Source organism: Acinetobacter sp. CIP 102129 (assembly GCF_000368305.1).
Taxonomy (GTDB): domain Bacteria; phylum Pseudomonadota; class Gammaproteobacteria; order Pseudomonadales; family Moraxellaceae; genus Acinetobacter; species Acinetobacter parvus.
On record NZ_KB849339.1, the window covers coordinates 458,737 to 516,407 of the forward strand.

Here is a 57,671-nt window from a genome sequence, read left to right on the forward strand (position 1 = left end):
TGCCAATTTTATAAAAAAGGCTTTTTTACTTATTTTTTAGGGATAAAGCGCTAGCCCAACTTCTTTATAAGCTTTGCCATCCCGTACGACATTGATGGAATTGCACTGTTTCAAAACTTTTGCACAAAAAAGAATCATAAAAATGCAGAAAACCCTGCTTAATATTGCATAAAAATGGCGCAGAAATTGCCTATAAATGTGTTCAAGATGTACCGATCATTGGATCAAAATAAAGCTGTAATATGTCAAAACTTAAAATTTCACTCATTGATGACAATGCCGAACGTGCTGAATTTATTCAAGATTCATTGACTACGAATGATTTTATCATCGTTGCCTGCCTGATAGTCCATGATTTCAACCTATTACCAGGCTTTAGATCTCGCTGACAATCCAGAACATCGAGCGAAACGAGATCTACATGATGAGCATCATGCTGAACAAATTAAACGAATTTGGAAAGAAAGTTCAGGTCGATATGGTGTGCGTAAAGTCTGGCAAAAACTGAAACGTGAAGGCTATATTATTGCACGCTGTACTGTTGCTTGATTAATGAAAAAGCTAGGTATACAAGGTGTTTGGCGAGGTAAGAACTAACAAACCACCCGTAGCCGAGATGACCAAAAACGAGCACCTGACTTGGTGAAACGGAATTTTAGAGCTGATCAGCCTAATCACTTGTGGGTTGCTGACTTTACCTATATTCAAACAAATTCAGGCTGGGTCTATACCGCCTTTATTATTGATGTGTTCTCACGAGCAATTGTTGGATGGAAAGTATCTACACGGATGAATACAGATATGGTACTCGATGCACTTGAGCAAGCATTGCACGATCGAGGTATGCCTAAGAATGTGATTCATCATTCAGATAGAGGTGTTCAATATCTTTCTATTCGCTATACCAATCGTTTAGAAGCAGCAAATTTACGAGCATCAGTCGGTACAACTGGTGATTCATACGATAATGCTCTGGCTGAAACGGTGAATGGCTTATACAAAACAGAGGTGATTGAATATTTAAAAGCAGATTGGCAAGGTTTAGCAGATGTACAACTTGCGACACTAAACTGGGTAGATTGGTTCAATAAAAAGCGTGTACACAGTGCACTGGGTTATGTATCGCCTTTTAAGTTTGAAGCAATGTACTATGATAAGATTAACCCGTTAGGTCAGTTGGCCTAACTTAAATAAAAAAGTCTCCGACAAGGGTATAGTTCACAATAAAAATATTGGAATGATCAAAAAAAGCTAAAGCGTTTTTAAAATTCTTTAGCTTTTTTTTGCATAAGTAAATCACTATTCATCACAACGAGTTATCTAAAAAAAGCATAAGATATGCGAGTTTTAGCATAATTAGGCATATTGTTGATGTTTGGTCCTATTGAGTTCATTTTAGCTGGTGTTTTAGTTGGCTTCTGTGTGGGAATTACAGGTGTTGGGGGCGGTTCATTGATGACCCCTATCCTGATCAGTTTATTTAAAATTGAACCCCATATCGCAATTGGTACAGATTTACTTTATGCCTCAATCTCAAAATTCTGTGGTTCAGTTGTTCACGCCAAAAAGCTGAATATTGTATGGCCGATCGTGCTCTGGCTTGCATTGGGAAGTATTCCCGCTTCTTTTGCAACCTCCTGGGTGCTGGAGCATTACTTAAGCCAGTCAACACACTATAAAGCTGTATTAACGATGGTTTTGGGTTTTATGTTGACCTTAACAGGGATTTCAATTGTGTTCCGTACCCAAATTGAAAAGTTCTTTGATCGATTTAGAAATCGTGAACAGGTCAACATGGAAAGCGAGCAACATGCACTGCAACATAAACGTTTTTATATCGTTATTATGGGGATTGTACTAGGCGTGTTTGTTACACTATCTTCAGTAGGTGCTGGTGCTTTTGGTATCATGGCCCTGGTGATTATGTTTCCAAATTTGCCTATGATTCGTATTATTGGATCAGATGTGGTTCACGCCGTTTTACTGACTGCTGTCGCTGGTTTAAGCCATATGTCATCAGGTAATGTCGATTTTACATTATTGATGTGGCTATTGGTTGGTTCAATTCCTGCCATTATTGTGGGCACTTTAATTAGCTCCCGTATGCCTGAAAGACTAATTCGTAAAATTTTGGGTATCACATTATTTGCATTGGGGATCAACTTTATGGTCAATCCAATTAAAGCCAAGCCAAAACCAGTTGAAACGCATCAGGCGATGGTGATCCAACAGACTAGTTCAGCAACAAGCAGCGTTTAAAACCCAATTGCCGATTGATTCTGCACAAATCATGCGATTCACTAGTTAATCAATCGGCTTTTCATGCTATATTCGTAGACAAAATAACCTCTTCTTTCGATTGAATTTGTGACAGCAATGAATACTCTACAGCCAAATCCAGTTTCTCAGCCAGATATCAATGACGTTAATATTAAAAGCATTCAAACTTTAATTACTCCAGCGGAACTCAAAGCAGACCTGCCTTTGTCTGACATCGCCTCTCAAACGGTACTGCAAGGTCGTGAAACTGTACGTAATATTTTAGATGGTAAAGACAAGCGTCTGTTCGTGGTGATTGGTCCTTGCTCCATCCACGACCCAAAAGCGGCGCATGAATATGCCGACCGTTTAAAAGAACTGAGTGAAAAGGTCAAAGATACTTTATATCTGGTGATGCGTGTTTATTTTGAGAAACCACGTACCACTGTTGGCTGGAAAGGCCTGATCAATGACCCAGATATGAATGATTCATTCAATATTGAAAAGGGTTTGCATATTGGCCGTCAGCTTTTGCTTGATATTAATGAAAAAGGTCTGCCATGTGCCACTGAGGCGCTTGACCCGAACTCACCACAATATTATCAAGACCTGATTTCATGGTCTGCGATTGGCGCACGTACCACTGAAAGCCAGACGCATCGTGAAATGTCTTCAGGCTTATCTTCCCCAGTTGGCTTTAAGAACGGTACAGACGGCGGCTTAACTGTTGCAACCAACGCAATGCAGTCGGTTAAGCATGGCCACAGCTTCCTGGGCCTAAATGAAAATGGTCAGGTGGCAATTATCAATACCAAAGGCAACCCTTATGCGCATGTGGTATTACGTGGCGGTAATGGCAAGCCAAACTACGATGCTTCTTCTGTTGCGGAAGCAGAAGCAGCTTTGGCAAAAGCCAAAGTCAGCAACAAGATCATGATTGATACCAGTCATGCCAACTCAAACAAAGACCCGTACCTGCAACCTTTGGTTTTAAAGAACATCACGGAGCAAATTCTGGATGGGAATAAGTCAATCGTGGGAATCATGGTGGAAAGCCATTTAAAAGGCGGCCGTCAGGATATTCCTGAAAATCTTTGTGACCTCGTCTATGGTCAATCTGTGACAGATGGCTGTATCGACTGGGATACTACTGAAAAAGCCCTGTTGGAAATGGATGCGGCTTTAAAAGATGTTTTGCCAAACCGCTAATCTTTAAATAGATAAAAACAGGCTCTTATGAGCCTGTTTTTATTTGGAAGTTGAAATAATAATGGATTGAGAATCTGGTTTACCGAAAAACAATCTATGCAATCGCCTAATAAAACTGACTCGAATCCAACATCTGTAAGGTAATCTTTTTTACTTCATCACGACTTTGCATAATATGTGCTTCAATCGCCTGAATGGCTTCATCAACTTTACGATTAAAAATATAACCCAGTATTTTCTGATGCTCCTGATAAGTCGCTTCAACGCGATAATCTTTAGAAAAATCTAAGCGACGAATAATACGAATTCGCTCACTCAAATCACGATGAATTTTCGCCATTTCATTATTTCCTGAGGCACGAACCAAAGCGCAATGGAAATCTTCATCTTGTTGTGACAATTGTTTAATGTCTTTTAGATATTGATGAGGTTCAATCAACCATAAATCTGTTAAAACGCATAATTCAACCGAGTTTTGATGATCAATCTGGCAAAGTTTACGAATGGAATCTTTTTCTAATACGATCCGCACATCATAAAGTTCTTCATAATAACGGAAATTGAGCGGTCGGATTTGCCAACCGCTACGGAAACTCACATCAACATAACCCTCTTGTTGCAAACGATATAATGCTTGTCGGATTGGGGTACGACTTACATCATAAGCTTTTGCAACTTCGGATTCAGTGAAACGTTCACCTGGCATCAGCTTAAAATCAAAGATATCATTCTTGATGCGTTGGTAAACCAGTTCAGACAAATTGTCTGAGCTTTTTGTTGTTATTTTTATTTCTTTCATTCCACCCTATTCCATATACACCAATGGTTCACCACTATGTACGGTTTGCCCTGCTCTACAAATAATAGCTTTTACAATGCCATCTTCTTCTGCATAAACAGGAAGTTCCATTTTCATTGCTTCAATAATAGCAATAGTTTCACCTTTTTTAACCTCTTGACCATGTTCAACAAAAATTTTCCAGATATTACCTGTCATCGATGCATTTAATGATGCTAAATGACTGTAATCAGCATGGTTATTTTCTTTAATCTGTTCTTCAGGCTGAGCAGCAAACTCCTCTTTCCAGCGATCCACTTCAGTTGTGAATGCTTGTTGTTGCTTAGCTTTAAACTCGGCAATACTTTTAGCTTCATTCTCTAAGAATTTTACATAATCCGCATAATCGAACTCTGTTTCTTCAATCTTGATCTCAGCACGACCATTTTCAAAGTCAGCGCGCCATTGATTCAGTTCTTCTTCTGTCACTTCAAAATATTTGATTTGATCAAAGAATTGTAAGAACCATTGTTTATTGCCAAATTGTTTGTTTTTCTTAAACTTGTTCCAAATTGGCAAAGTACGCCCTATCAATTGATAGCCGCCTGGTGAATCCATGCCGTAGATACACATGTACATACCACCAATACCGACTGTTCCCTCTGCGGTAAAGGTACGAGCTGGATTATATTTAGAACTGAGTAAACGATGACGTGGGTCAATCGGTACGGCACAAGGTGCTGTTAAATACACATCACCCAATCCAAGAATTAAATAGTTTGCATCAAAAATAATGTCTTTGACTTCATTTCGATCTGTTAAGCCATTTATACGTTGGATAAAATCAACGTTATTTGGCAACCACGGTGCTTTAGCGCAAACACTTTCTTGATAGCGTTCAACAGCTCCTAAAGTCGCACTGTCTTCAAATGCCATCGGCAAATGTACGATACGAGATGGGATTTTTAATTGGCTCAAATCGCCCATTTCTTCTTCAAGTTGAAGTAATTGAGCAATCAATTGTGATTGTGGAATTACTAAGCCATCGTATTTAATCTGTAGTGAACGAACACCTGGTGACAGTTCCAATACGCCTGCAATTTTTGCATCACGAATCATTTGAATCAGTTGATGCACTCGTAAACGTAAAGCTAAATCTAAAACATTTTCGCCGTATTCTAAGAGAATATAACTATCACCTGCTTGGCGATACACTGTTTTTGGCGATAATTCAGTTGGTTCACGTTGTGCCAAAATCGTACTGACAAGCTCTTGAATTGGCTCAATTGTTTCTACAATTTTGCTTGCTTCCGCAAAGTTTTGGATATTTTCAATTTGCTGACGTTCCAGTTGATTGGCTTGTTCAACACTAATCGGATAGAAACGAATTTTATCATCGGCTTTAAGTTGTCCCACTTTCCAAAGTTCGGCTTTGGCAATCGTCACAGGACAAACGAACCCCCCTAAACTTGGACCATCTTTTGCCAGAATCACAGGGAAATCGCCTGTGAAGTTAATTGCACCGATCGCATATTCACAGTCATGGACATTGGATGGATGTAAACCTGCTTCACCACCATTTTCTCGTGCCCAGCTTGGCGTTGGTCCTGATAAACGCACACCTAAACGATTTGAGTTAAAGTGAACTGTCCACTCTGATGCAAAAAACTCTTCTACATACTCAGGTTTAAAGAAATCTGGTGCGCCGTGCGGGCCATATAAAACCGCAATTTCCCATACATTACTATATTCAGGAATCAAGTCAGCCGACAACGCTTGCGGTTCGTCATGTGCAAGTGGCAATTCTGCACTAGCAAATGCTGGATCAACCATTTTAATCATGTCGCCGACACGTAAAGTACGACCTGCATGACCACCAAAATTACCAAGCGCAAAGGTAGAGCGACTGCCCAAATATACTGGAACATCCAAACCATTTCGTACCGCTAAATATGTACGGCAACCTGATTCAACTTGACCGATTTTTAGAATTTGTCCTGCTTTAACTTCAACAGGTTGCCAAAAATCAATTACCTGATCATCTAACAACGCAGTACAGCGTGCTCCCGCCAAAGCAATAATCGTATCTGTATGAAATTTTAAGGTTGGTCCAACTAAGGTAAACTCAAAACCTGCGGCTTTAGCATCATTTCCAACAATACGATTGGCAAGCTGAAATGCATAATCATCCATTGGACCTGATGGCGGTACACCAATATCCCAGTAACCTGTACGACCTGGATAATCTTGAATCGAGCTGAGAGTGCCAGCCTGAATCACTTCAATCACATTTGGCGTGTAGTTGAAATCATCCAACATTCTTGTCCAAATTTGCATAGATTCAAAACGCTGATCTGAAACGATGGCACGTGCATAATCCAAGTTGGTACTAATGCCATTTAAGCGAGTTTCCGCCAATACCGTTTTGAGTTTTTCAATCGCAGCCGCACGATCATCAGCATGCACAATAATCTTGGCAATCATCGGATCAAAGTATTGTGAAATTTCGGTGCCTGTGTTGACCCAAGTATCGACACGAGTTCCCTCTGGAAAACTAACTTCAGTTAATACACCTGGACTCGGTTGGAAATTCTTCACAGGATCTTCGGCATAGACTCGTACTTCAATCGCTGCACCCTTCGGCTGAATATTACTTAAATAGTCCCAGTCCAGTTCGTCACCTGCTGCCACTTTCAGCATACATTCAATTAAATCTAAGCCAGTGACCATTTCCGTGACAGGATGTTCGACCTGTAAACGAGTATTCACTTCAAGAAAATAAAACTCATCTCGATTGGCATCGTAAATAAACTCTACTGTTCCCGCACTACGATAATTAACGGATTTCCCCAGTTCTATGGCTGCTTGATGTAGTTTTTTACGTGTCGCTTCAGGTAAATTTGCCGCAGGTGTTTCCTCTACGACTTTTTGGTTACGACGTTGCAAAGAGCAATCACGCTCACCAAAGGCAACGACTTGCCCTTTTCCATCACCAAAGATTTGTACTTCAACATGACGTGCTTTATCAATAAAGCATTCAATAAATACACCTGCATCCTTGAAAAACTGCTCGCCCAAACGTTTTACACTTTCGTAAGCATCGGTTAACGCTTGTGGCGTATCACAACGGGTCAAACCAATACCCCCACCGCCAGCGGTGCTTTTCAGCATAATTGGATAGCCAATACGATCTGCGGCAGTCAGTGCCTCTTCTAAACTATCCAGCAATCCTGTTCCTGGAGTCATCGGCACATCAGCAGCAGCAGCCAATTCACGAGCACGGTGTTTTAAACCAAATTCTAGAATTTGCTCAGCCGTTGGTCCCATAAAAGCAATATTATTTTCTTCACAAGCGCGAGAAAAATCAGCACTTTCAGAAAGAAAGCCATAACCAGGAAAGATTGCCTCAGCACCAGTTTGTTTAGCTGCCTGAATTAATTTTTCGATACTCAAATAAGTATCGGCAGGCTTTAAACCGTCTAATGCAATTGCAATATCAGCATCTTCAACATGTTGCGCATAACGATCACTATCCGAATACACAGCAACACTGGTTACACCTAATTTTTTAAGTGTGCGAATCGCTCGAACAGCAATTTCACCACGGTTTGCAATAAGTACAGTTTTAAACATGATGATTTCCCCCAATTAATTCGCTGTGTTTGCTGCTTGGCTGTTACGATGCTGGATATAGGCTCTCCATCCACCAAAATGACTAATATTCTCTGCATCATCTATGCCATAAGGCTCACAGATAAAACCTTTCACCCAGCGCCCATCTTCCAGTTCGACATTGCCCATGCCTAAAGGTGTCGGAATTTCAGCCACAAATTCACCAAATCGAGCAGTTGGAACATCCCAAAGTTCTACAATAATGCTTTGTCCATCTTGCTGCCGTGCTAAACCGGGTTTCGGCGGGACGGTACCGTTCAATGCATAAAGCGCATAATTTTTAGAGGTTTTGGTGGTTTCGATATGCACAGCATCACGTGTGGTAAGCTGAAAATTCAACGGCATACCAGTTAGATGAGCACCAACGACTGCAACACGAATATGATGCGGAGAAACAGATGTTACAGAACTTAAAGGCAGACTTTTATCCAATGCGCCCAATTTGAGAGCAAGATAGTTTTGCCATGCCTTACCAAAATGCACCAATGCCGCATCGTGCCAAGCTGGCGCAATTAGAGTGATTCCAAATGGTAAATGGTCAGCCCTAAATCCTGCTGGTAAAGCTAAAGCGCTCAAATCTGCCAAGTTGGTAAAGTTAGTGTAGGTTCCTAAACGAGCGTTATATTCAATCGGATTTTGTTGAAGCTGCTCAATGGAATAAATTGTAGGTGCGGTTGGAACAATTAAGGCATCAAAGTCAGCCAGTCTTTGTTGAATTTTTCGAGCTAAATCTTGTTTTAAATACTCTGCATTGTAGGCATCCACCGCTGAATATTTTTCGCCGTTTTTAATAATGTCTAATACCGTTGGATCAAATGCATCAGGATTAGTTTGCAGTAAATATTCAACGGCTGCGGTACGTTCTGCCACCCAACAACCTTGATAGAGTTGCACCGCCAGTTGCTCAAAGTCTGAAAAATCAATCTGGCTAATTTCAGCATTTAAACTTTGCAGTAATTGAACTGTTTGCTGAAATGCTTTTTCAGCCAGTTGATCGCCAAAGAAATTTAGTTTCTCTGGAATGGCAAATTTTAATTTGCTAGAGAAATGCGCTGGAACATTCTTTGGATGTTTACGTGAATAACTATCCAATGGATCATAGGTTTCTAAAACATTTGCAACCAAGTCTGCATCTGCAACGGTTAAAGCAAAGATCGAAATACAATCTAGACTTTTACATGCAGGCAATAAACCACGATTTGAAAACCGCCCTTTGGTTGGTTTTAGCCCAACAATATTGTTAAACGCTGCTGGTACACGCCCTGAACCTGCGGTGTCTGTACCCAATGCAAATGGGACAAATCCACGAGCAACCACACTGGCAGAACCAGAACTTGAACCGCCACTGATATATTCAGGTTTAAAACTGTTTGGTACTGCACCAAAAGGTGAACGCGTTCCCACCAAACCCGTTGCAAACTGATCAAGGTTGGTTTTACCAATCACGATTGCACCAGCTTGCTTCAACAAACGTACTGTTTCAGCATCTTGCTCTGCAATTGTGGTTAAAGCCTTACAAGCTGCGGTGGTTGCAAAACCAGACACATCAATATTGTCCTTAACTGCAAATGGAACGCCGTAGAGTGGAAATTGTTTTACTAAACTCTCAGCTTCCTTAGTTAATTCATAGAGAAATTGAATTTGCTGTTCAATCTGCGCTACTGTGGCAATCGAAATCCACGCATTATCTTGAGGATCAATTGCTGCAACCAAATGCTTTAAAGTATCGAGCTGAATCTGATTGTTTAAATACGCCGTTTGCCATTCTGAAATTGTCCAGCCTAGAGTTTTTATCTCATGCATTTTATGAATCCCATCTTGTATACAAGTTTGGATGAATCAATGCAGAAAATGTGCCAGATATATTTTTTATTATAAATTAATAACTTATTTTTTATTTAATTGATTTTTGATGAATAGATTTAGCTTTGGTGCCAAAACGGCTTCATTTTAATGCCTATGCCCCATAAATCAGCATAAGATTATTTAGGTGATTTTAAATAGCTGGATAATTCTTGAAAATTATGTTCAAGTCCTTTGGCTGCCTGCTGTTCGATTGCCCTAAATTTTTTCAGAATCACTTGCCTCAATTCAGTGATAACCGCACCACCACCATGTGTTCCACCTGAAACTCTAGGTGTTTGGTATCAAAAATACTTAGATCAACAAAATCCTGTCAAAGTACAACAGATATCTGATCAAGAAAAAATGAAGCAAATGGAACGTGAAATCAAAGAATTAAAGCGTGCGAATGAAATTCTACGTAAAGCAGCTGCTTTTTTCGCCTAGGCGGAGCTCGACCGCCCACACAAATAATGGTGGATTTTATCCATAACAATAAGGCGTTATATGGTGTTGAGGCGATTTGTAGAATTTTACCAATCGCACTTTCAACCTATTACCGGACTTTAGATCTCACAGTTGAGAAGCATTGCTTCGCAAGGGAACATCGAGCGAAACGGGATCTGCATGACTTTCATCATGCTGAACAAATTAAACGAATTTGGAAAGAAAGTTCAGGTCGATAGAGATGATTGAATATTTAAAAGCAGATTGGCAAGGTTTAGCAGATGTGCAACTTGCGACACTAAACTGGGTAGATTGGTTCAATAAAAAGCCTGTACGCACTGGGTTATGTATCACCTTTTGAGTTTGAAGCAATGTACTATGATAATATTAACCCGTTAGGTCAGTTGGCCTAACTTAAATAAAAAGTCTCCGACAAACCCGGTACGGTTCAGTACTGTCTTTAGTATCTATCTTCACATTCTGTTCACCTTAACTCACCTAAAGTATAAAAACAAACTGTGAAGATGGACAGTAAACATGAATCAAGTCAAAACGTTAATGGCAATTGCCTTATCCTTACCCGTGCTTTTCCTGTCAGGATGTAAAAGTGTTCCTCCTTATTCCTCTGATTATGCAAAGGCTAGAGCGAGTATTCAGGGAATACCCTTAGATGATGCAAAAGCACTAGAAATCGGCCTACGCTTTACCTCAGCATTTAATACCTTGGGCACACCTAAATTCGTTGAAAATGCTGGAGCACTGTATGCAGATCAGCTTTTTATTAACGATACTCTGTCGCAATTTTCATCGCGTAAAAAACTGCTTGAACATTTTCAAGGGATGAACCAGCGTGTCAGTAACGTGAATGTCAAACTATTAAATACCTCCTATTACCAAGACTCTGCCTATGTGCATTGGCATATGGTTTATGATTTTAAAATGTTCGGCAAGACACGAACAATGGATTCATTTGGGATCAGTGAAATCAAAGTCAACCCAAACAATAAGATTATTTTCCAACAAGACTTCTGGGATCCCGCCAATGGTTTGTATCGTTCTTTGCCTTATGTAGGAGGAACCTATTCATGGGTACTGCCTTTCAAAAAGTAGCCATAACCACTGTACTGGTGCTTGGGAGTTTCGGTTCGTGGGCGCATGCACAGACCTTAAATAAATGTGGTAATGGCCCACTCATGGTGGGACAAAAACAGGTCGGTGTGGCCAGTTACTTTGCGCAAAACTGTAATCAGCCTTGGCAAGGCCAAAACATGCAGATGGATTTTTCCTATACCCAGAATATTCCAGAATGGGCATTCAAACGTGCAGCCAGACATCTACTCCAACGTAATATCAAAGATCAAAAGATTCAGGCTGTTTTCAATCCAATCACCGATCTGTATCGTCCAGTCAGATCTGGTGACCTGTACAGTCTGAAATACAATCATGCCACGCAAACTCTAAGCTTATCCCTCAACCAGCAAAATCTGGGCCAACTGCAGCACCCACTGGCTCAGCAATATTTTAATATATGGCTAGGTCCTCAGCCATTTAGTGTTAAATTAAAACAGCAATTAATAAAGTAGTCTCTACAGTTATGTCTAAACATTTTATTTTGATGGTTGAAGATCATTACGAACTGGCATCTACCTTATGCGAGTTTCTAGAAGAGCATGGTTTTGTGGTCGATCATGCTCGAAACCTAAATGCTGCACGCCAATTGCTCAAGCAGCAACGCTATCATATTTTACTTTTAGATATTAACTTACCTGATGGTTCGGGTTATGAACTATGTGAATGGCTACGAAATAAAGAAGCTATGGACCTCCCTGTGCTGATGCTCACCGCACGCGATACGTTGAATGACAAACTCAAAGGTTTCAATTCAGGCACGGATGATTATCTAGTCAAGCCATTTGACTTTAATGAGCTGGTGGTTCGAGTCAAAGCTTTGATCAAGCGCTCATTGGGTGAAGTCTCCTCTGGCCGTCTTCAAATTCATGATCTGATTCTGGACCCTGCAACACAGCAACTGACTCGTGCAGGACAACCCATTGAACTGCCTCCCATTCAGTTCAAACTGCTGATGCGTCATTCGCCTAAAGTTCTGACTAAACAGGAAATTATGATAGAGCTTTGGGGGGATCAAGAGCCTGAAAGCGATGCCCTGCGTAGTCATATTTATAATTTGCGTAAAATGGTCGATAAGCCTTTTGAGCAAAAACTAATTCACACCATATCTGGTGTAGGGTTAAAGATCACTTTAGAAGCTTAAGCTCTAGAAGCCCAACCTTAATTTAAATACACGACGACAATCAGTCCAGTCGTCATCGCCAGATCAACATCCTGATGGGTATTGAGATAATAATGCCGATCAAACAGCTCCACCCGCCAGCCAAGCTGCTTGCACAACTTCTGTACCAATTGCAGCCCAATGCCATGACCTTTGATCTCTAATTGCAATTGTTGCCCTGACAGTTCTTGCACCTTTGAGTTATTCGGTAAAGGAATGCCGACACCATTATCTGCAATCAATACTGTATTTTTTTGCAAAATGACATCAATTTCTGTGCCTTGTGAATAATTCAGTGCATTCCGCAAAATATTGCCAAATACCATTTTGGTCATCGACGGGTAAAGTTTACGTCGCTGTTCGTCTAGATCTTTTTGCAGGTCTATCTGCATGCCTTTGTTATGACTAACACTCTCCAGATCCTGCACCAGATTGTCCAGACATTCTGAAAGCATGGTCGGTTCAGCAGTTAAAGTGTTGGTGGTATTGCGGGCAATGGCCAGCAAGGTATCGACCAGCAGCTGCATGTCTTCAATGGTGTTATGCAGGCGGGTAAAGGACTTGTTGTCGCCATAGCGTGCCTGACACAGCTGCACATTGCCTTTTAAAATGGTCAGTGGCGTGCGTAGCTCATGGCTGACATCTCCGGTAAATTCACGCTCACGCTGAATAAATTCGCTTAATACCTCATGATATTTTTCCAGCGCCTGCTTGAGGTATTCAGCTTCCAGATTAGAGTCGGTGCGGATGTCCTGAAATGGCGAAGCCTGATTTTTCTGATGTTCCCAGTCGATATAGTCAAACTACTTTATTATTCATACAGGATTCGAAAAAAACTCGAAATAACTCATCGACTGAGTCGATCAACCATTCTTTACGCTTACGTTTAACCCATGCCCACATCTGTTCTATAGGATTTAAATCAGGGCTGTATGCAGGAAGCCAAAGAATTTTATGCCCTTGTTGTTCCAATAATTCCTGAATATCTGCTCTTTTATGAAATGCTGCATTATCCATAACCACTACACTATTTTCAGGTAATGCTGGTATCAGGAATTGCTCAATCCAAAAATGAAAAACATCTGAATTGATTTTGCAATCAAATAAACCGACTGAAAATAAATCCCCTTTATGGATTGCTCCAATGGCATTGGTCTGATTCTTTAATTGCCAATTATATTGCCCTAAACAGGGTACTCCTTTTCGTGAATAGCCATGAGGTCTATAATCATGTGACTTAAAACCACTTTCATCCAGATAAATAATCGGGTGGTTTTTTTCTAATTCTTTCACTTGCTGAATAAATTTATCCCTAAGCCTTGTATCTGCTTTAGGATGGCTTAACGTCTTTTTTTAACTGTAATATTTAAGCGCTTTAATGCAGCACCAATAGATGAAACACCACAATTAAAACGTGCAGCACGTTCATATTGATAAGCATCAGGATACTTTTCAACATCTTCACGTAAAGCATCATCGTTAATTTTAGAAGGTTTACGTACACGAGTTTTTTTAATCTCTATACGTTTCTTCCATTCAACAATGGTATTTTTATTAATTTCAAATTGTGCAGCTACCGCTCGAATAGAATAACCTTCCTCAAGCTTAGCTAAAATTTTACGTCTAAAATGTTCTGAATAACTCATTGCACCATTGTATTAGTTTTATAATGATTTGACTATATATTCCAGCGCATTGGCCAGACGGGTAATCGGGGAAAAATAGCGTCGGGCCCGACGGTTCCACCACCACAGCACACTATATAGCACAAACAAGCTGACCATCAGCGGTGCCAGACCAAATAGCCACACCAGCTTGTTGACGTTGCTTTCGCCAAAAACCAACAGCACATGCTGCCCGTCTTTTTCACCATAAACGGTCATGCGTTCCTTGCCATCGACAAAATGCCGATTCACCCCTTGCTCAAGCGGCATAGTCTTAAATTGGGGCGGTGGCACAGTGTTCCAGCGGTAACCATACAGATTTTTGGTGTCGGGCAATTCTGCGGCAGGATTACGTTCTAATCGCTGCCAGTAGTGTGACATTTCCTGTTCTAGCGCTGTTCTGAGCAAAGAACCTTTAATCACCCAGGCACTGAAGCCAATCCCAATCACCACAGAAAAGGCAATGAATCCGATTTGCAGCCAGTAGTAGCGGTTAAACACCTCACCCAGAGGATGATCACGTTTGTCCCTAAACAGCTTTAACATTGATGCATTCCCCGCTGGCCAATCCCATTGTTCAATTATACGGCTTTCTTCTTTAACAGAAAGTGGCCAATGACCCACTCGCGTCCATGGTCATAACCAAATAGCTCGGCACAGGCCATAAAGAAAATCCGCCAGCGCTGCCACCAGATTGCGGCATCCGCGCCATAAGTTTGTTCAAATAAGGGCTTTAGCTCGGCCTGTTTAGCATCCATATTTTCTAGCCAAGCATTTGCGGTACGTTCATACTGCGTACCCGCCCATTGCCAGTGCTGTTCTAGCTGTAAATGCTGCTGAAAATGTAGGAAAGTTGAGGCTGCTGGCATCAAACCACCACTAAAGAAATATTGCGACATCCAGTCAAACTCATTTTTAACTTCAAAAGGATAATGCAAGAAACGATGACAGAAAATATGACACCACAATAAGCCATCTGGTTTGAGCCAAATACTGATATTTTCAAACAATTTTTGATAGTTGCGTACATGCTCAAACATCTCCACTGACACCACACGGTCAAAGGAGGCAGGTTCAAGTTGCAACACATTGACATCACAAGTGATCACATTAAGGTTATCCAGTTTTTTTAAACGGGCTTGTTCCTGAATATACTCGCGCTGCGTTGAAGAATTTGACACGACTGTAATACGGGCCCTTGGATAACGCTCGGCCATATATAGACTTAAAGAACCCCAACCGCAGCCAATTTCCAAAATATCCTGCCCGTCTTTCAGTTGTGCTCGCTGGCAATAGCATGCAAGAGCAGCTTCTTCGGCTTGGTCTAGCGTCATATCGGCATGTTCAAATAGACTCGCGCTATATTTCAAACGCTTACCGAGTACTGCCTGAAAAAATGCGGTCGGCAGTTCATAGTGCTGCTCATTGGCTTTGTCTGTCTCAATGGCAATTTCGCTGTTTTTCAGCATGGTCAGCACATCCATATAGCGCTGCGCTGCCAATGCGGGGTTAAACCGACCTTCTTGTGCCAAACGTTTTTTGCTCAAGATTTTAATACCAGCACGAATCACTGGGTCTGGCACCTTGCCATTTTCGATCAGTTCTAAGGTTTTTTGAATCATAAAGTCCATGTATTTACCTACTCTTTGGGTGGCCACGGAATAAACATTGAAGTTCGTCGTTGATAGTCTTTATAGTTGTCGCCGCGATGTGCCAGCGCCTGTTTTTCACTAAAGGGAATACCTGTAAAGTAGTACAGGAATAGCCACATCAGCAGTGGATAAATCCATAATTCATAGCATCCTGCTGCCAGACCGAGCACTGGATAGGCAAACCAATGCAGCCATTCAAAAAAATAATTCGGATGGCGCGAATATTTCCACAAGCCCTGATCCATGGTTTTACCTTGATTCTGTGGATCTAGCTTAAAACGGTAAAGTTGCTGATCTGCAGTGCTTTCGCCTATCAAAGCCGCGAGCATGATCATACCCGCCACAATAACAGTGACCAAAGTCCAGTCATTCCATTGCTCGGTCGAGATACTTAACAACTTCAGCATTGGGTAAGAAAACAGTAGAGCCAAACCTGCCTGAAATATAAAAAACACCAGAAAACCAAGATGCTGATAATCCCCCATCGCTCGGCGCATGTTGGCATAACGCGTGTCTTCTTGGGTCTCATTGGAATAGCGCCGTAACAGATGCCAAGTCAGCCGTGAAAACCAGATCCCACTCGCCAGTCCCAGAAATAACCGAACCAACAGTGGTGCACTGTCAATCGCCCAAGCTGCAATAATCACATTGAGCGCAATACTAAAACTCCATGCAACATCAACCAGCCCTGCTCTGCGGTTATAGGTCACCAACACCCAGCTACAGAGCATGATGAAGACATTGAGCAAAAATAAATCTAGCAGCATGTCGCCCTCCTGTTTTATTTCTGCTTAGTAAGCACTGGCTTCAAACAGCAAATGCACATCACTGATCACACCTTCCCTAAAACCACCCTCGCAATAACACAGATAAAAATCCCACATGCGGATAAAGCGCTCATCAAAACCAAGTTGCAACACCCGATCACGTTGCTCCAGAAAACGCTGGCGCCAACACTTCAGGGTTTGTGCATAGCTTTGACCAATATCTTCCAGATGTTTGAGACGAAGTTTTTGCTCAGAAGCCGTTTGCGTCATCACACTGATACATGGAATAAAACTACCGGGGAAAATATAACGCTTAATGTAATCCACCGTATTTAAAGCTTTAACATAGCGTGCATCTTCAATGGTAATCGCCTGTATCAAGGCTAGACCATTCGGCTTGAGGAGCTCGCGGCATTTTCGGAAATAAGTTGGTAAATATTGCTCACCCACTGCTTCAATCATTTCAATGGACACCAATTTGTCGTATTTACCTTCGAGTAAACGGTAGTCCTGAAGCTGTACAGACACCCGATGAGACAGCCCTGCTTCAGCAACTCGGGCGAGTGCTTCATCGTACTGAGCTTTGGAAATGGTAATGGTGGTCACCTTACAGCCATAATGCTGAGCCGCATAAATGGCAAAGCCTCCCCAGCCGCTGCCAATTTCAACCAAATGGTCCATCGGTTGCAATTGAAGTTTTTGGCAGATCAGTTCTTTTTTATAATCTGAAGCTTGTTCCAAGCTCATACAGGGTTCTTTAAACACCGCACTGGAATACATCATGCTGGAATCTAAGAACAATTTAAAAAAATCATTGCTCAAGTCATAATGCTCAGCAATATTCTGACGACTACCATCAATTGAATTCTTGCGGGATTTATACCAAGCCTTAAGTACCAACTGGCTAGCTTTTGCCACTACATTTTGATTCATCCGATCAAGCACATCACGATTACGCGCTAGAATACGAATTACATTGACCAGATCTTCACTGCTCCAGTAACCACGAATAAAGCTTTCTGCTGCCCCCAATACACCATTACGGAACAGCAAATCCATCAGACGGGTATCATGAACCTGTATCACCGCCTGCAGATCACTGTTTTCACCAACTGTCCCGTTCCAGAGGCCTTTAAAAATCAGCTGACCATGGCGTAATTTCAACAGGTGGCGCAGCACCACGGGCAGTTCGGTATGCTCTCCCATTAACAGTGTTTTCATAGTCATGTCTTTCCTTTTTCTTTTTTAGGATGCCGATAAAACGGAATTTTCTTTTTCCATAACCGCAAAGCATGTAGATAAATCCCGCTCACCATCCTAAAGGGCTCAAGAACTTTTAATACAGCATATCGATGTTGCTGTGAAGGAAGTGTGATGGCTTGCAGCTTAAATTTCATGGTGGCATCAAATTGCAATATTTCTTGTTCAAACAACTGCATATGAATCATATTTTGCTGTTCTGAAAAGCTAAAACGCCAACGGTAATCCAGTGACATTGGCATGAATGGCGACACATGAAAGGCCTTTTTAAAGTCAAACTGATGACTCTGGTACGGCGCATGTTCGTCTGCATTGTTTCGGCAGTCGTGAATGTACACCTGACGTTCATTCCACGGTGTATTGGTGATTTCACTCAGTATAAAAATCAGTTGATCGGTCGTATCAAAGATCAAATAAAACACCACAGAATTAAAACGAAAACCCAGTGTGCGTGGTAAAGCCAGTACACGAATAGATGCAGCATGTGGTAAATGATAGTTTTCGTGTTTGATCAGTAACCGTGCAACTTTCTGCCGAATCGAGCCATATTCCATGTTTAGAAAGTCACGTTCATCCAAGGTCAATAAATTCCAGCGACTAGAAGACCAGAACCAAGATTTTTGGGTAAAATTTGCCAGTTGATCTGGATCAAAGCATAAATAGCTAAGCTTCACCTCAAAAGCATGCGATTTGGGCAAATAGCGACGATGGCGAATTTCGGTAGAAGCCATAGCCAGTGGATACATTTGCATTCTGTACTCCTAAGCCGCTTGCTCAGTGTGTTGCAGCAACTGATTTACAACCCATGAAGCACTACGCGCTCCATCTTCATGAAAGCCCCAGCCCCAGTAGGCACCACAGTATGACGTCCGGTTCTGACCATTAACCTCAGCCCAACGTTGTTGTGCCTCAATCGCGGCAGCATCAAATACTGGATGACGATAATATCGTTCTACCCATATTTTTTTCGGATCGAGGTTAAAGTTAGGATTGAGTGTGGCAAAGATTTGGGTTTTACAATTCAGGTTTTGCAACTGGTTCATCCAATAGCTAAAACCATAGTGCATGCCACTATGCTGGAATGGCGTCTGTTCAGATCCTTGACTCGAAGTTACATGCACATGCCAACTCGCCCATTGGCGACGAGATTTGGGCATAATACTACTATCTGAATGCACCACCATGCGGTTATCCTGATAGCGAAACTTACCGAGTACGTCCAACTCCTGAGCAGAAGGGTCTTTCAGTAATTTCAGACTATCATCAGCATGGCTGGCAAACACGACCCAGTCAAAACGTTCGGTGCCCTGTGTCGTTTCAACCAGCACATCATTGGCACTACGGGATACATGCAGGACACCCGTTTTGCGGAAAGTGATATTCGATTGGGCCTGAATCGCACGAACGTAACGCGCTGATCCCCCCTTGACTGTAAGCCATAACGGCCGGTCTTTTAATTGCAACATGCGATGATGCTGGAAAAAACTCACCACAAATTTATAGGGAATTTGTCCAGCTTGCTCCACAGGGCAGGACCACAGCGCTCCACACATGGGATAGAGATGTTCCTGACGAAAAGCTGTGCTATATCCATGTTGATTTAAATACTCATCAATACTGAGCTGTGCATCGACCTGTTCCACATCCAGATCTTTATTCGCCACATAGAAACGGAACAGATCCGACAACATCGCGCGAAAATCCGCATTAAAAAAGTTTTGCGGTCGGAATAACAGCGAGAATTTTTTTGAAGGATTGTACTGTAAGCCACTGACCTGATTATTCACCGAAAAGCCCATGTCACTGCTTTGCGATTGAATTCCAAGCTCTTTTAGCATCGAGCAGAACAGCGGATAGTTATGCTCATTAAACACGATAAAGCCACTGTCTACCGCAACCTGTTCACCATCGATATTTAGCTGATGAGTATCAGTATGACCACCAAAGTAGTTATTCTTTTCAAAGATGGTAACGTCATACACTTTACTGAGTTTCCAAGCTGCATACAAACCAGAAATACCTGAACCAATAATCGCAATTTTCATGGTGATTCCTTAGAATGAATAGTAGGTGCGCCTGTTTTGGCTGCTTTTCTCTGTTTTCGAGCTTGTGCAATTTTACTGACGTCATAGACCCGCGCTGGAATTGGCTTTAAGCCCCAGACTATCCCGAGCCAAGACATAATTTTTAGAAGGTAATAGGTCACATCAATCTGCCACCAGTAAAAACCCTGCCGGGTACTGCCAGCATAGTAATGATGGTTGTTGTGCCAACCTTCGCCCAAGGTAATGATGGACAGGAATAAGTTGTTACGGCTTTGATCATCAGTGTCAAAATCACGGCTACCGTAATGATGCGCCAGTGAATTGATACATAAGGTCGCATGGATCAACAACACCGTGGAAACCACAAAACCCCAGACCAAAAGTTGCAAGCCGGAGGTCCCAAGTTGTGGCCAAGTGATTGCCAACCATTCACCTAGTACATAAATCCCGCCGGCAGTCAGCAGCACAACAATCAAACTGAAACGGTCTAGCCAGATCAGCTCTGGATATTTCAGCCAGTCCTTGATGACTTCTTTACGTGTAGCAAAATTATATTCATTCAGAAACCAACCAACATGGCTATACCAAAAACCATGCGTCGAGGAATGCGGGTCTTTCAAGGTATCGGTATAGCGATGGTGATAGCGGTGATGCGCTGCCCACCAGAGCGGACCACGCTGCGCGCTCATGGTGCCAATCAGCACAAACAGAAACTGTACTGGACGCGAAGTCTGAAAAGTTTTATGCGATAAATAACGATGAAAAAAAGCAGTAATTGAAAACATGCGGACCAGGTAGAATGCCAACATAAAACCAATTGCAAACCATGACACTCCCACCCAGAACACTGCTAGACAAGCCAGATGCAATAAGATAAATGGTAAGATCCTGAGCCACTGAATTTTACTATTTTCAGCAGTCTGGGTTTTGGGCGCTGAAAGTGTAGACCAGCTGTCTATCCATCGCATCAGACTTTTCAACATCGACTCACCCTAAATTTTTGCAACTATATTTATTCTATTTGATGAGTTTAATCAGTCAGATATGAATTTTATGTGAAGTAAATAAAAAAAACCGAACTGTAGAGAGATTTATCAGTTCGGCAAAAGGTTAGCAGATTAATGAGGCAATTTTATAAGTTTTGTGACGTCGTAACCATAATGTTTTGCAGTTTCCAGGTAGGACTGATAAGTTGCTTCATCGAGTTGCGGTTCACGTGACAAAATCCATAGGTATTTATTACTTGGGCCCCCCACGAGTGCCACTTTATATTCTGGATCTACTCGCAATACCCAGTAATCACCTTTGCTAAATGGTATCCATCTTAAACCTGTAGGCAAAAAGCTGACCTTCAGTTTGCTGTTCCCCTGATTTTGCGAATACGCAACACCTTCAGAGCTAATTATCTCGCCATTGGCAATTCGGCAGCTATTCAATACCCCGATAGTTTGATCGGCATTGACGCTATATTGTGCCGTGATATTAGCTATACATTTACGCTGAAAATACATCGGTAAATGTGCAATTTCATACCACTTGCCTGCATACTTCTGGACATCTACCCGATCAACTGCCTGAGGCAAAGCAGTTTCTGCTTGAGTCGTTGTAAAGCTGATGATAGACAGTGCTATCGCTGCAAAAGCAGACTTAAATCGCATCTTCATTTTTTAGCCTTGTTGGATCTCAGGATTAAGATAACCCAAGTCGATGTGAACAAAGTGTGAAGATTAAATGCAGGATGAATGTAGGCGAAATTTCAATCTTACAGCCTGAGAAAATGGAGAAAATCATTTTTCTTGGATCCCCTTTTAACGCGGTAAATTGGTTTTTCCAGATTTAATGTAGCAATATTGTCGGTAATATTTTTTAAAAAAGTCAACTAGATCAACATATTAAATCCAGATCCAGTCATCTTTTATAAGGTAATTAAATATACATATAAAAAAACTTGATTAATTTTATTTTTAAGGTATAGTTAACTCAACTAGAAAAAAGTCTTGTTGCATTAAATCTCTCTTAAGTATCGTCGTTTTATTCATAATTCTTCGTTTTTTCAGATTTTAAGTTTCATTCTTTATTATTTTCAAAGTTATATGCAGTCAATAAAATGACTAAAAATTATTAAAAAATCAGTAGGATTTATTATGTCAAACTCAAATGTTGTTAAAGGTACCGTTAAGTGGTTCAATGAAACTAAAGGTTTTGGTTTTATTCAACAAGAATCAGGTCCAGATGTTTTTGCGCACTTCAGTGAAATTGCCAACTCAGGTTTTAAAACCTTATTCGAAGGCCAACAGGTTGAATTTAGTATTGCTCAAGGTCAAAAAGGACCAAATGCGGTCAATATTATTGCTATATAAGCACTAAAATACGAGTTGAAAAAGCACTACTCAGTGCTTTTTTAATTTTAAAGAAAAAGTTGTTGTTCCATATTGGAAAAAATCATAAAAACAGGATATAAATTGTTAAAAGTTAATGAATTAATTGCAAAATCTAAAAATGGTACTGAAATTCTCGTTTCTTTAATTCCCTTAAATAAAATGCAGAATACACGTCAAGGTTTTAAAGAAATTGAAGTGGGTAAAAGAGTTCTGCTGGAATCTGGAATTGATGTAGATTTAAATTTAGATGGTCGTACATTTTATACGTCTTTAAATCAATTATTTAAGCTAAATCATAAAGTGATTTAAATAAAAAAACTTCTGAATGATGAAGCCATGTAATGGTTTCTCTTTCCTGCTGTTATTCAAGGTACATCTAAGTATTCCCTGCCTATTCAGAATGGTGTCTGTTTATAGAGAGTTCCTTTTCTAGATGAGCTAGATTGCCGTTCTTATTTCAGCCAGAAATTCTCATCTAAACTTTCAAACCCTGCTCTTTTTAAAATTTCAAAGCCACTCTTTGCTGTCATCTGCTACAGGAGTACCGTGCATCACATGCTGAATCATTGCATAGGCGATACTGCCCTTAAACGGAATCTCGGGTAACTGATCAAATTTAAAAAATTGCGCATCGCTGAGCTCATCTTCCTGAATCTGAATCTCACCCGAGTGATACTCCGCTCTGAAAGCCATCATCAGGTTGCTAGGAAACGGCCAAGGCTGGCTAGCCAGATATTGAATATTCTTGATCTGCAGCCCAACTTCTTCCAGTGTCTCACGGCTTACTGCCTCTTCCAGGGTTTCTCCAACTTCAACAAAGCCTGCAATCAGGCTGTACATCTGGGTTTTGTTGCGAGCATTTTTTGCCAGCAGAATTTCATCTTCGCCGCGGGTGATGATAGTAATCACACAAGGATTCACCCGCGGATACTGGTTATAGCCACAGGATGGACAGATCATGGCATACTGGCTGGCATGCTGCTGGGTAGCATAACCGCATTTACTGCAAAAGCGGTGGTTACGACGCCACTCCAGTAACTGCACAGCACGGCTGGCCTGTTCAAACTGCGACCTGCTCCAGACCTGCACCAGTTGCCGGATCGGGACCAGTTGATAACCTTCGGGTAGTGATTCATTTTCTTTTAGATCCCGTGCAATGACTTGGCCATTTTCCGACAGATCTAAGTCGTGCTGCAGTTTTTCTACCTGCGGCAACTGAAAATGTTCATCCACCAGTAATTGCTGGTGTCTAAAAAGATACGCTTTTGAATGCATACTCATGACATCCACTGATTAAAAAAATCCCATACATAGAGGTGTATGGGACAAAACTAAGGAAGCTTACATAGAGTAACTTTAAACAAAATACTAGGGGCCAACTAATGAAATTACAACCATAATAATTTGTATATTTTTGATTAAAATCACACAACTTTCACACCACTTTTTACTTGGCGCAAGAAATGGCACCTCTGCTGGGAGGAAGTACAATATTGTTCTGAACGATGTAAACGTGAGTCCAGACAGCTTTCAAAATCAAACGCTTAGAAACGCTTGTATTGGCGTGAACAATAGGCCCGTATCACGTCGGGTGAACGCAGTTGCAGATGTTTGGTTTTTCGGCCAGTGACGCGTTCACGCCACATTTTAAAAACTCGATGCTTTCATATTTTGCCGCATCAAGAAAACATGGTATTCGATTTATGTTTGGTATCGACTGTAACCGTAAGGTTTCCCCAGAGAAAGGACAATGGTTTCAACTGCGTTTATTGCCGAATTTCCATCAGGGTCAAGTGGTCTGGCTCAAAGATTTTGGCTTTGTACCGTACGTTGAGATACAAAAGAACCAGTTTGAGGGGATCTTTGAAAATGTATATCGTTGGCAGAAGAAATTATTTAGACCAATGATCAAAAACTTCATTGATGACTTTATTCTCGATAAAAATCATCTGATACCACAGAGAGTCTATAAATGATAGTGCGTAAGTCCTAATATAGCTAAATTCTAAAAATATTAGTACATGGAAACATTTGTAAAACCTGATTTCCTATGGTTTTAGGTGTAATGATAAATTACGTATTCAGCTATAGCTGGATAATTCTTGAAAATTATGTTCAAGTGCTTTGGCTGCCTGCTGTTCGATTGCCCTAAATTTTTTCAGAATCACTTGCCCCAATTCAGGGATAACCGCACCACCACCATGTGTTCCACCTGTCTGTGTTTCGACCAAAGCAGGGGTCGTCTCAGGAAACGGAAAATATAGCACGCTAAGGATTTTCACTCCGACTTCTTTTAACGATATCCAACACGGTATTTTTGCTTAGATTGACCAGCCGACCGACTTGTCGATAAGAGTGTCCAGCAGACACCAACTCCAACACTTTAGGTGCCAGACGATCTGACTTGGTACGTTGACCAGGACGACGACCAAACACAACGCCACGCGCTTGTGCCGCTGCTACACCAGAGCGCACACGTTCACGTAGTAAATCTCCCTCAAACTCTGCTAATGCAGACATCACAGAAGCCATGAGCTTTCCCTGAGATGTGGAAAGGTCAAACTGCAAACCTGTTTGTGCCACCAGAGATACCCCGAAATGCCCAAGATCTTGTAATGACTGTACGAGATCCACGGTGCTTCTGCCCCAGCGTGTCAATTCCGTCACCAAGATGGCATCGATTTCACGAGATTGCGCCATGGTCATCAAGTATTTTCTTTGCAATCTCTCATCCTTACTGCCTGATGCAGTTTCTTTCCAAACACCGACAACATCGTAGCCGCAACGATTGGCGTAGGCACGTAGGTCATATTCCTGTCGTTCGCAGGACTGATCGTTCGTTGATACTCGGCAATAAATGGCCGCATTCTGTCCCAATTGAACCTCCTTGCGAAATTGCAGCGCAAAGCTAAGCGTGGCGGTACAAAATAATGTACCTTTAATAGTTTAGTTTATTTGGGACTAATGAGCCATGCCGCGCCATTCTATTTTGTCGTCCACGGAATTGGGAAGCCTGTTCGAAATTCCAGATGATAGAGCTTTTATGCTTCAGCATTACACTCTGAGTGATTCTGATAAATCCATAGTCCATCAACATCGAGGGGCATCCAACAAGCTAGGCTTTGCAATTCAACTTTGCTACATGCGTTACCCTGGAGTGATATTGGGTATTAACGACGAACCATTCAAACCCTTACTTTTCATGATGGCTGCTCAACTTAGTATATCAGTGGACTGCTGGAATGATTATGGTCAGCGCGAGCAAACAAGACGAGAACATATTGCCGAATTGAAAAAAGTTTTTGGGTTCAAACTATTCACCTTGAGTGACTATCGGCAATCGGTCAATATGATGGTGGATTTGTCCCTTCAGACAGATAAAGGTCTTATTTTAGCCACAACTCTCGTTGAAAATTTACGACAAAAATCAGTCCTTTTGCCAGCTATAAATGCAATTGATAGTATTTGCGCAGAAGCAATCACATCTGCCAACCGCATAATTTATACTGCTTTGACGAGCTCACTTTCAGAAACTCATCGTCAAAATATAGATGCTTTGCTGAACCGTAAAGAGGGCAGCAAACTGACAATATTGGGGTGGCTTAGACAGTCACCAGCTAAACCAAACTCAAAGTACATGCTTGAGCACATTGAGCGGCTGAAGTGCTTACAAGCCATCGATCTACCTGAAGACATTGGAAAACACGTTCATCAAAATCGCTTACTGAAAATTGCTCGCGAAGGTGGGCAAATGACTCCTGCTGATTTGGCCAGATTTGAATCTCAACGTCGATATGCCACTTTGGTAGCAATCGTTGTGGAGAGTATGGCCACGATCACCGACGAAATTATTGACCTGCATGATCGCATTATTGGAAAGCTATTTGCTATCGCAAAAAATAAACACCAGCAACAATTTCAATCATCAGGTAAAGCGATCAACGACAAAGTGCGTTTGTATGGGCTTATCGGGAAAGCCTTGCTAGATGCCAAGCAAAATGGCAGTGATCCGTTTGCCGCCATCGAAACTGTTATTTCATGGGATGCTTTTGCAGCAAGTATTACTGAGGCAGAAAAACTGGCGCAACCCGAAGACTTTGATTTTTTACCACGAATTGGCGAGAGCTATGCAACTTTACGCCGTTACGCGCCAGAACTTCTTGCCATACTTAAATTGCGTGCTGCCCCAGCAGCAAAAGATATGCTTGCCGCTGTAGAGTTGCTCCGCAGCATGAATGTTGATAATACACGAAAAATCCCCTCTAATGCTCCAATAGCGTTTATCAAAAAACGGTGGGCAAGACTAGTCTTTACCGATGATGGTATTGATCGCCGCTATTACGAAATATGTGTGTTATCTGAACTTAAAAACTCGCTACGGGCTGGGGATCTCTGGGTACAAGGCTCTCGCCAATTCAAAGACTTCGATGAGTATTTAGTGACTGCTGATAAATTTAATCAGCTAAAACAGTCCAATGAGTTACCTCTAACCATTACTACTGATTGTGATCTATATTTGCAAAGTCGCCTTTCACTATTGGAGCAGAAATTAGCAATCATTAATCGCATGGCAGCGACCAACGATTTGCCTGATGCGATGATCAATCAATCTGGTCTAAAAATAACACCTCTCGATGCCGTGGCTCCTGATACAGCCCAAACTTTAATTGACCAAACAGCAATGCTGTTACCACATATCAAGATCACCGAATTATTAATGGAGGTCGATGAATGGACAGGCTTTACTCGACACTTCACTCATTTGAAAACGGATGACACTGCGAAGGATAAAGCGTTATTGCTCACGACCATACTGGCTGATGCAATTAATTTAGGGCTGACGAAAATGGCCGAATCATGTCCTGGTACAACTTATGCCAAACTCTCATGGCTACAGGCTTGGCATATCCGTGATGAAACTTATTCAACGGCATTGGCCGAATTGGTGAATGCTCAATTGAAACAACCTTTCGCTGAAAACTGGGGAGATGGCACTACCTCCTCATCAGATGGCCAACGCTTCCGCGCAGGTGGCAGAGCTGAAAGTACAGGACATATCAATCCAAAATATGGCGCAGAGCCTGGAAGGTTATTTTATACACACATTTCTGATCAATACGCACCATTTAGCAGTAAGCTGATCAATGTGGGCGTTCGTGATTCAACCTATGTTCTTGATGGGCTGCTGTATCACGAGTCTGATTTACGCATCGAGGAACACTACACCGATACGGCTGGATTCACCGACCATGTTTTTGCACTCATGCACATGCTAGGGTTTCGATTTGCACCACGAATTCGTGATCTGGGCGATACGAAACTCTATATTCCAAAGTCAGACATAGACTATGCCGCACTTAAACCCATGATTGGCGGCACACTGAATATCAAACAGATTCGTACTCATTGGGACGATATTTTGCGTCTGGCCGCATCAATCAAGCAAGGGACTGTCACAGCGTCGCTAATGCTACGTAAACTCGGTAGTTATCCACGACAGAATGGTTTGGCATTGGCATTACGAGAGCTGGGGCGTATTGAGCGCACACTGTTTATCTTGGATTGGTTGCAAAGCGTAGAACTACGCCGTCGGGTTCAAGCTGGATTAAATAAAGGTGAAGCCCGTAATGCATTAGCGCGCGCCGTTTTCTTTTATCGATTGGGTGAGATTCGAGATCGAAGCTTTGAGCAACAGCGTTATCGAGCCAGTGGCTTGAATCTAGTGACCGCCGCCATTGTATTGTGGAACACGGTTTATTTAGAGAGAGCGACTAACGCCCTACGAGGGCATGGTCGCACAGTCGATGATACCTTGCTGCAATATCTGTCACCGCTGGGGTGGGAGCACATCAATTTAACTGGGGATTATCTATGGCGAAGCAAAGCCAAGATAGGTGGTGGAAAATTTAGGCCATTGCGCGCAATTGAAAAACCTTAGCGTGCTATATTTTCCGTTTCCTGAGACGACCCCTACAAGGGCCGTAAGCCGTCACTGACTCCTGAACAAGTGGCTCTGCTGCATCAACGTCTTGAATCTGGCGACTACAAAACCAAGCGAGCATTGGCGAAGGAGTTTGGGATTTCTGCGCCAACGCTGTATCGGTATCAGTAGTAGTTCCAGCTATTTGATATTATTTGTCTATCTATTGAAAATTTTTCTGAGTAAAACAGGGTCGGCATCCTGAACTGAGCTTGCTCCAATTTTATTTGCTGCTAACCGTAAACAGGAATCGACCGATACAAACCAACTTGCCATCAAGTAGTAACTGAACCGATACTGTCGTAATGCGCCGACCCGCACGAACAATACTGGGGACTGCCTGTAACGTACCTATAAATGCTGGCCGCAGGTAATCAAAGGTCATCGTGGAGCATAAGGGCAGCTCATTATCACCACGCTGACGGGCAAGATAGGCGGCGGCGGCCACTTCACCAAAACTCGCGAGAATGCCGCCATGAAACGTGCCAATCATCGGGTTGCCGATATGCGAATCACGAAAGTCCATAAAGTACTGTATTTCTCCATGTTGCATTTCCTCACGAAAACCTAGAAAATCGACAAAAGGCTCGTCACACAATTTTAGTGGGGGTGTTTCCGCGCTCATCTGATTTACTATACTCATATCACTCGCCTCGCGCTTCATTGCTGTCAAAAGAGGGTCCCATCGTGCCGATTGCGAAAGAACCAGTGACAGTAGCCAGTAGCTCACCACTGTCTTCTGCAACCGCTCGGCCCGTGATAAAGGCCACCGTATCGGTTCTACCAATGCAATCCACTATCGCCTTTAAACCTACCGCAGAGGGAATACGTCGCAAAAAATCGACACGCAAATCAATAGTGGCAATCGGCTCTAACGACCGCAATGACGAAAAAATAGATAAGCCGCAAGTCGTATCCAGCAGCGTCACCAAAGCCCCTCGATGCAGTGAGCCTTTACGGTCAGAGAGTTGCTCAGAGAAGGGCATCGTCATCTCGGCATGACCATCGCTCACTGCACCAACACTAATATTGAACATATTGAATAAAGGGTGATTAGTACCAAAAAACGCCTTAGCCATGGTCAGGTGTGCCGTGTTATTACTGTCCATTTTTGAACTCCCGCCATTGCTGGCTGATTTTATTGCGAAAAAATTAGCGGCACGTCTCAAAGTGCAAGGGCGGCATCTGTATAATTACGTTCGGCCTGCATCACCGCCACAATGGCCTCTTCAATGGCGGCATATGGAAAGTTTGTGCTTTCCGAGGCAGACTTCAAACACATGGCTAATGCCGTCCATGCTTTTTCGCAAGCCCTCATTAACAGGGGCAGTCGATATTGCTGTACACTTGCGTCATAGTGAACCGCTTCATCAAGGAATTCAGCGTACATTTTGCGGAAGCCGCCGCCACCTGTGCCACGCTTTTCAATAATTTGGTAGGCAAATCGGGTCGTCCAGTGCCAATCGCCTGTGGCTCCCCAACGACTCAGTTCGGCCAGCCATGTTTCCAGTGCCGATATGCCACTCACAGCTAATGACTTGGCGTTGTCATGGATGACACCGGTAATCATCTCGGGGGTAATTTCGCCTTGAAACGCGGTGGGCGTGAACATATTGCCATAGTGAATAAATGGGGGCTGTGTAGAAAAACGTGCGCGGGTCAGTGCCTCTCGCGTCACCGACAAAACACTCGGACGCTCGGTATCGGTGACAAATACCGCACCTGTCTCTGGATTTCTCGACCAAGCGGCTATGGCGTGACCGGGAAAGTGCGTGCTGCTGTTGAAGTAAGGTAAATAAAAAATATCCGTCAGCAACAGGGTGGGGTGACCCGCATCCAAACATTTCTCCAGCGCGGTGGCTGCCGATTCGGGTGACTCGAAGGTTTGCCACTCAAAGGGTATACCGATACTTTCAAATACGCGCGCTTCAAACCCCAAAGACCGCACATGCACTAAAAATGGCACAGGGGCGTCAGCCATTTCCAAATAGGTCACGCCAAGCCCTGAGCCTAATCCAAAGCACATGGCCTCGGAAATATTCAGCCCATTAAACTCGAGCAAATCACGAATTGCGGAGCTGCCACAATGCCTCCCGATGGCGTGCGTGATACGGGATGGAGTCTTATAGTTGGTCACAGGTTTTTTGCCTCTTCGTGAAAATCTGGATTAAGGATGCCTCTTGTCATCATCTGCCATATCGCATCCGCGATCTGTTCAAGATTGTACTTACCATTTTCTTTATACCAAGTGGCAGCCCAGTTTATTGCTCCTAGCCCAATCAGTCTTAACAGATCTGCATCCACATCGTTTCGGATACAACCATAAGACTGCAGATCATCAAGAATTGTCTGCCAATATCGCTCGTATCTGTCTCTCTCAGCAATAATCTGCTCACGTGCGACTCCATGTACCGAGCGCCACTCAAACAACAACACATAAACCATATCGTCACCCGACATAAGGATATCGACATGTGTCTGCAGTGCCGATTGCATTTTTTTGAGTGGATCTTGAATCGCGGAAGTCGCCTCAACAATCCTGTAAATAGTTCTCTCAATAGCAAGCCGCATCATATCAACCAAAATATCGTCTTTACTACGATAGCGGTAATGCAGACTGCCTGGAAGAATACCACAAGCACTGGCAATTTCTCGCACACTGGTACGCTCAAAACCCTTTTCTCGAAACAGCTTGGCAGAAGCGGCTAATACTCTCTCGCGGTCAGCAACTTCGACTCGCGTAGATTCACTACTCAACATAGTTTGACTCATAACATTATATCAATAAGACAGGTTACTCGACTTGGTCAAGTCGAGTCGAGTCTTTCACGGTCTCTCCTGATCTATACAGCTTTTGCAATGGGGACATTAAAAACAATTCGTGACGCTTCCATAGGGTCTTGATGCTTATCATATTCAGCCAGCCAAGAATTAACCTTTTCTGGGATTTCGGTGTCGCTAGGATGGAAACCTGGCTTAAACCAGTCCAGATAGCGTGGAATAAGTCTGGTAATCAGGCCACGTGGTCCATAGAGGCGATAAAATCCCTTAGCAAGCACCAATGGCTGACCTTGTAGTTTGTCAATTTTCAACATATGCCAAAGAACTGAGCCAACCACCGCATGTACCAGTAGCGTTCCGATAATCAAAGCAGATGCGCGGGTGAAATACCCCCCACCTGCCGCTGTTTCGTAAACATCAAAGGCTACTGTTTTGTGTTCGACTTCTTCTACCCCATGCCACATGAACATGGCACGCATTGCGGGATGAGCATTCTTGAACATCTCACCCTCACCCTCCATAGCACCCTCGCCTAGTACAGCAGTAATATGTTCAAAGGCAGCTGTCATGGCCAACAGATACTTGGCGGGCAGGTGTTTTTGGGAGAGCCGAATAAATAATTTGAATCTTGCGATGACCTTTTCGACATGAATGCCTTGCGACTGCATCACCGCATTATACTGGTCATGCACAATGCCATGTTGCGCTTCTTGGCGAAAAAAGTTTTTGATATCTTCTCTCAGTTTAGGATCTGTGACCAGATCCTGATAGTTACGCACCGACTGAATAAAAAAACGCTCTCCATCGGGGAAGTGAATAGAAAGTGCATCAAAGAAGCGTGTTAACACCGGGTCACCGTCGTTCCAAAAAACTGGAACATCACTTAAATCAAACCGCGGCTTACGTGGCTGGATATTGATCATATGAGTCATGGCGAGAGTTTCCTTGTAAAGGCATCGAATGTCTGTAAACCTGCTATCACATTTGACCTTGAGCAATATTTTTCACCTTGGTCAGGCACAGCAAATATCACACAAGAATTCAACGGGTATTGGTCAAATGACCAAATGCATATTTTGAATATATTGGTCGATTGACCAAATGTCAAGCCTGTCCTCAAAATTTGATAGAATGAGTTAACAACGCAGCAGGTGAGCCAGATCATCTTTGACATCGAATATAGCTACCAGACCTTTTGGCAGAGGTGTTTTTTTAATGTTAGTTTTTTTACATTAGAGTGTGTTGACGTTTGAAAATATTGATTGCAAATTGGAGGCAGACTCAGAGAATTAAAGCTCTCCCCATCCGAGTCCACCATGCCACGCTTTATGCTGAACGACCAACATTGAGCAAAGATTTCTCCTATGCTCAAGCAACAGGACATTGATCACAAACCAAATTTACGGCTCACCGTAGAAGCCATGCTCTACAGAATGTGGGTGAAATGTCCATGGCTAGACCTACCTCCTGACTGAGTTTGGTCAGCAGCCTAATCTCTACAAAAGATACAACGACTGGTCAGCAAAAGGTTTTTTCCAAAGCATACTCAGGGTTTTATCTACTGACTCTGATATAGAGTAGGGGTTATGGATAGCAATTACGTCAAGGCACATCAACATAATGCACGTGCTGCAACTCACGATCAGGAGGCGATTGGCTTAAGTCGAGGTAGCAAGACAAGTAAGATCCATCTTGCCGTAGATGGGTATGGATTACCCATCGTGTTTGCGATCACGGGTGGTGAATTACACAAAGCCAAAGCTGCACCTGACTTGCTCTCACAGGTATCTATCGATGCCATTCTGATTAACATCTGAATCAGCGTAATGCAAATCTAGCCTGATGTAGTTTTAAGCTACCCCATCAACGCCTGTACCGCAATCGACTCATCCGCCAACCGCAGTGGATCGACCGCCGTACCAGCCGTGATCAGCTTTTTGCTTAGCATAAACTCCTGCGGACGATTCACACAATCCGCCGCAATCAGGCGACCCGCCTGCAAATAAAACGCTGCAAAGCTACGCCTTTGCTGCACATCACCCCGAATCACGATCTGATCATACCCCTGACTGAGTCCCGCAATCTGCAACTTTAGATCATACTGATCTGACCAAAACCAAGGCAAACTCTTCGAGGTCCGCTGTAAGCCACACAAGGTCGCCGAGGCAATTTTGGCCTGTTCATTGGCGTTTGGTACCGACTCCAAGCGCATCCGCCGCTGATAAATCGGATTAAACGCATTGGCACAATCCCCGATGGCCACAATCTCTGGCGCACTGGTACGGCAATACTCATCAATCACAATACCATTGTCCACCTGCAAGCCCGCGTCCAGCGCCAACTCGATATTCGGTACAACCCCGACCCCGATGATCACCAGATCTGCATCGAACATCGAACCATCGGCACACAGCACCGCTTGCGCCCGCCCCTCACCCGTGATCGCCGTGACCGACACACCGGTATGAATCGTCACACCCTGTTCGCGATGAATCCGCGTATAAAAGTCCGACACTTCCGGTGCAGTTACCCGCTGCAAAATCCGCTCGGCGGCTTCCAAGACCACCACCTGCATGCCCTGCTCGGTCAATGCGGCGGCTGTTTCAAGACCGATATAGCCACCACCGATCACCACTGCTTTGCCGTTGGGTTGTACAAATGGCTGGATAGCCTGTACATCGCTGATATTTCTAAGATAATGCACACCTGCCAAATCAGACCCAGCCAGCGACACCGTCCTGACTCGTGCACCGGTACACAGCGCCAACTGGTCATACGCAAGCGTACTGCCATCTTGTAGTGTCACGCTGCGCGCTGCCCGATCAATCGCAACCACCCGCCCGTGCCGAAATTCGATCTGATTTTTTTGATAAAAAGCGGCTGGCCGAATCAATAACTCATCGACCAGTTGTGCACCGCATAAAAAGGTCTTGGACAACGGCGGTCGATGATACGGCAAATACGGCTCATCGCCGATCACCACAATCTCGCCCTGCCAGCCATCTGGCCGCAGACTTGCCGCCAACTGCGCCGCAGCATGACTTGCGCCAATGATGACGATTGTTTGCATATGAATTCACTCAGTTCATGGTTGATGCACAGCATCAATTGTTGCCGACGACAGTTGCAAAATGCCTCTGTCGCCTATTTTGATACCTACGCTTTGGCAGTCAGTTTGACCATCATCTTGGCATAGCCGCGCACAAAATTAGATTGCACAATTTCTGGCTCACCCAAAACCTCAATATTTTCAAAACGCTGAAGCAGCTCTTCCCATAAGATTCGCAACTGCATCTCGGCCAAGCGATTACCCATACAGCGATGCACACCAAAACCAAATGACAGATGATTACGCGCACCTTTACGATCAATGATCAATTCATCAGGTCGCTCAATCACTCGCTCATCGCGGTTGCCAGAAACGTACCACATCACCACCTTGTCGCCTTTTTTGATGGTCTGACCGTTAAGCTCTACATCTTGCTTGGCAATCCGACGCATATAGGCCAGCGGGGTTTGCCAGCGAATAATTTCGGATACCATGTTCGGGATCAAGCTCGGATTGTTTTTGAGTTTGACGAACTCATTTGGAAACAGGTTAAGTGCGTATACCCCACCCGTCATCGAGTTGCGTGTGGTATCGTTGCCGCCGACAATTAGCAAGACCAAATTGCCCATAAACTCCATCGGCCGATAAATCAGGTCTTTAGTCGCTTCGTTTGACTGCATCAAGCTGATCAAATCATAGCCCATTTCAGCGCCTGCAGATTTTTGTGCGGCTTTTCTATGCCATAACTCCGCAAAATGCTTTGCTGCATCGACTGCTGCATCAAAAATCTCATCCAAATTTGTCACTGTCCCACCTGTGGCCTCCGCAGTGCCAGCCATCAAGTCTGACCATTCAACCAATTTGTGCCGCTTTTCGTATGGGAAATCAAATAATGTTGCCAACATACGGGCTGTCAGCTCAATCGAAACATTCTGCACCCAATCAAACGGCTGATCCGTTGGCAACTGATCCAAAACCTCTTGCACGCGTAGCCGAATCAAACCCTCTAGCTCTTTGAGATTTTTTGGTGCGACTACATCCTGTACGGCCTGCCGCTGCACATCGTGCTTGGGTGGGTCCATTGCAATAAACATTTCAGCATCTAACCCAGGAGGGGTGTTGCCAATCGCGATCACAGGTTCAGCTGAAAAAATCTCATGATTTTTATCGACATAGACAATATCATCGTAACGCGTGACCGACCAAAATGCCCCAAACGGACTGTTGGCTTGATAATGTACCGGTGCTTCATCACGCAGCCGCTTAAAGTAAGACTGCCATTTTTTTTGCTTGTATAAAAATGGGTTGCTAACATCAATCTCAGCAAGTGCCAGTGTTGCAACTTCTGGAATCGGTTGCTCGATAAATGCAGGAAATTCTTGCACGTTAAACACACGGAATTTGGCTTTTTGCATCCACTGAATGCCGCGAACCTGCGTGTGCAATGGGACAAAACGGGTCACTTGACCATGCAAAAACTGCTTGCCCGTTTGAAACTGCTCATTAGACTTGACTTTATCCGTAACCGTGGTTGCTACGTCTGCAGCGGTGCTGGTGACAGTTTGGGTTATTTTCTCAAAAATTTCTGCGACTGAGTTCATGATGGTCTCCTGACTGAGCATCGTTGACGAGGTGTGTTTGTTAAGGCGGTTGATCCGCTGGGTTACAGCTGACGTGTTACATCTGAAACTCAGGCAGATGTACCGTCATGCCATCCATTGCATCGGTCACTTGGATACAACACGCCAAACGTGAGGTGGCAGCACGCTCTGGGGTCATTTCCAACATCTGCTGCTCATTCGCTTGTGCCGTACCCGCAACATCCGACCACTCAGCACTGACAATCACGTGGCAGGTACCACAGGCGCATTCGCCACCGCAATCCCCATCAATTCCGGCAACACCGTTTTCAACCGCCAACTGCATTAGTGACTTACCCGCTTCGATTGCAACGCTGGTTTGTGCACCATCGTGGGCAATAAATGTAATTTGGCTCATGGCTACGACTCCGATTTGGCTTAATTTCACTGTTCAAGCTCAAGATTACGCACTCTCTGCGGTTCTGTAGAGGTTATTATTTGACAAATAGAGGTCATAAAAAGACAATATTACCTCGTCAGCCAATAAAGCATATTCCATGTATCAGACTCACTCAGGCAAAGAACCCGCGATCATTCCGTGTAGCTATACCCGTTTGATCGGTCGAGAACTGGACTTACAAGCGCGCGATCTGCCGAAATTATTAAAATTCACTGCGCTGACCACTGAGCAACTGATGCGTGATGACACCATGATCACGGCCAGCCAACAAGCTCAGATCCTGCAAAACAGCATAGATCTATCAACATCTGAACAGTTCGGTTTGCGCTTGGGTCAGCGCCTAACTCCCTCAACGCATGGTGCGATGGGCTTTTTAATTAATAGTAGCCCGAACTTGCTAGCCGTGTTACATGCGTTTCAGACATTTTTGCCGACGCGTATAAGTTTGATGCGACTTGAAGCACATACCGATGCTGCGTGGACGAGCTGCATGATTTTTTTTGAGCAAACCCTGAATAGCGCAGTACATCGGCTACTGTCCGAAACCGTTGCAGTGATTTTTTCAGAATTTGCTGAGTTTATTGTTGGAAGACCATTGACCGAGGCAGTGATACAGTTTAGCCATGCTGCACCCGATCATCATGCCTGTTATGCGGATTATTTGACTGGTGAGTATCAGTTCGATCAGGCACAATTTTCGATCCAAGTGCCGACCGAACTGTGCTTGATTGCCAATGCCTCTGCGCAGCACGACAGCTATCTACTGGCGATGCAACAATGCGAAATGATTCTGAATCGGCTCAAGACCCAGCAACACAGCACCACTTACCAAGTGCAAAAAGCCATGCTGTCCTATCCGCTCGGGCAACTGAGTGAAGAGGATCTGGCTGCAGCCTTGTTTATGAATAAGCGTACGCTGGCCAGACGTCTGGTCAAAGAGAACACGAGTTACCGGCTGATTCGAGATCGGATTTTATCTGAGAAAGCCAGTAGTTATTTACATGACCCTCAAATATCGGTCGAGGCAATTGCCAGCTTACTGAATTACCACGACTCTGCTAATTTTCGGCGCGCGTTTAAACGCTGGTTTGGTGTATCACCAAGTGCTTATCGGCGAAAAATCACCCATCGGCAAGAAGAAAATGACCTGAGAGAATGAGGTTGTTCGTATGATTGTTAATACGTTGAAACATCAATACGCCCTAGAAAAATACCTTAAAACGCTATGTCAGAGATGGCAATCATATGGCAGCCCTCCACTTCCAATCCGATAACCTCAACTCAACCCAACGCTTGCAACCCGCTGTGAACTCTGTAGAGGTTTTAATTCCCATTGCAGCCCATCCACCGTCAATGTCTTCAGTTAGGGGTCGTCTCAGGAAACGGAAAATATAGCACGCTAAGGTTTTTCAATTGCGCGCAATGGCCTAAATTTTCCACCACCTATCTTGGCTTTGCTTCGCCATAGATAATCCCCAGTTAAATTGATGTGCTCCCACCCCAGCGGTGACAGATATTGCAGCAAGGTATCATCGACTGTGCGACCATGCCCTCGTAGGGCGTTAGTCGCTCTCTCTAAATAAACCGTGTTCCACAATACAATGGCGGCGGTCACTAGATTCAAGCCACTGGCTCGATAACGCTGTTGCTCAAAGCTTCGATCTCGAATCTCACCCAATCGATAAAAGAAAACGGCGCGCGCTAATGCATTACGGGCTTCACCTTTATTTAATCCAGCTTGAACCCGACGGCGTAGTTCTACGCTTTGCAACCAATCCAAGATAAACAGTGTGCGCTCAATACGCCCCAGCTCTCGTAATGCCAATGCCAAACCATTCTGTCGTGGATAACTACCGAGTTTACGTAGCATTAGCGACGCTGTGACAGTCCCTTGCTTGATTGATGCGGCCAGACGCAAAATATCGTCCCAATGAGTACGAATCTGTTTGATATTCAGTGTGCCGCCAATCATGGGTTTAAGTGCGGCATAGTCTATGTCTGACTTTGGAATATAGAGTTTCGTATCGCCCAGATCACGAATTCGTGGTGCAAATCGAAACCCTAGCATGTGCATGAGTGCAAAAACATGGTCGGTGAATCCAGCCGTATCGGTGTAGTGTTCCTCGATGCGTAAATCAGACTCGTGATACAGCAGCCCATCAAGAACATAGGTTGAATCACGAACGCCCACATTGATCAGCTTACTGCTAAATGGTGCGTATTGATCAGAAATGTGTGTATAAAATAACCTTCCAGGCTCTGCGCCATATTTTGGATTGATATGTCCTGTACTTTCAGCTCTGCCACCTGCGCGGAAGCGTTGGCCATCTGATGAGGAGGTAGTGCCATCTCCCCAGTTTTCAGCGAAAGGTTGTTTCAATTGAGCATTCACCAATTCGGCCAATGCCGTTGAATAAGTTTCATCACGGATATGCCAAGCCTGTAGCCATGAGAGTTTGGCATAAGTTGTACCAGGACATGATTCGGCCATTTTCGTCAGCCCTAAATTAATTGCATCAGCCAGTATGGTCGTGAGCAATAACGCTTTATCCTTCGCAGTGTCATCCGTTTTCAAATGAGTGAAGTGTCGAGTAAAGCCTGTCCATTCATCGACCTCCATTAATAATTCGGTGATCTTGATATGTGGTAACAGCATTGCTGTTTGGTCAATTAAAGTTTGGGCTGTATCAGGAGCCACGGCATCGAGAGGTGTTATTTTTAGACCAGATTGATTGATCATCGCATCAGGCAAATCGTTGGTCGCTGCCATGCGATTAATGATTGCTAATTTCTGCTCCAATAGTGAAAGGCGACTTTGCAAATATAGATCACAATCAGTAGTAATGGTTAGAGGTAACTCATTGGACTGTTTTAGCTGATTAAATTTATCAGCAGTCACTAAATACTCATCGAAGTCTTTGAATTGGCGAGAGCCTTGTACCCAGAGATCCCCAGCCCGTAGCGAGTTTTTAAGTTCAGATAACACACATATTTCGTAATAGCGGCGATCAATACCATCATCGGTAAAGACTAGTCTTGCCCACCGTTTTTTGATAAACGCTATTGGAGCATTAGAGGGGATTTTTCGTGTATTATCAACATTCATGCTGCGGAGCAACTCTACAGCGGCAAGCATATCTTTTGCTGCTGGGGCAGCACGCAATTTAAGTATGGCAAGAAGTTCTGGCGCGTAACGGCGTAAAGTTGCATAGCTCTCGCCAATTCGTGGTAAAAAATCAAAGTCTTCGGGTTGCGCCAGTTTTTCTGCCTCAGTAATACTTGCTGCAAAAGCATCCCATGAAATAACAGTTTCGATGGCGGCAAACGGATCACTGCCATTTTGCTTGGCATCTAGCAAGGCTTTCCCGATAAGCCCATACAAACGCACTTTGTCGTTGATCGCTTTACCTGATGATTGAAATTGTTGCTGGTGTTTATTTTTTGCGATAGCAAATAGCTTTCCAATAATGCGATCATGCAGGTCAATAATTTCGTCGGTGATCGTGGCCATACTCTCCACAACGATTGCTACCAAAGTGGCATATCGACGTTGAGATTCAAATCTGGCCAAATCAGCAGGAGTCATTTGCCCACCTTCGCGAGCAATTTTCAGTAAGCGATTTTGATGAACGTGTTTTCCAATGTCTTCAGGTAGATCGATGGCTTGTAAGCACTTCAGCCGCTCAATGTGCTCAAGCATGTACTTTGAGTTTGGTTTAGCTGGTGACTGTCTAAGCCACCCCAATATTGTCAGTTTGCTGCCCTCTTTACGGTTCAGCAAAGCATCTATATTTTGACGATGAGTTTCTGAAAGTGAGCTCGTCAAAGCAGTATAAATTATGCGGTTGGCAGATGTGATTGCTTCTGCGCAAATACTATCAATTGCATTTATAGCTGGCAAAAGGACTGATTTTTGTCGTAAATTTTCAACGAGAGTTGTGGCTAAAATAAGACCTTTATCTGTCTGAAGGGACAAATCCACCATCATATTGACCGATTGCCGATAGTCACTCAAGGTGAATAGTTTGAACCCAAAAACTTTTTTCAATTCGGCAATATGTTCTCGTCTTGTTTGCTCGCGCTGACCATAATCATTCCAGCAGTCCACTGATATACTAAGTTGAGCAGCCATCATGAAAAGTAAGGGTTTGAATGGTTCGTCGTTAATACCCAATATCACTCCAGGGTAACGCATGTAGCAAAGTTGAATTGCAAAGCCTAGCTTGTTGGATGCCCCTCGATGTTGATGGACTATGGATTTATCAGAATCACTCAGAGTGTAATGCTGAAGCATAAAAGCTCTATCATCTGGAATTTCGAACAGGCTTCCCAATTCCGTGGACGACAAAATAGAATGGCGCGGCATGGCTCATTAGTCCCAAATAAACTAAACTATTAAAGGTACATTATTTTGTACCGCCACGCTTAGCTTTGCGCTGCAATTTCGCAAGGAGGTTCAATTGGGACAGAATGCGGCCATTTATTGCCGAGTATCAACGAACGATCAGTCCTGCGAACGACAGGAATATGACCTACGTGCCTACGCCAATCGTTGCGGCTACGATGTTGTCGGTGTTTGGAAAGAAACTGCATCAGGCAGTAAGGATGAGAGATTGCAAAGAAAATACTTGATGACCATGGCGCAATCTCGTGAAATCGATGCCATCTTGGTGACGGAATTGACACGCTGGGGCAGAAGCACCGTGGATCTCGTACAGTCATTACAAGATCTTGGGCATTTCGGGGTATCTCTGGTGGCACAAACAGGTTTGCAGTTTGACCTTTCCACATCTCAGGGAAAGCTCATGGCTTCTGTGATGTCTGCATTAGCAGAGTTTGAGGGAGATTTACTACGTGAACGTGTGCGCTCTGGTGTAGCAGCGGCACAAGCGCGTGGCGTTGTGTTTGGTCGTCGTCCTGGTCAACGTACCAAGTCAGATCGTCTGGCACCTAAAGTGTTGGAGTTGGTGTCTGCTGGACACTCTTATCGACAAGTCGGTCGGCTGGTCAATCTAAGCAAAAATACCGTGTTGGATATCGTTAAAAGAAGTCGGAGTGAAAATCCTTAGCGTGCTATATTTTCCGTTTCCTGAGACGACCCCAAAGCAGACTGAAAACATTGATTCATGGTATCCACCAGTTGCCAAGCACGTCGGTAATTCATATTCATGGATTTTCGCTCAGAAAAATCGAAAGCTATATACTGGATGTTGGGCAATCACGATAATATGTGTAAGTCGATTGGACTAGCGACATCATTCATTTCTCCTCTTTTTATAATTAAACCAAGCCAATTTGTTGAAAGAACTGTTTGTAAATGTCCGCTTTTTTTTCCAGTGCCAATGGATAGGCCCGTGATGATGAAGGCAACCGATATAAGCTTAGCTCACGATTATCATAACCCACCTTTACCGATTGACCGATCATGGGCTTGATAGGCTGATCTGGAAAATGCTGCATCAGCGTATCTGTAGCCTTGTCTCCCGTTGTCATAATGGTATTACACATTGGTATTTGCTCAAGCAAAGCTGACAAATCGGTTGGAGTCACAATTTCCAAGAACTTGTCTGAGGCATTGCCCTGCAAGCGTTTAATTTGATAGGCCGTATCAAATATCCCAATTCCAATTTGGAACAAAAACTCACGGATTTGAATTTCCTTAAAATTTTTATTGGGTAAATCTAAAAAGTGGTTTTTATCACTGAAAAAAATCAGGCCAAAAATTCTCCACATATCGTTCTGATAGTTTGGATAATAAAAGTTCATCTTCCACCGATTCTGAGGCGGTGGAAAGCTTCCCAGCATCAGCAGTTTTGCATTGCCAGGCAAAAAAGGAGTGAGAGGGTGTGTTTCTATATCTATCATCGTACTGCTTAGAGTTAATTTTTTAAATAAATTGAACTTGAGTGTGACTTTGTTTTTTAATCAATTCAAGACTATTTTAAAAGAATACAAGTAATATAACCATTTTAAATATGGCTTTATATTATTGGAGAGTCATTATAGGTTTAGGCTGATTTAAGAAGGTGTAAATAATTCTGTGTAAATGCAATTTTAAAAATACTTGGTTACACGCTCTTCAAACATGATACTAAAGTGCTTCAATCTCGCAAAGGCATTTTCCACCAAGTGCCTAATTTTATATAAATTCCAGTCTATATGATTATTGTTGGACTGAGTGTTTGATTTTCGTGGAATTTTGGCTTGAGTATCTGTCGCCCTTATTTGCTCTCGTAATGGTTCAGAGTCATAACCCTTGTCTGCACATAGAATTTCGGTTTCTTCTAAATCTAATTTTGCGACTAGCTCAGGCGCAACCTTAACATTATGTGTTGTTCCATTTGTGATCATAATTTCAATTGAATTTGTATTACCAAAATCTACAGCAAATGTCAACATTTCCTAATTGAATTTTATAAATTAATTTATATGATGTTATTTTTTCTTCGATTCCTTAAATATACTTAGGCTATTTATAATCGAACTAAAAAGAAACCTTATTGCAAAAATAAGGCTTCTTTGCGAATCAGCTTAGGACTTGAAATAATTTAATGGTAATTTCAAATAACGTATTCCATTGGATTCTGGTTCAGGAAAACGTCCTGCATCCATATTGATTTGTATGGAAGGTAGAATCAATTTGGGCATTGTTAATGTCGCATCACGCGCCTGACGCATATGCACGAAATCCTGTTTAGCTGTTTTGGCATTTAAATGAATATTTCCCTGCTTTTGTGCTTGAATACTGGTTTCACACACAAACTCAGTTCTCCCATCAGGCTTATAATCATGGCAAAGAAAAACGCGAGTCTGTTCAGGTAACTTATAAAGCTGCTGCACAGAATCATATAAGACTTCCGCACTCCCCTTTGGAAAGTCACAGCGTGCTGTCCCATAATCAGGCATAAACAACGTATCACCCACAAAAACTGCATCACCAACCACATAACTTAGACAGGCTGGCGTATGACCTGGTGTTGGAATATTGTAGGCATCCAACTCACCAATTTTAAAATGCTCATGATCCTTAAACAAATAATCAAAGGTTTGATGGGTATTAAAATATTTAAGATCAATATGATAGATTGCACTAAAAGTTTCCTGCACAATTGCAATCTTTTCACTCATGGCAATTTTTCCACCCAACCTGCTTTTTAAATATTGCGAAGCGGTTAAATGATCCGCATGAACATGAGTTTCTAAAATCCACTCCACCTTGAGCTGATTTTCTTCAATGTATTGAATAACTTCATCTGCACCCTGAGTCGATGTTGAGGCAGATGCCGCATCATAATTCAACACACTGTCAATTATTGCGCAAACCTGTGTACCTGGATCAGTGACCACATAACTGAACGTATTAGTCTTCTGATCAAAAAAAGCCTTGACTTGAGGATGTTGCATAAGTATATCTCCTATCGTTCAGCCCATAAGCGATGTATAAACATTCCAAACATCATTGCAGCAATAAAATACCAGGCTTGTGAATAACCCAGTCCAATTAAAGTAATTGCAGGTGCTGGACAAATACCTGCAATTCCCCAGCCGATACCGAACAGTACAGCCCCAATCATCAGTTTTTGGTCAATTTGGTTATTGTTGGGTAATAGCATCGTTTCACCCAATAAAGTTTTAGGATGTCGAATGGCTTTTTGAAATGGAATGATTGCCACCGCAATTGCACCAATCATGACAAACATCAGGCTAATATCCCAATCGCCGAACACATCCAGAAAACCCAATACCTTTGCAGGGTTTGACATGCCTGAGACCATTAAACCTAAAGCGAATAAACCACCAAACAGGAAAGCAAACAGGTTTTTCATGAATGGACTCCTATGACATGACGCACAATATAGACGGTGATCATTCCTGCAAGCATGAATGTCACCGTTGCAATAATTGAGCGTAGAGACAATCGGCTGATACCACAAATACCATGCCCACTGGTACAGCCTGAACCTAAACGTGTTCCAAAGCCAACCAAAAGCCCTGCTACAATTAAAGTGAATGGCGAGGATTCAATGATAATTTCAGGCTTTACAAATAATTGGTAAATAAACGGTGTGAGAAATAACCCAAGTAAAAACCAAAGTGCTGGATTCCCACTCAGAGACTTTGGTTGTAATAACTGGGCAAGTAAACCACTCATACCTGCAATACGACCATTGATATATAAATAGCCCACAACGGCAATGCCCAAAACTCCACCACCGATCAATGCTAAGAGAATACTAGACATCATTACACCATATAATATTATATGTTTTTATATTATGTTAATTAGGTGATAAAGCAAAGTTATTTTTTACGCATCTTTTAACCAATTGATTATTAGTATGTTATTAAAAATCAGATAGAACTTTTTCGACAAACCAAAGTGGAAATTCAGTCATATTCTCATTAAGTTTTAACACTTCGGCTTGTTCAATTTCCGCTAGAAAAGCAGCCTTTTCACCATCAGATGAATTATCAAATAAATAAGTTCGATCTGTGACTTCGACTGCTTGCATAAGCAGATCCAGGCTACGATAATAGCGATCACGAATCTTTTGTTCTGGTACAGGATGCCCACCTATACTTACCCGATATTGGACACGTGCGATATTAATTTCAGGATTCACTGTTGCAACATAATATAAATATGTTTTAAACCCTTGTTCTTGTGCATCTTTTAAAAATTCAACTTTACTGATGTGAGACATTACTGTCTCAAAAGTAAAACTGATCTTTAATCTTAAAAATTCTAAACGAATAAAATCAATGATTCGGGCTGCAAGATAAGAATCGACATCAACTTTTGCAAAAAGGATTTGTCTCTCGGCAAATAATTCAGGTTCCTGACTCAATAAATCACATATTTGTTGATTTATCTTTTTCTTTTTGGTCTTTAAAAAATCAATGAGTTTTTCGACATCCAGCAACTCATGATAACTATTCAGATCAAGAATTTGTGTTTGATTTAAAACTTTTTCAAGCTCATCTGCATTTAAATATGCCCCAATATGTCGGGGCAATAAATAGTCCTTGATGGTACTTTTTCCAGAACCATTTGGTCCTGCAAACATACGAATACGTGGCTGTCGCATATCTCTAAACAGTCACAGACTTTTTCTTACGTTTGAAGATACGTTGAGAAGTTGCAAGTGATTGATACGATGTTGAAAGATCTTGTAGTACTTTGATCTCACCATTAGGGAACCGCTTTAACAATTGACGATCTTTTACATAAACAACTTCAGAACATTCACTTGCCTGCTTAAAGGCATTGCGGAACGCTTGTACAGCAAGGTCAGGAAGATGATCTTCTTCTTGTATACTCATTTGCATGATTGTAAAAGCTGTCATTGATGACTCCTCCGCATGATTGCGCTTATAACTATACTAACATAAATGCTCATTTTGTCCATTTTTACAGCTTGGCATTAATGTACTAAATCCTCAATACCAATTAATTTCGGTATGTTTTCAATCAGCTTATTTAACTCAATATTTGCTGGTGAAATACAGCCTATATAGTGACTTAAACGTGTTACCGTACCATCAGGACGTTTCCACCAGAAATATGCACTTGGTTGATCGGTTGCTGTTTGCTGACATCCCGTAGTCTTTACATTTGCTCCCGTTTCAGGACGATAGCTTTGTAATTCTTGCTGAAGTTTTTTATAAACAGATGGGCTTACTGTTAAATCTTGGGTTCCTGTTACTTTTGTATATTGTTTCCCATCAAAATGCACCGCTCCAGATGGAGAAATTTCCACTGAGTAAATTGGACAGGCACCAAAACATGGGCTAGATGAATAACGAATAGTTTCCTGCACCATATCCTGAGCTTGCGGTGGTGTAGATGCACAACCCACTAATGTAAACGTAAAAAGACCCGTGATTAATAATTTTTTCATTTGTTGATCCGTTATAAAGTATGTGGTTCAAATTTAACAAATAGTGAAATTGTTGTGATTTACATTGATATTAAAATATTAATATTCCACTAATTTCACTTAGGCTATTTAACTATAAATTATGTAAAGCAAAACAGATTAAAACTAGTGAGAATTTTGTGATTGCAGAATTAATCGGGCAAGTTCCAGATCATCGGCATAGGTAATTTTGATGTTGTCTGAACGACCTTGCACCACTTGTACAGGCTGATTGATATATTCTAAAGCACTTGCCTCATCAGTAATTACAATGTGATTAGCTAATGCTGTTTCAAGCGCATTTTTTAATATCTTTAATTTTGCCATCTGCGGGGTTTGTGCCTGCCACAACAATTCACGGCTGACTGTTTTCTCAATCTGATTTTCAGTGTGCACCAGTTTTAAGGTATCACGAACTGGGATTGCTAAAATTGCACTTTGGTTATGCGCTATTGCAGTATTCACCAATAGCTGTAAATTTTCCTGCGTCACACATGGGCGTGCTGCATCATGCACCAATACCCAATCATCTTCATCGGTAATTTCAGATAAATAAATGAGGGCATTCAGTACAGAATGAACACGCTCTGCACCACCTAAGCAAAAATGTAACTTATCTTTATGCTGAAAAGAAAGTGTTTTGGCAAAATGATCCTGTTCGCCAATTGCAAGCACACATCCTGCTAAATCCAAGCTATTAAGACGATTTACAGTATGTTCAAGTACAGTATGGTTTTGAATATATTGATATTGTTTTAATTTAGTTTTTGAAAAACGACTGCCCGAACCTGCTGCTGGCACAACCGCCCATAGCCTAGTCTGGGTTTTCATTGGTTGCGACATCTACTTTTGCATTTGGATCGATATAAATTGGTTTGTAATGGGTACTGATGGTACTCATTTGCACAAAAGTTTCATTTGGCTTGATTAAACCTAAATCTAAGCGTGCATGTTCTTCAATCGCTTCCGTTCCATTTTTTAAGTCGAAAACTTCGGCCGCTAAAATACGATTGCGCTCTTTAAGCTCCGTATTTACTTCTGCTTGCTGCTTAATTTGTTGAGTTAAAGCCTGATGAGGGAGGTAGCCTCCCTCACCCAGCCAAAATTGATACTGTAGGCTTGCAACCAAAGCAATCACAAGCAACAGAATCAATTTACTCGAAGTCGATCGAAACACATCTAGCATGAAAAACTCCCCACATCCCTCTTGAAAGGAAAACCTGTCACAAATTCTATAGGATTCTGAATTCGTGAAGTTTTTCTCTTTTGTAAAGAAAGGCTCTCAAGAAGTTTTAACATGGCTAAAGCTTGACCTTATTTTAGACCTTTGAACTCAGCCTTACCACGATAAGCGGCATAGGTTAATTCTTCAATACGAAGCAATTGGTTGTATTTCGCAACACGGTCAGAACGGCAAAGTGAACCTGTCTTGATTTGACCTGCTGCTGTACCGACTGCCAAGTCAGCAATGGTTGAATCTTCAGTTTCACCTGAACGGTGTGAGATTACAGTGCTGTAACCATTCGCTTTAGCAAGGTAGATTGCATCCAGAGTTTCACTTAATGTACCGATCTGGTTGTACTTGATCAGAATAGAGTTACCTACTTTCTCATCAATACCACGTTGTAAAATCTTAGGATTGGTTACAAATAAATCGTCACCCACCAACTGGATTTTATCACCAAGAATTGAAGTCAGATAGCTCCAGCCTTCCCAGTCAGACTCATCGAGACCATCTTCAATCGAAATGATTGGATATTGATTTACAAGACCAGCTAAATAATCAGAGAATTGATTGCTTGTGAATGCTTTATTACCTTCACCTGCAAGAATATATTGACCATTTTTGTAAAATTCTGAAGATGCACAGTCAAGTGCTAACATAATTTCAGAACCCGCTTTGTAACCAGTTTGACCAATCGCTTCAAGAATAACAGTGATTGCTTCTTCATTTGAACGCAAGTTCGGAGCAAAACCACCTTCATCACCCACAGCAGTATTTAAACCCTTTTTGTTTAAAACTGATTTTAGAGAATGGAAGATTTCAGCACCCGCACGTAATGCTTCAGAGAATGAAGTGAAGCCTACTGGCTCAATCATGAACTCTTGAATATCCACATTGTTGTCTGCATGTGAACCACCATTGATGATGTTCATCATTGGCACAGGCATGCTCAAAGTTGTTTGACCACGCAAGTCTGCGATGTATTGGAAAAGAGGAATTTTCTTTTCAGTAGCAGCAGCGCGAGCAGCAGCCAAAGAAACAGCTAGAGTTGCGTTAGCACCTAGTTTTTCTTTGTTTTCAGTACCATCAAGCTCGATCATCGTGTTATCGATGTCTTTTTGTTCAAATACTGATTTACCCACTAAAGCATCACGGATTAAAGTGTTTACGTTATTAACCGCATTTTTAACACCTTTACCCAAGTAACGCGACTTGTCACCATCACGCAGTTCCAAAGCTTCACGAGAACCAGTTGAAGCACCAGATGGTGCACATGCACGACCAACAACCCCAGATTCCAAAATTACGTCTGCTTCGATGGTTGGGTTACCACGAGAGTCCAAAATTTCACGTGCACGAATGTCAACGATTTGGCTCATGAACAATTCCTCTGTTGAATGAATAAAAAGATGCAACTGAATGCATCAATGGGTATCTAACTTTTTGAATCCTTTAACTAAAGTATCCAATTCTTTTAATTGCGCCAAGAATGGCTCAAGCTGTGATAAACGCAACGCACATGGTCCATCGCATTTTGCATGTTCAGGGTCTGGATGTGCTTCAAGAAATAATCCTGCCAAGCCCGTTGCCATACCTGAACGCGCTAAAGTCGTGATTTGGGCACGGCGACCACCAGCGGAATCAGCACGTCCACCTGGTGTTTGTAAAGCGTGGGTCACATCAAAGAATACGGGTACATTCATTTCTTTCATGATGTCAAAGCCCAGCATATCAACAACAAGGTTGTTATAGCCAAATGCTGAACCACGTTCACAAAGGATAAGTTTGTCATTTCCCGCTTCTAGACATTTATGCAGGATATGGCGCATTTCATGTGGGGCAAGAAACTGTGCTTTTTTGATATTGATAATGGCTTGGGTTTTTGCCATTGCTTCAACGAGATCAGTCTGGCGACTGAGGAATGCAGGAAGCTGAATAATGTCGGCAACTTCGGCAACGGGTGCTGCCTGATACGGTTCATGCACATCAGTAATGATTGGGACATTAAACTGTTTTTTAATCTCCCCCAGCCATTCGATGCCTTTTTCCAGGCCAGGTCCACGAAACGAGTTCAGGCTGGAACGGTTGGCCTTGTCAAAACTTGCCTTGAACACATAAGGAATGTTAAGGCGTTTACAAATATCAATATAGGTTTCAGCAATTTCAAATGCTAAATCTTTTGACTCTAATACGTTCATTCCGCCAAATAATACAAATGGCAAATGATTTGCCATTTGTATATCGCCTAAACGTACAACTTCTTGTGGTTTTAATTGTGACATTCAAACTTTCCCAGTTTATTTAAAACTTAGTACTTACTTTTGATGCTGTTTTTTTGCAGCTTCAATGAAACCAGCAAATAATGGATGACCATCACGTGGCGAGCTTGTAAATTCTGGGTGGAATTGTACCGCAATAAACCAAGGATGTTCAGGAATTTCTACAGTTTCAACCAAATGTTGTACTGAAGAATAGCCTGAAATCTTCATACCTGCCTGTTCTATGGTCTCAATAAAACGATCATTCATTTCATAACGATGGCGATGACGCTCAATAATTTCTGATTGACCATAAATTGTACGAATTTTTGCACCCTCAACCAATTCAGACTTTTGTGCACCCAAACGCATGGTGCCGCCTAAGTCTGATTCAAGACTACGGTGTTGTAATTCGCCACGCTCATCCAGCCATTCAGTAATTAAGCCAATGAGTGGATATTTGGTGGAACGGTTAAATTCAGTTGAAGTTGCTTCAGGCAACCCTGCGACATGACGTGCATATTCAATCACCGCCAATTGCATACCTAAACAAATACCCAGGAAAGGAACCTTATTTTCACGTGCATATTGAATCGCACGCATTTTACCCTCAGTACCACGCTCACCAAAACCACCTGGAACAAGGATTGCGTCAGCCGTTTCAAGAACCGAAATATCCTGACCCTCTAGAGATTCAGCATCAACATAGTCAATCTGTACTTTAACGCGGTTTTTAATGCCTGCATGTAAAAGTGCTTCATTGACAGATTTATAGGCATCGGGTAACTCAACATATTTACCAACCATTGCCACGCGAACGGTGTATTCTGGATTGAGTAATGCTTCAACCACATTATCCCAGTCTTCAAGATTGGCTTCTGGCAAGTTATTAAAACCAAAACGTTCACAGATTAAATCATCGACATTTTGTTCGTAGAAATTGCGTGGAATTTGATAAATGGTTTTTGCATCTGGACATGCAATAACTGCACGTGCTTCTACATTGGTAAATAGTGCAATTTTACGAATGGTGTCCGCATCAACTTCATGTTCAGTACGGCAGATCAGGATGTCTGGCTGGATACCAATCGAAAGCAGTTCCTTAACAGAGTGCTGGGTTGGCTTGGTTTTTAGTTCAGCCGCAGACTTAATATATGGCAATAAGGTTAAGTGCATCAGCATGGTACGTTTATGACCCAGCTCAACCATAAGCTGACGTACCGATTCCATAAATGGAAGTGATTCAATATCACCCACTGTACCGCCAATCTCAACAATTGCAACGTCATAACCCTCGCCTGCGCGAAGTACACGTTCCTTAATATTATCGGTAATGTGTGGAATCACCTGAACTGTACCGCCCAAGTAGTCACCACGACGTTCTTTATTGAGTACGTCCTGATAAACACGACCACTGGTGAAGTTGTTCAGCTTGGTCATTTTGGCGCGACGCAGGAAACGTTCGTAATAGCCCAAATCTAAGTCAGTTTCAGCACCATCCTCTGTGACGAAAACTTCACCGTGCTGGAATGGGCTCATGGTACCTGGATCGACATTAATATATGGATCCATCTTTACCATCGTGACTTTTAAGCCACGAGCTTCCAAAAGTGCGGCAACAGAAGCAGCAGAAATACCTTTACCTAGTGATGAAACCACACCACCAGTGACAAAAATAAAATGGGTCATTGAGTTTCTCGTACAATCGAGCCGAAATCGGCCTACAATGTTGGGCAATTTTACTGTACTCTGCACCAAGAAAGCAAAGTCAAACCGCACCAATTCAAAGAACTATAAACAATCGACTATTCTATCAGCATTTTCGATAAAAATTTATGGGATTTGTGGATTTTTCATCCATACATGATATTTGGCTGATCAATAGCATGGAACAAATACCGCAATTTTTCCCCAGATTTACTGTGATTTTATTTTAAAATAGCGCTCTCTCAGCAAACATTTATAAAATATCATCAAAGCCGATAACCGTAGGGATTTCTTCACCTGGTTTTATTGCTATAATCCGTGCTGTCCTTATTCAATATGTTGTTTTAGCAATGGCAAATAAAAAACTTTTAATTTGTGCAGCACTTGCGACTGGTCTTTTATTAACTGCTTGTGTGAAAAAAGAAGAACCGAAAGAAGAGCAGCAAGAACAGGCAACCGAGACACAAACGACTCAGCCTGAACCTGAAAAAATTCAGGAATTTGAGTCTCTAGAAAGTGCGGAACCCGCACCTGAGCCAGTGATTGAAACAAGCCGTGAGGAAACACCAAATACGACCACTGAAATTCGTGGTGAAACACGCCCTACTCAGGCACAAACTTCTACAGATACAAGCACTCAACCTGAAACGCCACGTACTGAACAGCCTAAACCAGCAGTTCAGGCTGAGCAAAAGCCTGCTAAAACAGAACAACCAAAAACTGAACCTGTAAAAGCACCAAAGCCATCGACACCAGCCCAAAGTGAAGATGATGCTGTTGCTGCCGCAATTGCCGCTGCAACCCCTGCACTGAACAATTAATTGATTGTAGTCAAAAGCCAGTTGAATTCAACTGGCTTTTTTACAGCTAAACTTTATGAATAACTCTTAAAAAAATCTGACATCAAGCGTGATGCCCATGATTTCACTGCTAAGCTTTCATAAAAACCACAATGACTGCCCTTTTTGGTAGTCACTACCACAACATTTTCCATCTGCTGAATAGTCTCTTTATAAGGTTCCAGATTTTTAATGGAACAGACAGGATCATCTTCAGCATTCAAAATCATCAATGGAATTTTAACATTCTCAAACACATAAATCGGGTTAATGGCTTGGCAATAACTTTGATAATCCTGAAAGCCTGCCATTTCAAAATATTCTTTTTCAAATTCTTCCAAACTGGTCGTGGTGAGCACTTTTTTAAGAGAAGCAATGTTGCTCCATGTATTTTGGTAAGGATGAATAAAATACTTAAATAATTTTTTGGTCATCATTCTACTATAAAAAGGATGTACATTTTTAAAGCTAAGTTCAGTGTTATAACCTGGACACATGGCAAAAGCGGCCTTAAATGGCGTATCTTCGCCTTGTTCGCCCAAATAGCGGACCAATAATCCAGTCCCAGCCGATGAACCCACCGCATATAAGTCTGAGTCTGGAAATAGGTTTTGAATATGTCCAAGTTGTTCTTTTAAGTCATGGGTTGAACCAAACAGGGAAATTTGTGGCACAGGCATCGGTAAGCCTGCATGTCCACGGCGTAAACAAAGTGCAATCCGCCAACCCGTATATGCATGTAAGTCTTTAACAAGTTCACGCATACTTTCAGGTGTACCTGTAATAGTATGCATGATCACAACAGTTGGGGTATCGACTGGCAAATCATAGCCATACCATGCGATTGCAGTAACACCACCATCCTGCATGGTCAACTGATCAATACGATCATACTCAAGCTTGCTGGTTTTCTTCTTGATTAAATCAAAATATAAAAGATGAACATGGCTATTGCTGAGCCAAAAAGTTGGGCGATATTTCTGTTTTAACTGTGGTAATCTTTCCAGAACATCTTTAATTTTCCCTTGCGGGTCATAATACATTTTCGGTTGCTCAGCACCAACGACTGAATCCAGTACGTCCAAAGCTAAAACTTTAAGCTTGTTTAAAACAGATCCGCCCATGTTCAATTACCGTCTCTGACTATGCGTTAAATGTTTGTCGCACCAATGCTGCGACCTGTTGCCCCCAAATTGCATAAATTTCTTTACTTGGATGAAAGCCATCACTGGCCATAGGTAAATTCATCGCCTGAAAATTTTTAATATCGTATTGAATAAATCTAAATTGTGGCTGTGGAGCTAACCACTGTTTTAATGCGTCATTCATTTGTTCGGCATATTTTCCAAACAGCCAAGCCAATGGCTGAGGTAGTGCTGGAAAATGTTGCATGGGTGGCACACCTGACACAATAATCAGTTTTGGCTGGAAACGGTTTTGTATTTGAGTAAATAATTGTTTTTGTTGTTTTATCCAAGTTTTAGCAGAAATTAATTTGGTGACATCATTCACACCTATGGAAGTAACCACCACATCATAGCTTTGTGGTTCTAAATCATGGATCGCCTGTAAAACCTGTTTTGTGGTATCACCTGTTTTGGCATGCAGCTTCCATTGCAACACATACTCATTCTGCAACTCGGCAATAATTGCACCTAACAAAGCTTCCTGTTGTGTTTCCACACCAACACCTGCTGCTGCTGAATCACCCAGAATCAAAAGTGACAGGGGTTTTCCCTGCCCAGTCTTGCCCTCACGATCACCGCTTGCTTCTGGCAGACGTGGTGTATTCCTACGAACTTTTGTGCCTTGTATCAGCAATACAGGTAATAATCCGAAAGTTGAAAGTTTTAACCACATACTAATGATCTTAATATTACTTAGGCTATTTTGTATTAATTAATTTGGTTGATATTGAGCAAATCTTGCGCTCATCTGTTCAGCCAATGCCGCCAAACCACTCATTGGGCGAATCATCACTTCAAAATCAATAATTTTGCCTTGTTCATTAAAGCGAATCATATCAATACCTTTTAATAATTTTCCGCTCACATTGGCACTAAATTCCAGTACCACATTTTCCCCATCTTCGGTATAAAATTCACGGTGATAAGTAAAGTCCTGAAAAACTTGAATTACATTGGTCAGGATAAAAAATACCACATGCTTGCCCTCATAAGGTTTGTATGCCACAGGCGAACGAAACACGACATCATCTGCCAGTAATTCATTTAAAGATGACATATCACCTGTTTTGATCATCTGATGCCATTTTTCTAGCGCTTGCTTAGTTGTTTCGATTGTCATTGTAATTTCCTTATATTTTAGCTAATGAAGTTTGAGACATTCTCCTAACATAGAGAATGTCTCATCTTTTACTTATAGAACTGCTGCTAACTCAGCACCTTGACGAATCGCACGTTTAGCGTCTAATTCACCAGCTTCCTTCGCACCACCGATCAAGTGAACATTCTTACCATCTGCTTTGAGTTGATCAAACATTGCTGTATATGATTCTTGACCAGCACAAATCACAACATTATCAACATCTAACACTGTGGTCTGACCATCTACAGTAATATGTAATCCTTGATCATCCACTTTGTCATAGCTTGCGCCTGCAATCATTTTCACATCGCGATGTTTTAAGCCTGTACGATGAATCCAACCAGTCGTTTTACCTAATCCAGCACCAACAGCGGCTGTTTTACGTTGTAATAGGTAAATCTCACGTTCAGATTTCTCTAGCTCAGGTTGCTTTAAACCACCTACATGGGCATAGCTTGTATCAATACCCCACTCCGCATAGAATTTTTCAGGATTTAAACTGCCGCTATCACCTTCATGGGTTAAATACTCCGCTGTATCAAAGCCAATACCACCAGCACCAATAATCGCAACACGCTTACCGACTGGAACACGCTCTTTTAATACTTGGATGTAGCTCAATACTTTTGGATGATCAATACCTTCAAATTGTAATTGACGCGGTGTTACCCCTGTTGCAACAACAATCTCATCATAATTAGCCTGGCTGAGTTCTTCATAAGTCACTGTATGATTGAGTACCAGCTCAATATTCGGCTGTAACTCAATCTGACGTTTGAAATAGCGTAAAGTTTCGTAAAACTCTTCTTTACCAGGAATGGTCTTAGCAATATTAAACTGACCACCAATCTGATTATTTGAATCAAACACTTTAACTTTATGACCACGACTCGCTGCATATGTTGCAAAACTTAGACCCGCTGGACCTGCACCAATTACTGCAATATTTTTTATTGCATTTGTTTCTTTAAAAATCAGCTCAGTTTCATAACATGCACGTGGATTAACTAAGCATGTTGCAATCTTCATCGAGAAAATATGATCTAAACATGCTTGGTTACAACCAATACAGGTATTAATTTCATCACTACGACCTTCACTCGCTTTCAATACAAAATCGGCATCAGCCAACATTGGGCGAGCCATCGAAATCATATCTGCATGACCTGAAGCCAGTACATGTTCAGCCATTTCAGGTGTATTGATACGGTTCGAGGTGATTAAAGGAATTGAAACTGAGCCTTTTAGCTTTTCAGTTACCCATGTAAATGCAGCACGTGGTACTTTAGTGGCAATGGTTGGAATACGTGCTTCGTGCCAACCAATCCCTGTATTGATAATAGTTGCACCTGCTTTTTCAATTTCTTTAGCAAGTTGAATCACTTCTTCCAGACTTGAACCGCCCTCAACCAAATCCAGCATCGATAAACGATAAATAATAATAAAATTTTCACCAACAGTGGCACGGGTACGTTTTACAATTTCAATTGGGAAACGAATACGATTTTCGTAGCTACCGCCCCATTCGTCATCACGGTGGTTGGTACGAGCAGCAATGAATTCATTGATCAAGTAACCTTCTGAACCCATGATTTCAACACCATCATACCCTGCATATTGTGCAAGCTTGGCACAGTTGGCAAAGTCATCAATCGTTTGTTGAACTTCTGCTGAACTGAGGGCTTTTGGTTTAATCGGATTAATGGGTGCTTGAATCGCTGATGGCGCAACATTGTTTGCTTGATAAGAATAACGCCCCGTATGCAAAATTTGCATTGCGATCTTTCCACCAGCTTCATGTACAGCCTGAGTAATAACTTTATGTTTTTCAGCTTCTTCGACGGTATCTAATTTTGTACCGTGTGCAAATACAACACCATCATCATTTGGAGAAACACCGCCAGTTACAATCAGACTTACACCACCTTTGGCACGTTCTGCATAAAATGCAGCCATACGTTCATAGCCTTGAGGTGCTTCCTCTAAACCAATATGCATAGAGCCCATAAGCACACGGTTCTTTAATGTGGTAAAACCCAAGTCAAGTGGTTGTAATAAATGTGGATAAGCTGACATGTTTTCTCCTTTGGCTAGCAATCTGCTTGCTAATGCAACTTGTTGCATAAACTTATAAACAAGATTTGATTTTTATGCAACATATTGCATAATTCTGATGAGTCATTTTTTATTACGGATCATCATGTCACTTGCCCATGTTTTATTGACAAGCTTATTAGAGAAACCAAGTACAGGTTTTGATTTAGCTCGTCGTTTTGACCGTTCAATGGGCTTCTTTTGGAACGCGACTCATCAGCAAATTTACCGCGAACTCAATGGAATGCTGAAAAAAGGATGGATTTCTACATTAGAAGAACAGGCTGCAAACAGCCGAAAAAAAACCTATCAAGTCGAAGCACTAGGCAGAATAGAACTTGCTGAATGGGTTGAACAACAAAGCGAGCCTGCCCAGCTGCGTGATGACCTGATGGTTAGATTAAGGGCCGAAGCACAACTTGGCGGCAATAATATTTTGCCTGAACTTGAACGACATCTAGAACTTCATAAAGAAAAACTTAGTCTTTATCAAACCATCCATGATAAGGATTTTAAAAATAATGAACCTACTAATCGTGTCTTATTTATTCATAAAATGATTCTGGAACTCGGTATCATTAAAGAAATCGAATGGATAAGATGGTTAGAACAAATGATTCCACAACTTAAAAAGTTTGAAAAAGCCAACGGAGCTAGAGAAAAATAATGCCGTTTTATACCATGCCTGATCAGGAAAAATTGTTTGTCAGACGTGTTGGTGAGGGCAAACCTGTACTCGTCCTGTCAGGATTGGGCATGCAAAGCTGGCTATGGCTTCCATTTTTATTTGCAACCCGTAAAAAATATGAATTTATCATTCCCGACTGGCGTGGTTTTGGTGGTTCAAAAGATTGTGCCATTCCTGAAACGGATGCGATCTCAAGCCACTGGAATGATGTCGATACATTGATTAAGCAACTTAAACTTGAGCAGTTTATTCTGATTGGCTATTCAATGGGTGCAACCACAGCCATGCACGGGTTTAAACATGGCGGTCTGGCACAAAAACTAAAAGCCTATCTGCATATTGATCAAACACCAAAAATTCCTGTCGATGATTCATGGCAATATGGCTTATTTGGACAAAAACATGAGCAATTTAAATCGCTGCTACTGGATATTCAAAATGTCCTTTCAGAAAACAGACAGGCGATGAAACTTGAAGATTTAGCTACATCCGCCCG

53 protein-coding genes, 11 pseudogenes and 1 other annotated feature (1 of these 65 running past the window's edge) are annotated in these 57,671 nt (G+C 42.2%); of the genes and pseudogenes, 19 read left to right on the top strand and 45 right to left on the bottom strand.

Annotation, left to right across the window (positions count from 1 at the left end; genetic code table 11):
* Positions 1 to 357 precede the first annotated feature (357 nt).
* The 3 genes and pseudogenes from F973_RS14455 to F973_RS03820 form a co-directional block, all read left to right on the top strand.
* Positions 358 to 1,185: pseudogene (locus tag F973_RS14455) on the top strand (IS3 family transposase); the annotation flags it as partial.
* Positions 1,186 to 1,371: 186 nt separating this feature from the next.
* Positions 1,372 to 2,259 carry a sulfite exporter TauE/SafE family protein gene (locus tag F973_RS03815; RefSeq protein WP_004760090.1) on the top strand — a complete coding sequence of 296 codons (888 nt, stop codon included), beginning with the start codon at positions 1,372 to 1,374 and terminating at the stop codon, positions 2,257 to 2,259.
* Between the two features lie 117 nt (positions 2,260 to 2,376).
* Positions 2,377 to 3,468: a 3-deoxy-7-phosphoheptulonate synthase gene (locus tag F973_RS03820; protein ID WP_004677392.1), complete on the top strand. Its 1,092-nt coding sequence runs from the start codon at positions 2,377 to 2,379 to the stop codon at positions 3,466 to 3,468.
* 106 nt (positions 3,469 to 3,574) lie between these two features.
* Here the strand turns inward: F973_RS03820 and F973_RS03825 are convergent, their stop codons facing one another.
* From F973_RS03825 to atzF, 3 genes are read right to left on the bottom strand one after another with little or no spacing between them, the layout of a single operon-like run.
* Positions 3,575 to 4,267 carry a GntR family transcriptional regulator gene (locus F973_RS03825; protein ID WP_004760091.1) on the bottom strand — a complete coding sequence of 231 codons (693 nt, stop codon included), beginning with the start codon at positions 4,265 to 4,267 and terminating at the stop codon, positions 3,575 to 3,577.
* Between the two features lie 6 nt (positions 4,268 to 4,273).
* Positions 4,274 to 7,879, bottom strand: coding sequence for an urea carboxylase (gene uca, locus F973_RS03830; protein WP_004760094.1), 3,606 nt, complete (start codon positions 7,877 to 7,879; stop codon positions 4,274 to 4,276).
* A 15-nt stretch (positions 7,880 to 7,894) separates the two neighbouring features.
* Positions 7,895 to 9,721 (bottom strand): allophanate hydrolase, encoded by a 1,827-nt coding sequence (gene atzF / locus F973_RS03835; protein WP_004760095.1) that lies wholly within the window; start codon positions 9,719 to 9,721, stop codon positions 7,895 to 7,897.
* Positions 9,722 to 10,009: 288 nt separating this feature from the next.
* Between atzF and F973_RS15010 the strand changes: the two are divergent.
* The 4 genes and pseudogenes from F973_RS15010 to F973_RS03860 all read left to right on the top strand — a co-directional run.
* A pseudogene (locus tag F973_RS15010) lies at positions 10,010 to 10,620 on the top strand (IS3 family transposase); the annotation flags it as partial.
* Positions 10,192 to 10,308 (top strand) — a sequence feature (AL1L pseudoknot). Its footprint overlaps the pseudogene before it by 117 nt.
* A 124-nt stretch (positions 10,621 to 10,744) precedes the next feature.
* Positions 10,745 to 11,317 (top strand): nuclear transport factor 2 family protein, encoded by a 573-nt coding sequence (locus tag F973_RS03850; RefSeq protein WP_004760097.1) that lies wholly within the window; start codon positions 10,745 to 10,747, stop codon positions 11,315 to 11,317.
* Positions 11,293 to 11,790 (top strand): chalcone isomerase family protein, encoded by a 498-nt coding sequence (locus F973_RS03855; RefSeq protein WP_004760098.1) that lies wholly within the window; start codon positions 11,293 to 11,295, stop codon positions 11,788 to 11,790. Before F973_RS03850 ends, F973_RS03855 begins: the two co-directional genes overlap by 25 nt.
* 11 nt (positions 11,791 to 11,801) lie before the next feature.
* The gene (locus F973_RS03860) at positions 11,802 to 12,479 is read left to right on the top strand and encodes a response regulator transcription factor (protein ID WP_004760100.1); all 678 of its coding nucleotides are present in this window, start codon (positions 11,802 to 11,804) and stop codon (positions 12,477 to 12,479) included.
* Positions 12,480 to 12,496: 17 nt separating this feature from the next.
* Here the strand turns inward: F973_RS03860 and F973_RS03865 are convergent.
* From F973_RS03865 to F973_RS03915, 11 genes and pseudogenes are all read right to left on the bottom strand, one after another.
* Positions 12,497 to 13,291 (bottom strand): annotated as a pseudogene (locus F973_RS03865) (sensor histidine kinase); the annotation flags it as partial.
* Positions 13,292 to 13,295: 4 nt separating this feature from the next.
* Positions 13,296 to 13,790: an IS630 family transposase gene (locus tag F973_RS03870; protein ID WP_004760103.1), complete on the bottom strand. Its 495-nt coding sequence runs from the start codon at positions 13,788 to 13,790 to the stop codon at positions 13,296 to 13,298.
* A gap of 47 nt (positions 13,791 to 13,837) precedes the next feature.
* The gene (locus F973_RS03875; protein ID WP_000122230.1) at positions 13,838 to 14,143 is read right to left on the bottom strand and encodes an IS630 transposase-related protein; all 306 of its coding nucleotides are present in this window, start codon (positions 14,141 to 14,143) and stop codon (positions 13,838 to 13,840) included.
* A 33-nt stretch (positions 14,144 to 14,176) separates the two neighbouring features.
* A pseudogene (locus F973_RS03880) lies at positions 14,177 to 14,707 on the bottom strand (sensor histidine kinase); the annotation flags it as partial.
* Between the two features lie 35 nt (positions 14,708 to 14,742).
* Positions 14,743 to 15,792 (bottom strand): SAM-dependent methyltransferase, encoded by a 1,050-nt coding sequence (locus F973_RS03885; protein WP_004760106.1) that lies wholly within the window; start codon positions 15,790 to 15,792, stop codon positions 14,743 to 14,745.
* Positions 15,793 to 15,800: 8 nt separating this feature from the next.
* Positions 15,801 to 16,580, bottom strand: a complete 780-nt coding sequence (locus tag F973_RS03890; RefSeq protein ID WP_004760108.1) for a DUF1295 domain-containing protein — start codon at positions 16,578 to 16,580, stop codon at positions 15,801 to 15,803.
* A gap of 24 nt (positions 16,581 to 16,604) precedes the next feature.
* Positions 16,605 to 17,807 (bottom strand): SAM-dependent methyltransferase, encoded by a 1,203-nt coding sequence (locus tag F973_RS03895; RefSeq protein ID WP_004760109.1) that lies wholly within the window; start codon positions 17,805 to 17,807, stop codon positions 16,605 to 16,607.
* Positions 17,804 to 18,592: a DUF1365 domain-containing protein gene (locus F973_RS03900; RefSeq protein ID WP_004760112.1), complete on the bottom strand. Its 789-nt coding sequence runs from the start codon at positions 18,590 to 18,592 to the stop codon at positions 17,804 to 17,806. The genes F973_RS03895 and F973_RS03900 overlap by 4 nt, the downstream gene beginning before the upstream one ends.
* A gap of 9 nt (positions 18,593 to 18,601) precedes the next feature.
* The gene (locus tag F973_RS03905; protein ID WP_004760113.1) at positions 18,602 to 19,885 is read right to left on the bottom strand and encodes an NAD(P)/FAD-dependent oxidoreductase; all 1,284 of its coding nucleotides are present in this window, start codon (positions 19,883 to 19,885) and stop codon (positions 18,602 to 18,604) included.
* On the bottom strand, positions 19,882 to 20,868 hold the full coding sequence (locus F973_RS03910) for an acyl-CoA desaturase (RefSeq protein WP_004760115.1): 987 nt from the start codon (positions 20,866 to 20,868) through the stop codon (positions 19,882 to 19,884). Before F973_RS03910 ends, F973_RS03905 begins: the two co-directional genes overlap by 4 nt.
* A 135-nt stretch (positions 20,869 to 21,003) precedes the next feature.
* The gene (locus tag F973_RS03915) at positions 21,004 to 21,549 is read right to left on the bottom strand and encodes a lipocalin family protein (RefSeq protein WP_004760116.1); all 546 of its coding nucleotides are present in this window, start codon (positions 21,547 to 21,549) and stop codon (positions 21,004 to 21,006) included.
* Between the two features lie 480 nt (positions 21,550 to 22,029).
* On the opposite strand from F973_RS03915, the gene F973_RS03920 reads away from it, so the two are divergent.
* Positions 22,030 to 22,245, top strand: coding sequence for a cold-shock protein (locus tag F973_RS03920; RefSeq protein ID WP_004760117.1), 216 nt, complete (start codon positions 22,030 to 22,032; stop codon positions 22,243 to 22,245).
* Between the two features lie 102 nt (positions 22,246 to 22,347).
* Positions 22,348 to 22,575: a hypothetical protein gene (locus F973_RS03925; protein WP_004760118.1), complete on the top strand. Its 228-nt coding sequence runs from the start codon at positions 22,348 to 22,350 to the stop codon at positions 22,573 to 22,575.
* Positions 22,576 to 22,773: 198 nt separating this feature from the next.
* Here F973_RS03925 and nudC read toward each other — a convergent pair whose 3' ends face one another.
* Entirely contained in the window at positions 22,774 to 23,547 is a 774-nt protein-coding gene (nudC, locus tag F973_RS03930; RefSeq protein ID WP_034432157.1) for an NAD(+) diphosphatase, read from the bottom strand.
* Positions 23,548 to 23,721: 174 nt separating this feature from the next.
* Here nudC and F973_RS14460 point away from each other — a divergent pair.
* Positions 23,722 to 23,814: pseudogene (locus F973_RS14460) on the top strand (DUF2256 domain-containing protein); the annotation flags it as partial.
* Here F973_RS14460 and F973_RS14465 read toward each other — a convergent pair.
* Positions 23,811 to 23,949, bottom strand: a pseudogene (locus F973_RS14465) (DUF2805 domain-containing protein); the annotation flags it as partial. The pseudogenes F973_RS14460 and F973_RS14465 overlap by 4 nt on opposite strands.
* On the opposite strand from F973_RS14465, the pseudogene F973_RS03935 reads away from it, so the two are divergent.
* A pseudogene (locus F973_RS03935) lies at positions 23,949 to 24,242 on the top strand (hypothetical protein); the annotation flags it as partial. The pseudogenes F973_RS14465 and F973_RS03935 sit on opposite strands and share 1 nt — an antisense overlap.
* Positions 24,243 to 24,347: 105 nt before the next feature.
* Here F973_RS03935 and F973_RS03940 read toward each other — a convergent pair.
* Both F973_RS03940 and F973_RS03945 read right to left on the bottom strand, forming a co-directional pair.
* Positions 24,348 to 24,500, bottom strand: a pseudogene (locus F973_RS03940) (hypothetical protein); the annotation flags it as partial.
* Positions 24,501 to 24,534: 34 nt separating this feature from the next.
* The gene (locus F973_RS03945) at positions 24,535 to 25,143 is read right to left on the bottom strand and encodes a recombinase family protein (protein WP_004726718.1); all 609 of its coding nucleotides are present in this window, start codon (positions 25,141 to 25,143) and stop codon (positions 24,535 to 24,537) included.
* A gap of 94 nt (positions 25,144 to 25,237) precedes the next feature.
* Between F973_RS03945 and F973_RS03950 the strand changes: the two genes are divergently transcribed.
* Together F973_RS03950 and F973_RS14470 are read left to right on the top strand one after the other, a co-directional pair.
* Positions 25,238 to 28,204 carry a Tn3-like element ISAcsp1 family transposase gene (locus tag F973_RS03950; RefSeq protein ID WP_004726714.1) on the top strand — a complete coding sequence of 989 codons (2,967 nt, stop codon included), beginning with the start codon at positions 25,238 to 25,240 and terminating at the stop codon, positions 28,202 to 28,204.
* Positions 28,205 to 28,255: 51 nt separating this feature from the next.
* Positions 28,256 to 28,378: pseudogene (locus F973_RS14470) on the top strand (helix-turn-helix domain-containing protein); the annotation flags it as partial.
* 91 nt (positions 28,379 to 28,469) lie between these two features.
* Here F973_RS14470 and F973_RS03955 read toward each other — a convergent pair.
* From F973_RS03955 to F973_RS03975, 5 genes are all read right to left on the bottom strand, one after another.
* Entirely contained in the window at positions 28,470 to 28,889 is a 420-nt protein-coding gene (locus tag F973_RS03955) for a PaaI family thioesterase (protein WP_000029507.1), read from the bottom strand.
* A 1-nt stretch (position 28,890) separates the two neighbouring features.
* On the bottom strand, positions 28,891 to 29,355 hold the full coding sequence (locus F973_RS03960; protein WP_000378064.1) for a PaaI family thioesterase: 465 nt from the start codon (positions 29,353 to 29,355) through the stop codon (positions 28,891 to 28,893).
* A gap of 56 nt (positions 29,356 to 29,411) precedes the next feature.
* Positions 29,412 to 30,383 (bottom strand): BtrH N-terminal domain-containing protein, encoded by a 972-nt coding sequence (locus tag F973_RS03965; RefSeq protein ID WP_000186299.1) that lies wholly within the window; start codon positions 30,381 to 30,383, stop codon positions 29,412 to 29,414.
* On the bottom strand, positions 30,380 to 31,006 hold the full coding sequence (locus F973_RS03970) for a TetR/AcrR family transcriptional regulator (protein WP_000952904.1): 627 nt from the start codon (positions 31,004 to 31,006) through the stop codon (positions 30,380 to 30,382). Before F973_RS03970 ends, F973_RS03965 begins: the two co-directional genes overlap by 4 nt.
* 83 nt (positions 31,007 to 31,089) lie before the next feature.
* Positions 31,090 to 31,959, bottom strand: coding sequence for a metal-dependent hydrolase (locus tag F973_RS03975; RefSeq protein WP_000149466.1), 870 nt, complete (start codon positions 31,957 to 31,959; stop codon positions 31,090 to 31,092).
* 654 nt (positions 31,960 to 32,613) lie between these two features.
* On the opposite strand from F973_RS03975, the gene F973_RS03985 reads away from it, so the two are divergent.
* A complete protein-coding gene (locus F973_RS03985) occupies positions 32,614 to 32,844 on the top strand; it encodes an IS5 family transposase (RefSeq protein WP_004656998.1) in 231 nt (76 codons plus the stop codon).
* A 38-nt stretch (positions 32,845 to 32,882) separates the two neighbouring features.
* Here the strand turns inward: F973_RS03985 and F973_RS03990 are convergent, their stop codons facing one another.
* The 3 genes from F973_RS03990 to F973_RS04000 form a co-directional block, all read right to left on the bottom strand.
* A complete protein-coding gene (locus F973_RS03990; RefSeq protein WP_001193555.1) occupies positions 32,883 to 34,097 on the bottom strand; it encodes an NAD(P)/FAD-dependent oxidoreductase in 1,215 nt (404 codons plus the stop codon).
* 86 nt (positions 34,098 to 34,183) lie between these two features.
* The gene (locus F973_RS03995; RefSeq protein ID WP_001089493.1) at positions 34,184 to 35,677 is read right to left on the bottom strand and encodes a cytochrome P450; all 1,494 of its coding nucleotides are present in this window, start codon (positions 35,675 to 35,677) and stop codon (positions 34,184 to 34,186) included.
* Positions 35,678 to 35,753: 76 nt separating this feature from the next.
* Positions 35,754 to 36,074, bottom strand: a complete 321-nt coding sequence (locus F973_RS04000) for a 2Fe-2S iron-sulfur cluster-binding protein (RefSeq protein ID WP_000078398.1) — start codon at positions 36,072 to 36,074, stop codon at positions 35,754 to 35,756.
* 139 nt (positions 36,075 to 36,213) lie between these two features.
* Here F973_RS04000 and F973_RS04005 point away from each other — a divergent pair, with 139 nt between their 5' ends.
* On the top strand, positions 36,214 to 37,275 hold the full coding sequence (locus F973_RS04005) for an AraC family transcriptional regulator (RefSeq protein WP_004760125.1): 1,062 nt from the start codon (positions 36,214 to 36,216) through the stop codon (positions 37,273 to 37,275).
* A 240-nt stretch (positions 37,276 to 37,515) separates the two neighbouring features.
* On the opposite strand, the gene F973_RS04010 is transcribed toward F973_RS04005, so the two are convergent.
* Positions 37,516 to 40,482: a Tn3-like element ISAcsp1 family transposase gene (locus F973_RS04010; RefSeq protein WP_004726714.1), complete on the bottom strand. Its 2,967-nt coding sequence runs from the start codon at positions 40,480 to 40,482 to the stop codon at positions 37,516 to 37,518.
* Between the two features lie 94 nt (positions 40,483 to 40,576).
* Between F973_RS04010 and F973_RS04015 the strand changes: the two genes are divergently transcribed.
* Positions 40,577 to 41,185: a recombinase family protein gene (locus tag F973_RS04015; RefSeq protein ID WP_004726718.1), complete on the top strand. Its 609-nt coding sequence runs from the start codon at positions 40,577 to 40,579 to the stop codon at positions 41,183 to 41,185.
* A gap of 20 nt (positions 41,186 to 41,205) precedes the next feature.
* Here the strand turns inward: F973_RS04015 and F973_RS15405 are convergent.
* The 14 genes and pseudogenes from F973_RS15405 to F973_RS04080 form a co-directional block, all read right to left on the bottom strand.
* A pseudogene (locus F973_RS15405) lies at positions 41,206 to 41,292 on the bottom strand (hypothetical protein); the annotation flags it as partial.
* 104 nt (positions 41,293 to 41,396) lie between these two features.
* The gene (locus F973_RS04020; protein WP_004758015.1) at positions 41,397 to 41,981 is read right to left on the bottom strand and encodes a uracil-DNA glycosylase family protein; all 585 of its coding nucleotides are present in this window, start codon (positions 41,979 to 41,981) and stop codon (positions 41,397 to 41,399) included.
* A 189-nt stretch (positions 41,982 to 42,170) separates the two neighbouring features.
* A pseudogene (locus F973_RS04025) lies at positions 42,171 to 42,503 on the bottom strand (transposase); the annotation flags it as partial.
* Between the two features lie 144 nt (positions 42,504 to 42,647).
* Positions 42,648 to 43,520: an MBL fold metallo-hydrolase gene (locus tag F973_RS04030; RefSeq protein WP_004760127.1), complete on the bottom strand. Its 873-nt coding sequence runs from the start codon at positions 43,518 to 43,520 to the stop codon at positions 42,648 to 42,650.
* Positions 43,521 to 43,531: 11 nt separating this feature from the next.
* Positions 43,532 to 43,942 carry a YeeE/YedE family protein gene (locus F973_RS04035; protein ID WP_004677356.1) on the bottom strand — a complete coding sequence of 137 codons (411 nt, stop codon included), beginning with the start codon at positions 43,940 to 43,942 and terminating at the stop codon, positions 43,532 to 43,534.
* Positions 43,939 to 44,358 carry a YeeE/YedE family protein gene (locus tag F973_RS04040; protein ID WP_004760129.1) on the bottom strand — a complete coding sequence of 140 codons (420 nt, stop codon included), beginning with the start codon at positions 44,356 to 44,358 and terminating at the stop codon, positions 43,939 to 43,941. The genes F973_RS04035 and F973_RS04040 overlap by 4 nt, the downstream gene beginning before the upstream one ends.
* 103 nt (positions 44,359 to 44,461) lie before the next feature.
* Entirely contained in the window at positions 44,462 to 45,205 is a 744-nt protein-coding gene (locus tag F973_RS04045) for an ATPase (protein WP_004677350.1), read from the bottom strand.
* A gap of 4 nt (positions 45,206 to 45,209) precedes the next feature.
* On the bottom strand, positions 45,210 to 45,464 hold the full coding sequence (locus F973_RS04050) for a hypothetical protein (protein WP_004760131.1): 255 nt from the start codon (positions 45,462 to 45,464) through the stop codon (positions 45,210 to 45,212).
* A 77-nt stretch (positions 45,465 to 45,541) separates the two neighbouring features.
* Complete coding sequence (locus F973_RS04055) at positions 45,542 to 46,018, bottom strand: DUF6438 domain-containing protein (RefSeq protein ID WP_004760133.1); 477 nt, start codon at positions 46,016 to 46,018, stop codon at positions 45,542 to 45,544.
* A gap of 144 nt (positions 46,019 to 46,162) precedes the next feature.
* Positions 46,163 to 46,867 (bottom strand): 2-C-methyl-D-erythritol 4-phosphate cytidylyltransferase, encoded by a 705-nt coding sequence (ispD, locus tag F973_RS04060; protein WP_004760134.1) that lies wholly within the window; start codon positions 46,865 to 46,867, stop codon positions 46,163 to 46,165.
* Positions 46,851 to 47,222, bottom strand: coding sequence for a cell division protein FtsB (gene ftsB, locus F973_RS04065; protein ID WP_004760136.1), 372 nt, complete (start codon positions 47,220 to 47,222; stop codon positions 46,851 to 46,853). Before ftsB ends, ispD begins: the two co-directional genes overlap by 17 nt.
* Positions 47,223 to 47,350: 128 nt before the next feature.
* Complete coding sequence (gene eno, locus F973_RS04070; RefSeq protein ID WP_004760137.1) at positions 47,351 to 48,640, bottom strand: phosphopyruvate hydratase; 1,290 nt, start codon at positions 48,638 to 48,640, stop codon at positions 47,351 to 47,353.
* 45 nt (positions 48,641 to 48,685) lie between these two features.
* Positions 48,686 to 49,543 carry a 3-deoxy-8-phosphooctulonate synthase gene (gene kdsA / locus F973_RS04075; protein WP_004677343.1) on the bottom strand — a complete coding sequence of 286 codons (858 nt, stop codon included), beginning with the start codon at positions 49,541 to 49,543 and terminating at the stop codon, positions 48,686 to 48,688.
* A gap of 33 nt (positions 49,544 to 49,576) precedes the next feature.
* A complete protein-coding gene (locus F973_RS04080) occupies positions 49,577 to 51,208 on the bottom strand; it encodes a CTP synthase (protein WP_004760139.1) in 1,632 nt (543 codons plus the stop codon).
* A gap of 368 nt (positions 51,209 to 51,576) precedes the next feature.
* On the opposite strand from F973_RS04080, the gene F973_RS04085 reads away from it, so the two are divergent.
* On the top strand, positions 51,577 to 52,047 hold the full coding sequence (locus F973_RS04085) for a hypothetical protein (RefSeq protein ID WP_004677340.1): 471 nt from the start codon (positions 51,577 to 51,579) through the stop codon (positions 52,045 to 52,047).
* 53 nt (positions 52,048 to 52,100) lie between these two features.
* On the opposite strand, the gene F973_RS04090 is transcribed toward F973_RS04085, so the two are convergent.
* The 4 genes from F973_RS04090 to F973_RS04105 form a co-directional block, all read right to left on the bottom strand.
* Positions 52,101 to 53,189 (bottom strand): YheT family hydrolase, encoded by a 1,089-nt coding sequence (locus tag F973_RS04090; RefSeq protein ID WP_004760141.1) that lies wholly within the window; start codon positions 53,187 to 53,189, stop codon positions 52,101 to 52,103.
* A gap of 19 nt (positions 53,190 to 53,208) precedes the next feature.
* A complete protein-coding gene (locus F973_RS04095) occupies positions 53,209 to 53,925 on the bottom strand; it encodes an SGNH/GDSL hydrolase family protein (RefSeq protein WP_004760142.1) in 717 nt (238 codons plus the stop codon).
* A 39-nt stretch (positions 53,926 to 53,964) separates the two neighbouring features.
* The gene (locus F973_RS04100) at positions 53,965 to 54,372 is read right to left on the bottom strand and encodes a nuclear transport factor 2 family protein (protein WP_004760143.1); all 408 of its coding nucleotides are present in this window, start codon (positions 54,370 to 54,372) and stop codon (positions 53,965 to 53,967) included.
* Between the two features lie 72 nt (positions 54,373 to 54,444).
* Entirely contained in the window at positions 54,445 to 56,469 is a 2,025-nt protein-coding gene (locus F973_RS04105) for an NADPH-dependent 2,4-dienoyl-CoA reductase (RefSeq protein WP_004760144.1), read from the bottom strand.
* Between the two features lie 124 nt (positions 56,470 to 56,593).
* Here F973_RS04105 and F973_RS04110 point away from each other — a divergent pair, with 124 nt between their 5' ends.
* Entirely contained in the window at positions 56,594 to 57,154 is a 561-nt protein-coding gene (locus F973_RS04110; protein WP_004760145.1) for a PadR family transcriptional regulator, read from the top strand.
* On the top strand, positions 57,154 to 57,671 hold the 5' portion of the coding sequence (locus tag F973_RS04115; protein ID WP_004760147.1) for an alpha/beta fold hydrolase. It continues 394 nt past the right edge of the window; only the first 518 of its 912 coding nucleotides appear in the window; it begins with the start codon at positions 57,154 to 57,156; the stop codon falls past the right edge of the window. The genes F973_RS04110 and F973_RS04115 overlap by 1 nt, the downstream gene beginning before the upstream one ends.

Coding starts and splice junctions, on each gene's coding strand:
- ftsB (WP_004760136.1), bottom strand. CDS start 47,222: ATGCTAGATGTGTTTCGATCGACTTCGAGTAAATTGATTCTGTTGCTT.
- F973_RS03975 (WP_000149466.1), bottom strand. CDS start 31,959: ATGACTCATATGATCAATATCCAGCCACGTAAGCCGCGGTTTGATTTA.
- F973_RS03820 (WP_004677392.1), top strand. CDS start 2,377: ATGAATACTCTACAGCCAAATCCAGTTTCTCAGCCAGATATCAATGAC.
- F973_RS03960 (WP_000378064.1), bottom strand. CDS start 29,355: ATGGACAGTAATAACACGGCACACCTGACCATGGCTAAGGCGTTTTTT.
- F973_RS03885 (WP_004760106.1), bottom strand. CDS start 15,792: ATGGACTTTATGATTCAAAAAACCTTAGAACTGATCGAAAATGGCAAG.
- F973_RS03895 (WP_004760109.1), bottom strand. CDS start 17,807: ATGACTATGAAAACACTGTTAATGGGAGAGCATACCGAACTGCCCGTG.
- F973_RS03910 (WP_004760115.1), bottom strand. CDS start 20,868: ATGTTGAAAAGTCTGATGCGATGGATAGACAGCTGGTCTACACTTTCA.
- F973_RS04095 (WP_004760142.1), bottom strand. CDS start 53,925: ATGTGGTTAAAACTTTCAACTTTCGGATTATTACCTGTATTGCTGATA.
- eno (WP_004760137.1), bottom strand. CDS start 48,640: ATGAGCCAAATCGTTGACATTCGTGCACGTGAAATTTTGGACTCTCGT.
- F973_RS04080 (WP_004760139.1), bottom strand. CDS start 51,208: ATGACCCATTTTATTTTTGTCACTGGTGGTGTGGTTTCATCACTAGGT.
- F973_RS03955 (WP_000029507.1), bottom strand. CDS start 28,889: ATGAGTATAGTAAATCAGATGAGCGCGGAAACACCCCCACTAAAATTG.
- F973_RS04110 (WP_004760145.1), top strand. CDS start 56,594: ATGTCACTTGCCCATGTTTTATTGACAAGCTTATTAGAGAAACCAAGT.
- F973_RS03985 (WP_004656998.1), top strand. CDS start 32,614: ATGGATAGCAATTACGTCAAGGCACATCAACATAATGCACGTGCTGCA.
- F973_RS03950 (WP_004726714.1), top strand. CDS start 25,238: ATGCCGCGCCATTCTATTTTGTCGTCCACGGAATTGGGAAGCCTGTTC.
- F973_RS03815 (WP_004760090.1), top strand. CDS start 1,372: ATGTTTGGTCCTATTGAGTTCATTTTAGCTGGTGTTTTAGTTGGCTTC.
- F973_RS04000 (WP_000078398.1), bottom strand. CDS start 36,074: ATGAGCCAAATTACATTTATTGCCCACGATGGTGCACAAACCAGCGTT.
- F973_RS03860 (WP_004760100.1), top strand. CDS start 11,802: ATGTCTAAACATTTTATTTTGATGGTTGAAGATCATTACGAACTGGCA.
- F973_RS03850 (WP_004760097.1), top strand. CDS start 10,745: ATGAATCAAGTCAAAACGTTAATGGCAATTGCCTTATCCTTACCCGTG.
- F973_RS03900 (WP_004760112.1), bottom strand. CDS start 18,592: ATGCAAATGTATCCACTGGCTATGGCTTCTACCGAAATTCGCCATCGT.
- F973_RS03905 (WP_004760113.1), bottom strand. CDS start 19,885: ATGAAAATTGCGATTATTGGTTCAGGTATTTCTGGTTTGTATGCAGCT.
- kdsA (WP_004677343.1), bottom strand. CDS start 49,543: ATGTCACAATTAAAACCACAAGAAGTTGTACGTTTAGGCGATATACAA.
- F973_RS04090 (WP_004760141.1), bottom strand. CDS start 53,189: ATGGGCGGATCTGTTTTAAACAAGCTTAAAGTTTTAGCTTTGGACGTA.
- F973_RS04105 (WP_004760144.1), bottom strand. CDS start 56,469: ATGTCAGCTTATCCACATTTATTACAACCACTTGACTTGGGTTTTACC.
- ispD (WP_004760134.1), bottom strand. CDS start 46,867: ATGAAAACCCAGACTAGGCTATGGGCGGTTGTGCCAGCAGCAGGTTCG.
- nudC (WP_034432157.1), bottom strand. CDS start 23,547: ATGAGTATGCATTCAAAAGCGTATCTTTTTAGACACCAGCAATTACTG.
- F973_RS03915 (WP_004760116.1), bottom strand. CDS start 21,549: ATGAAGATGCGATTTAAGTCTGCTTTTGCAGCGATAGCACTGTCTATC.
- uca (WP_004760094.1), bottom strand. CDS start 7,879: ATGTTTAAAACTGTACTTATTGCAAACCGTGGTGAAATTGCTGTTCGA.
- F973_RS03990 (WP_001193555.1), bottom strand. CDS start 34,097: ATGCAAACAATCGTCATCATTGGCGCAAGTCATGCTGCGGCGCAGTTG.
- F973_RS04005 (WP_004760125.1), top strand. CDS start 36,214: ATGTATCAGACTCACTCAGGCAAAGAACCCGCGATCATTCCGTGTAGC.
- atzF (WP_004760095.1), bottom strand. CDS start 9,721: ATGCATGAGATAAAAACTCTAGGCTGGACAATTTCAGAATGGCAAACG.
- F973_RS03890 (WP_004760108.1), bottom strand. CDS start 16,580: ATGCTGCTAGATTTATTTTTGCTCAATGTCTTCATCATGCTCTGTAGC.
- F973_RS04100 (WP_004760143.1), bottom strand. CDS start 54,372: ATGACAATCGAAACAACTAAGCAAGCGCTAGAAAAATGGCATCAGATG.
- F973_RS03970 (WP_000952904.1), bottom strand. CDS start 31,006: ATGTTGAGTAGTGAATCTACGCGAGTCGAAGTTGCTGACCGCGAGAGA.
- F973_RS04085 (WP_004677340.1), top strand. CDS start 51,577: ATGGCAAATAAAAAACTTTTAATTTGTGCAGCACTTGCGACTGGTCTT.
- F973_RS04035 (WP_004677356.1), bottom strand. CDS start 43,942: ATGAAAAACCTGTTTGCTTTCCTGTTTGGTGGTTTATTCGCTTTAGGT.
- F973_RS04020 (WP_004758015.1), bottom strand. CDS start 41,981: ATGATAGATATAGAAACACACCCTCTCACTCCTTTTTTGCCTGGCAAT.
- F973_RS04030 (WP_004760127.1), bottom strand. CDS start 43,520: ATGCAACATCCTCAAGTCAAGGCTTTTTTTGATCAGAAGACTAATACG.
- F973_RS03825 (WP_004760091.1), bottom strand. CDS start 4,267: ATGAAAGAAATAAAAATAACAACAAAAAGCTCAGACAATTTGTCTGAA.
- F973_RS03875 (WP_000122230.1), bottom strand. CDS start 14,143: ATGAGTTATTCAGAACATTTTAGACGTAAAATTTTAGCTAAGCTTGAG.
- F973_RS04045 (WP_004677350.1), bottom strand. CDS start 45,205: ATGCGACAGCCACGTATTCGTATGTTTGCAGGACCAAATGGTTCTGGA.
- F973_RS04010 (WP_004726714.1), bottom strand. CDS start 40,482: ATGCCGCGCCATTCTATTTTGTCGTCCACGGAATTGGGAAGCCTGTTC.
- F973_RS03855 (WP_004760098.1), top strand. CDS start 11,293: ATGGGTACTGCCTTTCAAAAAGTAGCCATAACCACTGTACTGGTGCTT.
- F973_RS03995 (WP_001089493.1), bottom strand. CDS start 35,677: ATGAACTCAGTCGCAGAAATTTTTGAGAAAATAACCCAAACTGTCACC.
- F973_RS04040 (WP_004760129.1), bottom strand. CDS start 44,358: ATGTCTAGTATTCTCTTAGCATTGATCGGTGGTGGAGTTTTGGGCATT.
- F973_RS04055 (WP_004760133.1), bottom strand. CDS start 46,018: ATGAAAAAATTATTAATCACGGGTCTTTTTACGTTTACATTAGTGGGT.
- F973_RS04050 (WP_004760131.1), bottom strand. CDS start 45,464: ATGACAGCTTTTACAATCATGCAAATGAGTATACAAGAAGAAGATCAT.
- F973_RS03920 (WP_004760117.1), top strand. CDS start 22,030: ATGTCAAACTCAAATGTTGTTAAAGGTACCGTTAAGTGGTTCAATGAA.